The following is a 57671-nucleotide window of genomic DNA, read 5'->3' as shown; positions in this document are numbered from 1 at the left end:
CTCACGTCGGCGAAAAACGCTCTAGGCTCAGGCCTCCTTGATTGATCCAGAATATGACGGAAGCGGCCAGTGCGATGGCGGACATGAAGGCGTGAGCGCATCGGTCGTAGCGGGTATGGATGCGTCGCCAGTCCTTGAGGCGGCCGAACATGTTCTCGATCCTGTGGCGACGGTGGTAGAGAGCGGCATCGTGCGGGATCGGCACCTTGCGACCCTTGCGTGACGGGATGCAGGCAGCGGTTCCACGGGCGGCAAGCGCCTGGCGAAACCAGTCGGCGTCGTAGCCGCGATCGGCGAGCAGCACCGGAGCGGGTGGCATCGCCTCGAACATGAGGGCAGCGCCCTTGTAGTCGCTCATTTGCCCTTGGGTGAGTACCATGACGCGTGGGCGTCCCCGATCGTCGCAGACGGCATGCAGCTTGGAGTTCAGGCCGCCTCTGGACTACTCGATCCGCCAAGTACAATAGTAATTGACTTCATATTTGAAACGGGTGAGGGGGTAGGAGATGGGTTTGCAATAGGCGTGCTAGGGTCAGGACCTATTAAATCGCTTGCGTGAGCGGTGGCGAGTTGATTCATTGGTGGTGGAGGAGCCGCTGATGAGTGACCTGTTCTGGCTGACGGACGAGCAGATGCAGCGGATCGAGCCGTACTTTCCGCTGTCGCATGGCGTGCCGCGCGTGGATGACCGGCGGATCGTCAGCGGCATCATCTTTGTAATCCGCAACGGTCTGCGCTGGCGGGATGCACCAGCGGCTTACGGTCCGCCCAAGACGATCTACAACCGGTTCATCCGTTGGAGCCGAATGGGCGTGTTCAACCGGATCTTTGCCGGACTGGCAGCCGAGGGCGGACCACCGGATCAGCTGATGATCGATGCCACGCATCTGAAAGCGCACCGGACGGCAGCCAGCCTGCTCAAAAAGGGGCTCTTCCCCGATGTATCGGCCGCACCAGAGGCGGCCTGAACTCCAAGCTGCACGCCGTCTGCGACGATCGGGGACGCCCGCGCGTCATGCTACTCACTGAAGGGCAGATGAGCGACTATAAGGGAGCGGCCCTCATGTTCGAGGCGATGCCGCCTGCTCCGGTGCTGCTCGCCGATCGCGGCTACGACGCCGACTGGTTCCGCCAAGCGCTTGCTGCGCGTGGCACCAGCGCGTGCATCCCGTCACGCAAAGGCCGCAAGGTCCCGATCCCGCATGATGCTGCCCTCTACCGCCGTCGTCACAGGATCGAGAACATGTTCGGTCGCCTCAAGGACTGGCGACGCATCCATACCCGCTACGACCGATGCGCTCACGCCTTCATGTCGGCCATCGCACTCGCCGCTTCCGTCATCTTCTGGATCAATCAATGAGTCCTGAGCCTAGTCGATGACGGTGTTGGAATAGGAAAAGGCTGAGATATCACATCGCTCTCGTCAGCCCCTCCACAGCCCCCAAGCCAAAAAGTGCTGCCGAGCGTGAGTAAACCACCTGTTGTGGCACAGCGACTGATCCTCATATAATATTATCTCTTCTTGATTTAAAAGTTATCTGTTACACAGTATTATTGTTAATAAATTTTTTATGACTTGTATTGCTCAGGCGAACAGCGTCTTGGCGAACTCCCGCACCGCCGGACCGATGTCCTCGCGGGCAACGCCCAGCGCCAGGTTCGCGGTCAGCCAGCCGGCCTTGTCGCCGCAGTCGTAACGCTGACCATCGAAGGTGAATCCGTGGAAGGGCTGCTTGCCGATCAGCTTGGCCATCGCGTCGGTCAGCTGAATCTCGCCGCCTGCGCCCGGCTCCTGCGCGTCGAGGATGTCCATCACATCGGGCTGGAGGATATAGCGGCCCGGGATCATCAGGTTCGACGGCGCCTTGCCCTTGGGCTTTTCGACCAGCGCGGTGACCTCGGTCAGGCGGCCGTCCTGCTTGCCGGGCGAGATGATGCCGTATTTGTCGGTTTCGCTGTCGGGCACTTCCAGCGCGCCGATGACGTTGCCGCCGACCTGGTCATAGGCCTCGACCATCTGCTTCATGAAGCCGCCGACCATCAGTTCGTCGGGCAGCAGCACCGCGAACGGCTCGTCGCCGACGATCTCGCGCGCGCACCACACCGCATGACCCAGGCCCAGCGGCTCCTGCTGGCGGACATAGACCGGGCTGCCCGGCTTCTGGCGGATGCCGTCGAGTACCGCGAGGCTCTTGCCCCGCGCCTTCATCGTGGCTTCCAGCTCGTAGGAGATGTCGAAATGGTCCTCGAGCGCGCCCTTGCCGCGCCCGGTGACGAAGATGATCTGCTCGATGCCGGCTTCGAGTGCCTCCTCGACCGCGTACTGGATCAGCGGCTTGTCGACGACGGTCAGCATTTCCTTCGGCATCGCCTTGGTCGCCGGCAGGAATCGCGTCCCCAGACCCGCCACCGGAAACACGGCCTTGCGCACTTTCTTGATCGTCATGAAACCTCCTGTGTGTCGAAGGCACTATCCGACGAGCTTGAACCTAACAACGTTAGCCTGTCTCAAAAGGCACAGTCTCATCCCCCCACCGGGCTTTCCCCATATTTGCGCAGCACATCGTCAAACGCCTCTGCCATTAGCGCCTGAAGGCTTCGCCCCTGCCGTCGTGCCATCATATGCATTGCTAAAGACATTTCGGGCGTGAAGAAGCCAGCGATCTGTTTGCGGCCCTCTCGACTAGCAGGACGACTGGCTCTTCCATCATCGCTATTAGTAACGGGAGTTTGATGGGCTTGCGCCGCGACTGGCGCGGTACGATTGCGCAGATTGGCGAAGCTGGGTTTGCGGCTCATGCAGGGACCTTCTTAAAACGAGGGACAGGCAGGTCTAGTTGTCGACATGTCCACTTGTAGAGTTCACGAATTTCTTCGGCCGCCTTGCCCGCCGGTTCGGTTTCCATGACGGTGCGCCCCTCCGCCGAGGCGTGGCGGTACGCGGCCCGGTCGGGGATCAGGACGGGGCATGGCGGGGTGCCATAGCTTTTGACTAGTTCGCCCGCCTCGGCATAGACTCGCGGCGCGTTGGGGTTGCCGGCGGTGAACACGACGAAGGCGGGTTTGCGCAGCAGCTGGACCAGTTTGGCGGTCGTCTGGATCGCCGAGAGGTCGAAGGCGCTCGGCCGGCAGGGGATCAGCACCAGGTCGGCCGCCTCGACTGCGGCGCGGGCGGCGCTGTCAGCGTGTGGGGGCGTGTCGATGACGATAAGCTTGGCCCCCTGCCCCTTAGCCTGCTCGACCTTAGCGGCGAGACGCGGGGGTGGGCTGTCGATGACTTCGGGCGGCGCGTCGTGGCGCCAGGACGCCCATTGGCTGGCGGTCGCTTGGGGATCGGTGTCGATGATGAGCGAAACCTGGCCGGCTTCCTGTCCTGCCGCGGCAAGATGGATGGCCAGGGTCGTTTTTCCCGCACCGCCCTTTTGGCTGATGATCGCGATTGTCGGCATGTCATATGGACTACATGTCGACAGGCCGACGTGTCGAGAAGGAAACGACACATGATGGCCGGATCAGGCTTATTTCGACTCTCCTCCTCCACATCACCAAACAGGCCGAAGGACAGGCTGACGGATCCGCTTGCTCCTTCTAGGGAGCATGGCGTCGGCGAAGCCGGCGCTTCCTGTCATTTCCCCCGGTTATATCGTTTGTGGCGGGCGTTTCACGTGGCCTCAGGGGCGTTAGGGGACGTCTCACCCGACAAGGGTGAGGCCTTACTCTCCCTTTCAAATAAACTGGGAAGGGGTTCAGGATCAGCATGAGACTCTCGCACAGGCGTCTGTCGATCAATGGCAATGCCCAGCCGGGCCAGTACGCGGCCTAGCGCTCCTCCCACGGTGAACTGCGCCAGTTCGCGACAGGTCAGTTGCGCCTTGAGCCGTTCCTGCTCCCCGGCCTGCTCGGCCACATGCTGAAGGACATCGTCGGGAACCGGGGCGGGGCGGAGCCAGCGGGGCAGCAGCGATAACAACCGCTTGGGCACGACCGGGCGATAGGCGTTGGAGGTTTGTTCCCAGCGGGGCCCCGGCCCCTCGCCCTCCACCCGCCGGAACCGGCGCTGGCGGACGAGGAAGCCGGCTTCCTCCAGGATCTGGAGCGCGCGCGCGACGGTGGCACGGCCGAGCGCGGTCGCGGCCGCCAGTCGGTCATAGCTGGGATAGACACGCCCCGCATTGAGCCGGGCGAGCGTGCACAGCTCCTCATAGACCCGCACCGCGCCGGCCGTCAGGCTGGCCAGCGCCTGTTCGGGGCCAGTCAGCACCCTGCGCTGCCCCCGCGCCTCGCGCTTGATCCGCCGACCGGCATCCAGCGCGGTGCGGGCCATGCGGATCAGCCGGTCGCACTCGCCCTTGGCCGGCGTGGCGAAGAACATGTCCTCGAACGTCCCCGCCTCGATGCTGTCACGGCGGACGCGGGCACCGGTGCGATGACCCATGCGCACAGATGTCCCCGATCGCGTGGCCGCGGCCTGTGCGAGCGCGCGCGTCGTCGCTTCACCAAAGGTGAACGCCGTCATCTTCCTTCCCCTTATTTCCGGGGCCGGACCAAAAAAAGGACGAGAAAGGGCGTGGCGCGAAGCGCGCATCCTTGAACCGCAGGGGCGACAGGCGTATTAGGAGGGGGTGTGTGATGCCCCGGATCGACGTTTGGCGACGTCGCTCCTGTAATACCTGGGATGCCCGGCCTTCGTGCCGGGCTTTCCTTTATGTGGTCACGACCGCTCCCATATGCTGCCTTCACAGGTCTCGACCCGCGATATGGGTTAACCTTGCAGTAAATCTCCAACAAAGTAAGCCGTGACGATTCGTGCTTTCGAGTATGAATTCAAAAAAACAGCGCCCGAATTACAAAATTCGGGCGCGTTATTCGTGCTATCGGATAGGAATTTGACGAAGCATTCGTGCTTTCGAGTATGAATTCACCCCAAAAATTCGTGCTATCAAGTATGAATTGGATCGCGCTCCGCGAATCACGCCTCGATAGGCGCCGATGTGATTCGCGGCGCCTCCGAAACCTCATCCGCCAGCGCGGGCGGACGCGCGGTCACGATCACCCGGGCGGAGGGCGCGCGTCGCCCCCGCCCCCTGCCCTCAGCCGGCTCCTCGGGCTCGGCATCCTCGATGACTTCGACCTGGTAATCGGGAATGGCGTCGGCCTGCGCGATCGCCTTCATCGCGGCGCGAAAATTGGCGAGCGGGTTCTGATAGCCGATCTGGAGCCGGAAGGTCGCCAGGTCGATCTCCAACCGCCCCTCCTCGGCGGTCGCGCGCGCGACCTCGTAGATGCGCCGTTCGACCGGGCCGAGCTGGAAATAGGCGGCCGCATAGGCCAGCACCTGCCGATCGCGCAGAATGGCGCGGTGGAGCCAGTCGCACAGCCGCACCTTGACCGCCTTCAGCCGCCGTTCGCCGGTGCGCGTCTTGGAATAATGCAGCCGCGCCTCAGACAGCCAGGAGAAGAAGCCCTCCTCGCCCTCGCCGCCCGCCTCGATATTGGTCTTTATCTGCGTGCCCTGCAGCCGCTCCAGCGCCTCGGACAGCCGCTGATAGGAGCGCGCCGAATGGTTGGAGCTCGTCACCGAGAACAGGTCGTGCGCGGTGAAGATGAAGTCCTGCCCCACCTCCTCGCCGCGCTCGATCTTTCCCGCCATCAGGCTGGCGATGTAGAGGACGATCTCCTTGTCATAGATGGTCGCCACCCCCCGCGCCGAGGGGCGGACCTCGATCGAGACATTGGCGTGATGATAGGTCAGCGGCTTCATCCACGCGGTCTTGCTGAGCGCGAAGAAGGGAAAGGCCATCAGCGAGCGCTCGCCCCGGATCTCGCTGGTCAGCGGACTGTCGAGGTGGAACAGGTCGCCCTGTGGGCGGGCCGGCGATCGGGGGGGACTGGCGTCCTTTTTGCGCGCGGGGGTGGGCGTACGGGTCATGTTGGATTTCATACTCGAAAGCACGAACTTTGGGGAGGGCCAGCGCCCTGCCCCTTGGGGAAACCACCTCGCGGACGATTGAATTCGTGCTTTCGAGTATGAATTGGGCCGGGCGCGCGGTGCTTCTATCGACGGGGTCGCCGGGCGCCATCCGGCTGCGACCAGCGGAAGGAAAGGCCCGGTAGAGCGAGGCTTCAGTCCTGCCGGACGCTCAGGCCAGGCCCCCTGCCCCGCAAGAGCCGCAGGACCAGGACACCCAGCCAGAACCACAAGGCCGGCAGCAAGGGAAGGATGGCCCCCAGCGCCAGCGCGATGAACAGCGCCGGCAAGCCATGAACCGTCTGGCCGTTATGATAGACCGTGCCGCCGCCCATCATGCCGATCAGCCCGAATAGCAGGCAGATTGGAAAGACCAGCGCAAGGTGCGCAAGATAGGCGAAGCGCAGCACCGATCCGGCCGCCAGTCGGTTCGCCGTGATATTCTCCATGCCCCACCCCTTTCTGACGACATGTCGACAATCCGACATGTCAGATGATCACCCGCTCTACCTCGTCCAGCGTCACCGTATCCGAGCGCCGGTCATAGAGCTGGGTTGTGCGGGTGGAGGCATGGTTGGCCATCGCGGCCGCGCGCTCGAGGGTGCCGCCATTCTTCAGATAGGCGGTGATCCCCGTCGCACGGAAACAATGGTTGTTGATCGCGGTGCCGATCCCGGCCGCCAGCGCGCGCCGGCGGACCATCTGATAGGCATTGGCTTGGGGCAGCGGGGTCTGGGACAGCCGGCCGGTGCCGCGCGCGATGGTACGGAACAGATAGCCCTTGCGATCCTCAGCCAGCCCGCAGCCGTCGATATAGGCATGGAGATATTCGTCGAGATTGTGGTGGCACGGCATCTCATGCCGCTTGCCACCCTTTTCGTGCAGCCGCACCCAAAGGCGGCGGTTCTGGACGAACACATCCTCGACCCGGCACGCCAGCGCCGCCCCGACCCGCGCGAAGCTGTAGACCATCAACCCGATCAATGCGCGATCACGAAGGCCTATACATGTCGACACGTCGATACTGTCGAGCAGTTCGCGCGCCTCGATGGGATCGAGCACCGGCGTCTTGCCACGCCGAACGCTATAGGCCGGCCCGCGTACGGAGATCGCCGGATTGGTCGGCACGACATGACAGCGCACCAGCCAGTCGAACAGATGCCGTATCCCCGCCAGTCGCTGCTTGACCGTCGGCACCGACAGTTCGCGGCCCAGTTCCTCGATCCAGGCCGCGACATGGATCGGTTCGATCTGGGGGAGGGCGACGACACCGCGCTCGGCGCACCAGGCGAGGAAGTCGGACACGCCACGCGCATAGGAGCGCCGGGTATGGGCATTGCGGATGGTGGCGACGAAAAATTCGAGGAAATGCTTCTGCGCCCGCTCATCCGCCGCAGCAACGATCGCGGGCAATTGCAGCGTGGGCGAGGGGAGGGGGGACAGCCGGGCCATGGGACGACACCGATGCTAGCAGCCCCATAACCCTCTCACAAGTCTACGTGTCCCCGTGTCGACAATCATACATGTCGGATAAGCATCCATAGCGCCATGCCGATCATCATCAGATTTTCGGTCAGCGATAGGAAGCCCAACGGCACGTTGCTCGATCCGCCGACACAGGCGCATTTCAGCTCGCGCCGGTCGATATAGACCGCCTTGACGACCGACACCGCGCCGATGCCACCGATGACCAGCGCGATCGGCACCGAGGCCCAGACCGCCACGCCGGCGAGCATCAGGACACCGGCCAACCCTTCGGCAAAGGGATAGACATAGGAATAGGGGACCCAACGCTTGGCGAGCAGGTCGTAATTCAGGAACATGGTCGCAAAGCTCTCGACATTCTGGAGCTTCAGCAGCGCCAGCACCGCCATGCTGAACGCGACGAACCATTCGACAGCACGGAGGGTCAGGGGCGTCGCATAGACCGCCTGCGACGCGGCCAGCGCCATCAGCGCGGTCATGGCGAACAGCGCCGCGACCGGGCGATAGGTCGTGGCCTTGGGGTCGGCGACGCGCTTGCCGAAGAAGCGACACAGATCGTCATAGCCACCCACCCGCTCGCCCCCGATAAAGACCTGCGGCGTGGTCTTCACGCCATGCTCGGCCTTGAAGGCGTCGGTTTCCTCGCGGGTCCGCAAGGCATGATCCTCGATCCGATAGCCTTGGCGCCGGAGCAGGTCCCTGGCCTTCAGGCCATAGGGACAGACATGCGTGTCCATCACCATGCGGTACAGGGTTGCTGTCCTGGGGGCGGCGCTGGCCATCGTTCTTCTCCGATCAGGGTGCGCATCCCATATGGCATCCGTACCATAGTACGGAGTCAATGGTAAGGCGTCTTGCCAACTTCATCATCGCCGACGATCCCGCATGTGAACGCGTCGACATGTCTACTTTACATTCCGAGCGGACTGATACCCACCTTTAGAGCAAGATTGGGACAGCTAGGCGGGCAAATATCTGCGTTTCTGTTGCGCCCGCGAACCGAGCGTCGCATGACGTTTTCAACATCGAAATTGATCGCCTATTTTGCACATGGCGCGACAACACAAGGAAGTCTCCATGAACATTTCGATCGTGCCGGTAATTCTGTCCGGCGGGTCCGGTACGCGTTTATGGCCAATGTCCCGGCCGGAAATGCCCAAGCAGTTGCTAGCGCTGACATCGGACGAGACGATGCTGCAATTGACCGCCCAGCGGACCAACACCAACGGTTTTGCAGCCCCGATTGTCGTGGCGGGACAACGCCATGCCGATCTGGTCGAAAGCCAGCTGACCCAAGCAAGCACCCCGCCCCAGGCGCTGATCCTGGAACCGGTTGCCCGCAACACTGCACCCGCCATCGCGCTGGCGGCTCTTGTCGCCCAGCCCGAGGATGTGCTGCTGGTCATGCCATCAGATCACGTCATCGAAGATCTCGATGCATTCCACAGCGCCATTCGAGCAGCGCTGCCCATGGTATCCCAAGGCTGGCTCGCCACCTTCGGCATTTCGGCGGACACGCCCGAGACAGGCTATGGCTGGATCCAGGTCGGTCGCGAGATCGCCAGAGGTGTGCATCAGGTTGCCCGCTTCGTCGAAAAGCCTCAGCTGGAACGGGCGGAAGCCATGCTCGCGCGGGGCGACTACGCCTGGAACGGCGGTATCTTCCTGTTCCGTGCCGACCGTTATCTGGAAGAGCTTGGTCGGCATGCGCCGGAGATGCTCGCCGCAGCCAAAGATGCGGTCCGTACAGCCAAGCACGACGGCAAACGCATCTGCCCCGATGAGGCCGCCTTTGCCGCATGCCCGTCAGACTCGATCGACTATGCCGTGATGGAACGTGCCGACCGTGTTGCGGTAGTCCCTGTCGCCATGGGCTGGAACGATGTCGGCAGCTGGGATGCCCTGCACGCCATCAGTGAGCTGGACGGCTTCGGCAATGCCCATCGCGGCGAGGTGCTGGCCATCGATACCACGAACTGCCTGATCCGCACTGACGGCGTACGTGTTGCGGCGGTCGGCGTACAGGACCTGATCGTGGTAGCAAGCGGCGAAGACATCCTGATCCTGCCACGTGGACATAGCCAGGACGTCAAGAAGCTGATTGAGGCCATGAAGCGCTAAATCACGGGGCCGGTGATCCGGCCCCTTATCTGGCCGCGCTTGGCGTCCAGCGATAACAGGCTGACAAACTCTCTAGCATTTATCCGCACAAGGTCATTGGCAGGTTGGAGTGGCATCATGCCCGACTGGACGATCGCGGGGCTGGCGCGTGAGGGCGGGGTAGGGGTGGAGACGATCCGCTATTATCAGCGGCGCGGCCTGCTCGCTACGCCCGAGCGTCCGCAGGGGCCGGGCAGGGCGGGCCGCATCCGGCGTTATGGCGAGGAGGATGCACGGCGGCTTCGCTTCATTCGCTCGGCGCAGCAGGCGGGCTTCACACTGGCGCAGATCGGCGCGTTGCTGGCGCTGGATGCGACCGACGACCGGGCGCGGGTGCGCGATCTGGCGCGGGAGAGGATTGCGGCGCTGGATGTGCAGATCGCGGGGTTGCAAAAGGCGCGGTCCGCGCTCGACCATCTGGCGCGCGAATGCGGAAACGGGGCGGCAGGACCATGCCCGATCCTGCTGTCTTTCGAACATGAGGCGGAGACCTGCCCGGGGCCGCTTTCCCGATGATCCTAAAGAAGGAATTACTACTGATCGACATGTAGACAGTTCGACATGCTGATTATCTGATACGATTGTACGCGTTATCTGGTAGGGCATGACGAAACAAAGAGACGATGACGGGACACTTTTCTCGGCACAGCCCCTCGTTACGTTTCCGACCCACGCGCTTGCCATGGCTCCGTCTGGTCACACCATAGTTGCTCTTCCCGCAGGAGCCCGCCAAAACGGATCGCCTATCAGGGGCCGATGGCTTCGTGCCCCGCTCCGCAACGATGATGGACGATCCTTGACCACCAAAATCTATCTGTCCGCCGACCGCCTGCTGGAGGATTCCTTCCGCCTGGCCAATCTGGTCTTCGACTCCGGCTTTCGCCCGACCCATATCGTCGGCATCTGGCGCGGCGGTGCGCCGGTCGGCATCGCGGTTCAGGAACTGCTCGAATATCGCGGTATCCAGAGCGACCATATCGCCATCCGTACCGCCTCCTATACGGGCATCGACCAGCAGGAGCCGCAGGTCCGCATCTATGGCCTGGGCCATCTCGTGGACGTCCTCAACCCCGAGGATCGCCTGCTCCTGATCGACGATGTCTTCGATTCCGGGCGGTCGATCCGCGCCCTCCTGAAGGAACTGAAACAGCGGTGCCGGAACAACCTGCCGGACGCGGTGAAGGTCGCGACCGTCTATTACAAGCCGTCGCGCAACGTGACCGATCTCAAGCCCGACTTTTTCGTCCACGAGACGAATGACTGGCTCATCTTCCCACATGAGATCAATGGCCTGACCGAGGATGAAATCCGGACGCACAAACATGGCGCCGACATCATCCTGCGCTGACCATCGGAGCACGGCCCGGGGATTGAAATAGAGGTTCAATCCGCCGGTATGGACGGAGGCGTGTAGCGAACATTGGGACGCGCCTCACTCCCTGCCTGCTATCGTCAAGACGGGAGCCATCCCCGGTTGTCGCCTCACCCACCTGAAGACATGTCGATATGTTTTCATTCTGACAGGTCGGACTGTTGGCTCCTGCACGGCACCGAGGGAACCAACCCCTATCCCCGCCGCTATGCCGAGCATGGCCAATGACAATGACAAGCCGACCCACCGCGCCGTGCCCAGTGGACGCTTCGCCCGCGCCGGCGCGTTCGGCCGGCTCGCGGGTGGGGTCGCCGGCGGCATGTTGGCCGAGGGCGCGCGGCGTCTGGCGCAAGGCGAGCGACCGAGACTGGGCGATCTGGTCCTGACCCCCGGCAATGCCGCGCGCGTCGCCGACCGGCTGTCGCATCTGCGCGGTGCGGCGATGAAGCTGGGGCAGATGATCTCGATGGATGCGGGCGACCTGTTGCCGCCCGAACTCCAGACCATCCTCGCACGGCTCCGTGATCAGGCCTACCGGATGCCGCCCGCGCAGCTCGACAAGGTGCTGCGCGCCGAATGGGGCGCCGACTGGCGTCGCCGCTTCCGCCATTTCGAGGCCGCGCCGATGGCGGCCGCCTCGATCGGGCAGGTCCACCGCGCGACCCTGCCCGACGGCCGGGTGCTCGCGATCAAGGTCCAATATCCCGGCGTGCGCGACAGCATCGGCTCGGACGTCGACAATGTCGCGACGTTGCTGCGCGTGTCCAACCTGATCCCGCCCGCGATCGACCTCAAGCCGCTGCTGGCGGAAGCCAAGACCCAGCTCGCCGAGGAAGCCGATTATATCCGCGAGGCGGACCGGATGCACCGCTTTGCCGAGCGGCTGGCGGACGATCCGCGCTATGTCGTGCCCAAGCCGGAGATGTCGCTGACCACGCCGCTGGTGCTGGCGATGGACTATATCCCCGGCCAGCCGATCGAGACGCTGTCCGAGGCCGATCAGGCGAGCTGCGACGGCGCGATGACCGCGCTGATCGATCTAGTCCTGCACGAACTGTTTGATTTCGGCATGATGCAGACCGATCCCAATTTCGCCAATTACCGCTGGCAACCCGAAACCCAGCGCCTCGTCCTGCTCGATTTCGGTGCCGCGCGCGACGTGCCGCCCGAAACCGTCGCCTCCTATCGCCGGCTGATCGAGGCGGGGCTGGCGCATGACCGCGACCGCATCCGCGAGATCGCGGTGGAGACGGGTTTTCTGGGTGAGGCGGCGGTCGCCGCGCACCGCCCGGCGGTCGACCGGATCATCGCCGCCATCGACGATACGATGGCGCGGCCGGGTCCCTTCGACTTCGGCGACCGCGCCTTCGTGCCGGTGGTACGCGAAGAGACGCGTCCGATGATCGCCGACCGCGATACCTGGCATGTCCCGCATGTCGAAACGCTGTTCGTCCAGCGCAAGATCAGCGGCAGCGCGCTGCTATGTGCGCGATTGAAGGCGCGGGTCGATGTGCGCGGGCTGGCGGCCCATGCGATCGGCGCGGACATACCCTCCATTTAGGCGTTCTCCGTCACCGGCGTCTCATTTGTGAGACGATGATGTGTCCAAGATGGGCAGATGGAACCCCTTGATCTAAATTGGCTTCGTCGGGGCGATGGGGTTGTGCCCAACCACGTCCTCTTCGTTCCGCGCCATTCCTCGATCAAAGTTTCTTATCGTGATGCTGCGCTTCCCCAAGGTGTCGCTGGCGCTTCCATTCGTGCGGACGCGCAGCTGGCGGACGGTCTTCGTCCTGTTTCGGGTCGTGACCCTGCAGGATGATCATCGCCGTCATGTCCTGCTCTGCCAATCGGTCCGGCGCCGTTATTCGGTGACGCACCGGAAATGGCTCTGGGCCAGTGTCCCGTGATCGTCGGCCCCCATCCCATGGCCGGCATGACGCCCCCGTCGACCGACCGCGCGACACTGGACCGGACGGCCCGCGAGCTGTGCCGCGATTTCGCCATTGCCCAAAGCGGGCAGGGGTCCTGGGGTGCCTGGTCACGTTTGCAGGACCTGCACGCCGGCGATCCCGCCTTCGTTCTGCGGGGGGGCAAAGGCGGCCCTATCCTGGATACCCAGCGCTGGGACATTAGCGGGGGCGAGGCATGCTGGCCGACCACCCAGATCCTCAGCCTGTCGCTGCCCTGGTGGCGCCGGCTGGCCGAGCGTCCCGCGCAGCGTTGCCTGATCCCGCTGACCGCCGCCTGTGTCGCGCTGTCGCCCTCCGGCGTGCGGAGCGGGCGGGCGGCGTGGTTCACGCTGGCGGACAGTCCTTTGTTTACCGTGGCGGGACTTTGGCGCGATCATGGCGGTGCGCGCTGTTTCGCGATGCTGGGCTGCGTGAGCGGCCATGCACCTTGGTCCAGCCTGCCGATGATCATCGCCACCGAAGACCGCACGCGCTGGCTGGACGGCGATTGGGACGACATATCGGCTTTGCAGGCCGCCTGGTCCCCAGAACGAATCCGCATCGGGCTTTCGGATGCGCCGTCCGCGCCCTATGACAGGATCGACCCGATCGGCGCCTGGCAACAGGATCGCGCCATGGGGGCACGCTGACAACAGGACGGAACCGGATTTGACCCGATCGGCGCTACGCAAAGGCTATGGCGTCGCGCTGCTGATGGCGCTGGTCCATATGCTGGCGGTGGGCGACCGTTTCCTGCTGTCGATCCTGATCGAGCCGATCAAGACCGCGCTGCATCTGGGTGACGGTGCGATCGGCTTTGTCCAGGGGCCGGCCTTCGCACTGGTCAACGGACTGGCGGTGATCCCGATGATCATGGCCGCACGGCGCTGGCCGCTCGCCCGACTGCTCGCGCTGGCGCTGCTGGGGTCGAGCCTGGCGACGCTGGCCTGCGGATGGGCGGGGTCGGTCGAGGCGTTGATTGCCGCACGGATGCTGATGGGCCTAGCGCAGGCGGCGATCGGACCGGCTGCGATCGGCCTGATCGTCCTGACCATGATCCCGGCGCATCGCGGGCGGGGCATCGCCTTCTTCACCGCCGGTGCCTCGCTGGGGCGGGGGGTGGCGATGATCGGGGGCGGGGGGCTGCTCGCGCTGTTCGCGGCGCTGGCCCCGCAGACCGGGATCGCCCCTTGGCGGCTGGTGCTGATCGTCGCGGGCTTGCTGGCGCTGCCCTTCAGCCTGACTTTGTATCTCTGGCGGGAACCGGTCCGCCATGCCCGCCCCGCGACCGCCCGGATGGGTTCGGCGCTGCGAGGAATGATCGCCGATCGGGCCGCGCTCGCCCCGCATATCCTGGCCGCCCTGTGCGGCGTCCTCGCGCTGCAATCGCTGACCAGCTGGTCGGCCAGCCTGTTGATCCGCCAGCATGGGCTGACGCCGCCCCAGGCCGGCCTGCAGGTGGGGCTGGCGATCATGCTGGCCGGGATGGCGGGGCACGGGCTGGGTGGATGGTTGTCCGACCGGCTGGGGCAGGGGGCGCGCGTCGCGCCGGGGTTGATGCTGCTGGGGCTTGGCCTGTGCGGCTTCACGCTCTGGCCGCTGACGCACAGCCTCTCGACCGCAATGGCGCTGGCCGCGCTGACGCTCGCGGTCGTCGGCCTGTCGATGGCGCTGGCCAATGCCATGATCGGGCTTCAGGCGCGGACCGACGCCGGTTTGCGGGTCGAGGCGACGGCGATCTTCCTGACGATCGTCACGCTGCTGGGCACCGCGCTCGGCCCCTGGGCGGTCGGGCTGGCCAGCCAGGCGCTGGCTGGGCTGGCCGATGCGGTCGGCATGGTATTGGGGGCGACCTGTGTGCTGGGCTGCGCGGCCGCAGGGATTGCGGTCCGCCGGGCGCGTTAGTCGAGTTCGCGCATCCAGCCGTTCCAGCGTCGCGTCCCCGTCTCGACCGTATCGGCCTGCGTCTGGCGCATGGTCCGGCGATAGCTGTCGGGATCGACCCCGCGATCGGCGCGGAAGGCGCGGGTCAGCGCCCCGGCATCGCCCAGCCCGTAACGGCGCGCCAGCTCGGCCAGCGGGACCATATCCTCGCCCTCCAGCGCGCGGCGCACCGCATCCACCCGGCGTCGGCGGACATGCTGCGCGATTCCGCCATTGCGCTGATAAAGGCGATAGAGCGTCGCGCGCGACACGCCGACCCGCTCGGCGATGACCGCACCGGTCAGGTTGGGATTATCGATCTCGCGCTCGATCAACTGCTCGACCGCCTCGCGCCGCAGATGATCCTGCCGCCGGGCCTCCACCGCCACGTCGCGCGGCCCCCCCAGAGCCGTGGGGAGGAGCTCGATCAGTGCGCGGGCAAAGGCCCCGTCATGCCGGTCGTCGAGCGTCGGCGCATGCCGGACCAAAGATTGCAGGAAATCGCTCAGCATCCCCGTATCGGGTGCCCGCACGACCAGCCCGTGCAGCGCGCCCAGGCTGCCCAGCGCGGCATGGATCATGTCGCGTGCGATGCTGACGGTGATGATGTGTAAGCCGTGCGCCTCAGTCCGGTGGCCGCGCCGCGTGTCGAGAAAGACGATGTCCCCCGACCCCGCCTGCGTGAAACCGCTGCGCGCATGGCCGATCAGTGTGCCCGCCAGCACATGGTGGAGCACGATATGGTCGAACCCATCGGCCTGCACCCGCTCCTCCCGGGCATGCGCCATGCCCGACAAATGCCGGTCGAACAGCAGCATATGGCGAAACCGCCAGCCGGTAACGCGCGCATGGAACGGCCCGTCCAGCCGCTCGACATCGGCACCCTGCGCGTAAAGCTGGCGATAGCGGGCGAAGCCAGTCTCCGCATCCATGCCCTCGCTGGAAAAAGCGATGGTTTCCTTCACCTTGTCGCGCCCGCTCCTGTTGCCGTTCCCTCTACCGGGGGACGGGGCAGACTAGGGGCTTTCGTACACTGTGTCGCCTTTGAAGCGCAGGCGGAAAACGAGCATATCAGAGGCAAGGAATTTGCACATGCTCGCCGCGTTTCTGGACGATATCCGCGACCACGACATGATCGCTCCGCTTCGCATGGCCGAGCGACTGCGCCTCCCGCTGACCCGGCTGGCCAAGCTGGCACAGATCAACCGCAACACCATGGCGGCCAAGCCGGGTAGCCCGGCGGTCCAGGCGCGCCTCGGCGAGATCGCACAGATCATCATGCGCGCGGCCGAGCTGTCGGGGGACGAGGGTCGTGCGATCATCTGGTTCCGGCACCAGCCGCTGCCCGGCTTCGGCAAGACGCCCGTGCAGCTCGTCGAGGAAGGCCATGCCGCGCTGGTCCTGCGCGACCTCGATCGCATGGCCGAAGGGGTGTATTCCTGACCACTGTTGTAGAGAAGCTCTCTACAACAATGCGCGATCGCATCCCGGATCGACACCGGCTTAGCCTTTTGCCATGACCTATCCCATCCGCCCCCTTCGCTGCCCACTCTGGCGAATGCTGACCATCCGCTATCAGCGCGAACCCTTTTCGGGGGAGGGGGCACGACTCCATTGGGGGGCACTGGAACCCGCCGAGTGTAGCGGCGCTGGATCTGGGCACCGACCACGCGACCGCGATCGCCGAATTCTATCAGGGCCTCGCCAGACCCGGCTCACTGGCCCCCTAGAGCGGTTTCCGCCCCTTCTGAATCGTTGAGGATTCACACGGGCGCGGTTTTCTGATTCAGGCTCCGGGCCGGGTCAGGAGGCCGGCAGGGATGCCGCGAGTGCTGTCACAGGATCTTCGGGAGCGGGTAGTCGCCGCGATTGATGGCGGGATGTCATGCCGTGCTGCGGCAGCACGGTTCGGTGTCAGCGCGGCAAGTGCGAGCCGCTGGCGGCAGTTGGTCGTTCAGCACGGCACGCCGGCAGCCAAGCCGCAGGGCGGCGACCGTCGTGCGGCCAGGATCGACGCACATGCAGCCTTCATTCTCGCCGCGATCGAGGCCAAGGACGACGTCACGCTGGTGGAGTTGCAGGCGTTGCTCGCCGAGCGCGGCACGCCTGTCGGGATCGGGACGCTGTGGCGGCTCTTCGACCGGCATCGCATCACGCGCAAAAAAAGATGGCGCATGCCACCGAGCAGGACCGCCCCGACGTCCTGAAGCGCCGGGAAGAGTGGTTCGATGGCCAGCTCGACCTCGATCCCGAACGCCTGGTCTTCATCGACGAGACCTGGGCGTCCACCAACATGGCGCGTCACCACGGTCGCTGCCGGCGCGGCGAGCGGCTGCGCTCGGGCGTGCCCCACGGACACTGGAAGACCATGACCCTCGTCGCCGGCCTGCGCCGCACCGGCATGGTCGCGCCGATGGTGCTCGACGGCCCGATCAACCGCGATACGTTCGTCGCCTATGTCCGCCAGGTGCTGGTGCCCGAGCTCTCGCCCGGCGACATCGTCATCATGGACAACCTGTCGAGCCATAAGGCGGCTGCCGCGCGCGACGCCATCGAAGCGGCTGGCGCCACGCTGCTCTTCCTTCCGCCCTACAGCCCCGACTTCAACCCGATCGAGCAGGCGTTCTCCAAGCTCAAGGCGCACCTGCGTAAAGCCGCCGAGCGCACCATCCACGGCCTCTGGGATGCCATCGGCCGCATCCTCGACCTGTACCACCACAGGAGTGCGCCAACTACTTCGCCAACGCCGGATACAATGCAGACTGATCGAAAAACGCTCTAACGCCTGACGCCACGGCGATCGCCGATCTGACCGACGGTCGGGGTGGGGCCTGTGACGACAATGTTGTCCAAACCATCCCCGCCTCATGGAAAAGTATCGCCGAAGTAGAAGGCGGTCAACCAACAAGCTGGGCACTGTCCACCAAGCTGATTGCGGATTGCTCTCAAGATAATATGGTTCCGTCTGCACAAAATCCGGACGGCACGGCTCTGGTTATTTGCCATTGGCGGCGTATGAGCATGGTAGGCGAGGTAGCGCAGCTTGAATTGCTTGATTCATACGGTTGTCTTCTCCTGCACCGTCGATATACACCTCTCAATCCCCCTCCATCTGCGCCACCATTAAATCATTCTGCACGCTTACATAACCGGGCGCTTCCATCACCCGTGTCTTAACTACGCCCTGTCGACAATAATACATCGTTAACGCGGGAATCTCTCTTCGAGGGCATACTACAGAAAATTGTCTTTATTTGGCCATGTAGCAAAGGCGCGATTTTGACGTGGACATGACATCGCCTTCATCCTAGGAAATGTTGGTCAATTGGGGGTTCCAGACATGATGAAGGCAATGCCGCGCGTTCGGCAGGTAAAGGTGCGCGCTCTGGAAACGAGCGCAATTCTGCTCGCGGTGATGGTGGCCGGCCCGGCCTTCGCCCAATGCACCCCCGATCCGACGCAGAGCAATGCGACCACCACCTGTACCGGCACCGACAGCAATGGCCTGAAGGTCACGACCTCGGGCACGACGGTCAACGTGGCGGCGGGTGCGGTCGTATCGAACAGCGGCGCACCGGCGATCGCGATCGAGATCCCCGTCACCAATTCCAGCTATGCTTATTCGACGCTGACCATCGGCGGAAAGGTCGATGGCGGCACCCAGGCGGGTGTCCAGCTGACCCGCCAATCGTCCAACAACAATTATTCCTCTGCTCAGCTGACCATGACGGTCGCGGCGGGCGGCAGCGTCAGCGGCGCGAACGGCGTCGTCATCGGCCAGACCGGCACCGGCTATGGCCAGGCGACCGCGACGATCGATAATAGCGGCACGATCAGTGGGACCGGCACCGGCGCCAACGGCTATGCATTGCTGTCGACCAATTCGTCTTATGCCGGGTTCCAGTCGATCACCAACCGTGCGGGCGGCACGATCGGCGCGATCAGCGGGCCAGTTGGCACGCTGACCAATGCGGGCACCATCAATGGCGGCAGCCGCAGCGCGATCGATGCGGGCACGCCCTATAGCTCGGCCGTCTATGGCAATGACTGGACCAACACCGCCACGATCAGCAACAACGGAACCGCTGCGACGCTGGCCAATTATCGCGGATCGACGCTGACCAACAGCGGTACGATCAGCAATGCCGGGACCGGCGCGGTTATCGTCGCCGCCTCGAGCAACAGCCTGTCGCTGATCAATCAGGCTGGTGGCCGGATCGCCACCGCCGGCGCAACCGCCATCCAGAGCGACAGCGGCATCAGCCTGGTCAATAGCGGCATCATCGTCGGAGATATCGCGTCGACCGCAGGCCAGTTCAGCTATCACAGCAGCAGCATCGACAACGCGGCCGGGACGATCACCGGCAATGTCCGCCTCGGCGCGGGCAACGATACGCTGCTCGTCGGTTATGCGAACGGCGCGATCCGCACCGGGATCAGCGGCACGATCGACGGCGGGGCGGGCACCGACACGCTGCGCGTCCGCTTCACCAGCGACGCCACCCTGTCCTCAGGCCTGGCATTGCCGACCAATTTTGAACAGCTGGCCCTGGCCCCCGATGCCAAAATGACCACGACGCTGGCGCGCGGCTTTACGGTCACAGGCCCCATGCGCGTCGGGGGCAGCGGCACGGTCGTCAACAACACCGCGCTGAGCGGCACCGGCACCGTGCTGGCCGACGAATATACCTCGTCCGGCTCGCCCAGCTTCACCAATGCGGGGAGCATCACCGGCACGGGCACGCAGAGCGGCGTCTATGCCGTCTCGCTGAGCTCCGTGAACCGTTTCGAGAATAGCGGCACCGTCACTGCCAGTCAGAACGGCGTCTCGTTCAGCACGCAAGGGGCGTTCGTCAATTCGGGCACGATCACCGCGACCGGGACCGCAGTTTCGCTGTTCGGGCCGAACTTCACCAATTCGGGCACGATCCGCTCGACCGGCGGGATCGGCGCGATCCTGTCGGGTTCATCGGGGTCGACCTGGACCAATAGCGGTCGGATCGAGGGCGCGAGCGCAGGCCTCCAGCTGTCGAGCAGCCTGACCAACAGCGGCACGATTACCGCAACCGGCACCGGCGTGTTCATCGATTATTATGGCTCGCTCACCAACGCGGCAGGCGGCGTCATCACCGGGGGTACGCGCGGTATCGCGCCAAACGGCAATTTCAGTGTGTTCAACGCGCGCATCGCCAATGCGGGCACGATCAACGGCGACGTGAGCTTCGGCTCGTCCTCGTCGAGCAGCTATTACGGTAACAACAACGCCTATTACGCGCTGGCGGGCGGCGTCCTGAACGGCAACCTGACGCTGACCAGTGGCGATCTGCTGATCGCTGAGGCGACAGGCACTACCGGCAACCGATTCGCCGGCATTACCGGTACGGTGTCGGGTACCAATGCGGGCCTGCGCCTGCGCGTGCGTACCGACACCACCGCGACGCTGCCGACCGCAGCCATGTTCACCACTGTCGGTTACGAACTGTTCGACAAGGCGGCGCTGACGCTGACCGGCGCGGCTTCGACCCGGCCGCTCTATCTGTCGGGGCAGGGGACGGTCGACCTGACCGCCGACATCGCCAGCACCGCCGGTTCGGTTATCCAGCTGACCACCCGCAGCGTTGCGCCGGGCGAAACCTATGCCGCCAACGCGCTGACCGTCACCAGCCGCGGCGCGCTGTCGCTCGCGGTGTCGAGCACCGATGTCTACAGCGCCTATGCCGTCTCGCTGGGCAGCGACGACAGCTTCACCAATGCGGGCACGATCAGCGTCGCCGACACGCGATCGAACAATTACTACACGCTCGCCGCGATCTCGGGCGGCAAGACCGTGGTCAATGATGGCACGATCACGCTGAACGGCGCGACCGGTATCCAATCCGCCCGGGCCGTCACCAACACCGGCCGCATCGTCCAGGCGGCGGGCGGGCGGGCCGCAACCGGGATCTCGGGCTTCACCTCGCTGGTGAACAGCGGGACGATCGAGGTCGCGGGCAACGCCATCGTCATGGATTATTCGAGCGGCACGATCGACAATAGCGGCCGCATCGCCAGCACCGGCGGCATCGCGATCAGCCAGAATTACAGCTATGGCACAGTGATCCGCAATCTAACCGGGGGTACGATCGCGGGTGCGACCGGGCAGAACGCCATCCGGCTCGGCGGGGGGCAACTCAGCAATGCGGGCACGATCACCGGCGACGTCGACTTGGGCTATGCCAGCTTTGGCGGTCGCTCCTACAACAGCGCCATCTATACCAATAGTGGCGGCACGCTGACCGGCAACCTGCGCTTCGGCGACGGCAGCGACGTGTTCGTCGAGATGGACGGCCAGACCGGCGTGACCGGCACGATCGACGGGGGCGCCGGCACCGACACCTATCGCCGCGCCTTCACCAAGTCGGGCACCGCGACGCTGGGCAGCCTGACCGCCGTCAATTTCGAACGCGAGGATGTCCAGGCGATCGGCGCCGACACCGTCGTGACCATCGGCGCGAGCACCGCGCTGACCTCGCTCGGCGTGCTGGGCGACGGCCAGGTGGTCAACACCGCCAATGTCGATGGCGACCTAACCATCGGCAACAGCTATTATTACTATCCGCAGCCGCAACAGGCGACCGTGCTTGCCGCGCTGACCAACCAGGCGATCGTCAAGGGCAGCGTCTCGGGCCAGGTTTCGAGCTTCACCAACAGCGGCACGATCGGTGACGCCGCTTCGAAGCGGACAGCGGTGTCGCTCTACGGCACCGGTGCGACGACCTTCACCAACTCGGGTACGATCCTGAACGACAGCAGCTATTCCAGCGTCAACCTGTCGGTCAATGCGGGGACGATCACTGCCACCAATAGCGGCACGGTCGCTCAGGGGCTGAGCGCCTTTGCCGGGAATTACAACTCTTATGGCATCACCACCCCGGATGCCCCACAGCCGCTGAAGGTCTCGCTGACCAACACCGGCACCATCGCCACCACCTCCGACCGGCGATCGGGCGTCCAGCTGACGATCAACGACGAGCGGGGCGTGGGCGGGTCGATCCAGTTCGACAATAGCGGCACGGTCACGCAGGGCGTCAACGCCTATGCCAGCAACTATACCTATTACGACACGACGCTGCCCGAGACGGCCCAGGGGATGGGCATCGCCGTCACCAATAGTGGGTCGATCAACGCGAGCGGGTACGGGCAAGCCGCCGCCCTGCTGACGATCAACGATTCCCGCGACATGGCCGGGTCCATCACGCTGACCAACAGCGGTACGATCGAGGCCAGCGGTGTTTCCGGTGACGGCGTCAGCGCCAATTTCGTCGGCAACCCCGCCAGCACCACCGTTCAGAGCTTCGCGATCACCAACAGCGGCACGATCCGCGCCAATGCCGGCGGCCGGACGATCGTCGATCCTTATGCCGGTGCAAGCGTGCCGCTGGACCGCGACGCGCCCACCACCATCATCGCCACCGGTGTGTCGCTCTATGGCAAGGCTACCGCCGCAGCGACGGTCGTCAACAGCGTGACCGGCGTGATCGAGGCGACCGGCACCAAGTCGGTCGCGGTTCTGGCCGATGGCGTGGCGCTCGACCTGACCAATGCCGGCACGATCCGGGGCGGGGCGGGGACGACGCTGGCGTCGAACGACACCCTAGCGCGCCAGAACGGCACCACTATCGCGGGTGCGATCCAGACGATCGGATCGGCCAGCAACCACATCGTCAACACTGGAACCATCATCGGTTCGATCTCACTCGGCGCTGGCAATGACCGAATCGAGAATTACGGCCAGATCCAAGGCAATGTCTTCCTCGGCGCCGGCGACGACACCTTCCTCCACCGTGCCAACGCCACGCTGACCGGCACGGTCGATGGCGGCACGGGCACTGACAGCCTGATCGTCGATGCGACCGGGGGCGGCACGGTCAATGGTGACCAGTTCGTCAATTTCGAACGCTTCAATCAGGTCGGGCAGGGCAATGTCACCTATGCCGGTGCCTTCCGTTTCGACACGATCGGGGTCGCAGGCGGATCGGTGACGGTCGCGGCGGGCCAGACGCTTGCCAGCACCGGCGCCACCACCATCACCGGCACCGACGCGACCGAGACGGTGACCAATAACGGCACCATCGCCGGCGCGGTCGCGCTGGGCGGCGGTAACGACCGCTTCGTCAATGCCGGGCTGGTCCAGGGCACGGTGTCCTTGGGCGATGGCGATGACAGCTTCGTCGAGATGGCCGGCTCGCGCGTCGCAGGCGGCGTCGATGGCGGTGCGGGGACCAACCTCTATACCGCGCTGCTCAGCGGTGATCGCACCGGTCTGGGCCAGCGCAGCAACTTCCAGCAGCTGGCGGTGACCGGTTCGGGCGCGCTGTCGCTGACGCTCGACCAGAGCTTCGACACGGTGGCCCTCACGGGCACCGGGCTGAACGTGGCGCTGGCGGGCAACCGTATCGGTGCGGTCACCGGATCGGACGCGGCCGAGCAGCTGCGCGTCGATGGTGACATCGCCAGCGTCGCGATGGGCGCAGGCAACGACCTGCTGGCGCTGGGCACGACCAATGCGGCGGGCCGCTATGACGGGGGCACGGGCACCGATACGCTCGCCTTCACCGCCAATGCGCCGGTGGTACTGAGCGGGCTGGCGACGGGCTTCGAGAATGTGTCGTTGACCGGCAAGGCGTTGACCGTCACCGGCGTCCTCGGCTCGAACGGCGCATCGCTGGGCTTTGGTGACGGCGACACGTCGCTGATCATCGCCAAGGGCGCGACGCTGGCCGGGGTCATCGATCTGGGTGCAGGCAACGATGCGCTGCGCCTGTCGGCGGGCTCGATCCTGCAGGGCACGGTTGCCGGCGGTGCGGGCAATGACAGCGCCACGCTGGAGCTGGCGGGCAACCAGACGCTGGCGGCCGGCACGCTGACCGGCTTCGAGACGCTGGCAAGCGAGGGCACCGGCACGCTGACGCTGGCCGGCATCCAGGCCTATAACCAGGTCAATGCCGGCACCGACCTGACCATCGCGGCGGGCAGCAGCCTGGCGGCGGGTCAGGTCGCCTTCACCAGCGGCAATCAGCGCTTCACCATCGCCGGCACCTTCGCAGGGTCGGTCGATGGCGGGGCCGGCACCGACACGATCGCACTGTCGGGCGGGACGGCCGCTGCACCGGTCGCCTTCACCAACGTCACCAATGTCGAGGCGCTGGCGATGACCGGCGGCTATGCCACCGTGTCGGGCAATGCCGCTTTCGGCTCTGTCGACATGTCGAACGGTCGACTGGTCGGCCTGGCCGGCTCGGCGATGAGCGCGACGCAGTTCCTGGTCCGCCAGGGTGCGACCTTCGGTTCGGCGGGCACGGTCAACGGCAATGTGACGGTCGCAGGCATCCTCAGCCCCGGCGCATCGCCGGGCACGATGACGGTCAACGGCAACATCACGCTGAACAGCGGTTCGCTGTCCTACTTCGAGCTGACCCCGACCGTCTCGGATAAGCTGATCGTCAACGGCGCGATGACGATCAACAGCGGCTCGACGCTGCAGATCGTGTCGAGCGGCGCGATCCGCCCCGGCACCTCCTATGACCTGATCGTCGCCAGCGGCGGGATCAGCGGCAGCTATACGACCGTCCAGAAGCCCAGCGACCTGTTCGGCTTCATCGTCCAGCGTGCCGACCGCATCCAGCTGCTCGGCCAGTTCCTGGGCGATGCGCGGTTCAGCCCGCAGGTCGCGCGCAGCATCGACTATGCCAATGCCACGCTTGCCAAGCAGCCCGCGACCAGCACGCTGTTCGCCGCGCTGCCGTCGCTGCTGACCGCCTCGGGTGCATCCAACGCACAGGGCTTCGCGCAGGTGACGCCCGAAGCCTATGCCTCGGCCACGCAGATCGGCGTCGACAATGCGCTGGGCCTGACCCAGGCGGCACGCGGCCCCGCCTTCGCCACCAACCGCAGCGAGGCCGGTTCGTTCACCTTCGCCCAGACGCTGGGCCAGTGGCACACGCTGGGCGCCGACCGGGCGCAGGGGACCAGCACGGCGCAGACGCGCGGCTATGGCTTCCTGGGCGGCGTCGGTTACGGCGACCAGCAATGGATGATCGGCGCGTTCGGGGGCTGGCTCGACACCCGCCAGTCGATCGCCCCGCTCGCCGCCTCGACTAAGGCGGACGGCGTGGTGGCGGGCGTCCATGGCCGCTATACGATGCCGAACGGCTTCGGCTTCGGTGCCTCGGTCATCTATGACGGTGCGCAGGCCCGGACCACGCGGGCGCTGCCGGGCACGGCCTCGGGCTTCGGTCGCTACGACCTGCACAGCTGGACCAGTGATCTGTCGATCCACTACACCGCCGAGATGGCGGACGGCTGGGCGCTGACCCCGCGTGCAGGCCTGACCTATCTGCGCACCACCCGCGCGGGCGTGGGCGAGACGGGGGGCAGCCCCTTCGCGCTCAGCGTCGCCAAGGACCGGCATGTCGCGGGCTTCGCAGATGGCGGGCTGACCCTGGGTCGCAGCGACACGTCGGACGCGCCGTTCCGCCCGTTCGTGACGCTGGGCGCCCGCTACCAGATCGAGGGCAACCGCGCCCTGGCGCTGGGTGGCTATGCCGGGGGCGGGCTGGGCCTGGTCGCACTGGGTGCGCAGCGCGCGCCGCTGGTCGGAACCGCGACTGCCGGCGTCGCCTATCGCTTTGCGAACGGCGTCGACCTGTACGCGACCGGCAGCGCCCAGACCGGCCGCGACGACCATCAGGAAACGATCGCGGCAGGCTTGCGCCTGCGCTTCTGAGGCATACGATCCAAATAAGGGCCGTGGGGGCCGGGGCGGATATCCGCCCCGGCCCCTTTTCTTTGCCGGCGGTGATCATGATATCGCGACGTTCGGTTCTGGCGGTCGCTCTGCACCTTTACGATCGCTAAAAATGAGGGCTGATCTAACTCAGGATAAATCTGCGCCAATTTTACAGGTCGCATTCGCGGCAGACATCTCGAACGAAGCAAGCACCGATCTCTAGGACACAAGCCCGTATACTGTGCTGGAGTTTGAAGAGGGTAGGCGTGGCCCGTTCAAGACGCTACTAATACGCGCGACGATCGACGGCGGGAGAAACGACGCGTGGCGTATCGGATTGATGAAGGATCGCTGGCCACGCCGACGGTGTGGCAGGATCAGAGCATCAATGTGCTGATGCCCAAGGACGCGCGGGTGCAGGGCACGAGCCTAGTCATCGCGCGTGATCGGCTGGCATTGGGGCTGACCTTTCAGGATTATGTCATCCAGCAGCGACAGAGCTTCGCGGCCCAGCTTGCCGGGTTCGAGTTGATCGCCGACACCGGCGGGCAGATCGACGGTCATGAGGCGCATTTCCTGGAAATGACCTGGCGCAGCGACGGCAAGCCGATCCATCAGGTGGTGGCGATGGTGCTTCACCGCGACAATGCCATCCTGAATTTCACCGGATCGATCCCAGGCGGGCCCGAGCCGGAAAGCCGCAACGCGCTGGTCGCGGCGATCACCTCCTTTACCTTCGCCACCGCGTAACGGACGCGAGCCGGTGACGGGCAGCGCGACCTCCACCCGGGAACCGACGGCCGACGACAAGCTGCGCGCGCTGCGGGAGGAGACGGCCGCGTCGAGCAATGCGGGCACCGTGTCGACGATCGCGACGACGGGGCATGTCGCATCGGCGGGGATCTTCGCGGCGGGGGCCTATTCCGCCGGTGCCTCGGGCGGGGTGACCGCGCTGAAATGCTTCGCCGGGCGCATCGCCGCGCCGATCGCGGGGGCGATGGCGGGCGCGTGGCTGGCCGAACAGGTCCATGCGGACGAGGGCGCCTTCTGGGTCGCGCAGCAGTTCGGCGCGCAGCGTATCGCCCCGGCGGGACGGCAGGCCGCGCATATCGAGCACCAGATCGCGCACAGCAACACCTTCAACGGCCTGCTCGCTGGCATCGCGGCCGGGATCGTGGTGGGCGCGGTGGTGGCGGTCAGCGCGGCCGCGATCATCGGTACGGCGGGCATGGCGGCCCCGCTGGTCGGCGCGGCGGTCGCCTTCGGCGCAGGCGCGGCAGGCGGCTTCGTCACCACCGCGATCGCCGGCGCTGGGTCCAAGACCGCCACCCTGTCCGGCCCGATCACCTCGGGTTCGCCCACGGTCTTCTTCGAGGGCAAGAACGCCGCGCGCGTCACCGACACCGCCGCCTGCACCAAGCATCCCGGCACCCCGCCCTCCAAAATCATCGAGGGCAGCCAGACCATCTTCATCAACGGCCTGCCCATGGCGCGGATCGGCCACAAGCTGTCCTGCGACGCCGTGATACAGCAGGGGTGCGAGACGATCTTCGGTGACACCAGCACCGGCAGCTATGGCACGCCCGACGCCGAATTGTCGGTCGCCGAGCAGCTGCTGCTGTCGGTGGCCGAAGTGGCGGGGATGCGCTCCGCCGTTCGCCAGGGCGGTCTGCTCGACGGACCGCTGCGCCGACTGTTCGGCGAGCCGGTCGACGTCGTCACCGGCGATTATGCCGATGCGCGGGTCGATTTCGAATATCCCGGGCTGCTGCCGCTCCGGTTGGAACGTACCTATCCGGGCAAAATGCGGGTTGAGGGGCTGCTCGGCCCGCGCTGGATCTGCAACTGGTCGCAGCGGCTGCTACTCGATGCCGAGGCGGGCACCGCGCTGTTAGAGGATGCCGGCGGCCAGAGGCTGCTTTTCGCGATCGGTGACGGCGCAAATGTCGAGGCGCGCCACCTGAAAGCGCCCTATTACCGGCTGACCGGCCCGCGCGAGGCGCTGCGCCTCTATGACAGCCGCAGCCAGCAATTCCTGATCTTCGCACCGACCCGAAATCCCGCGCTGATGCTGATGGCGGGGATCGAGGACCGCAACGGCAACCGCATCGTCTTCGACCGGGATGCCGAGGGGCGGCTGCGCGGGGTGTGCGCTCCCGATGGCACGCGCTTCCGCGTCGACACCACGCCGCAGGGCTGGTTGAGCGCGCTGTGGATGGAGAGCGAGCGCGAGCCGCTGGTCCGCTATCATTATGACGCGGACGGGCATCTGCTCGATGTACTGGGCACCTTCACCGGCGAGTTCCATTACCGCTATTCGCCCGAAGGCTGGCTGAACGGGTGGCAGGATAGCGGCCCGACCCGGGTCGAGATCGCCTATGATGCGGCCGGGCGGGTGACGGCGACGCGCACCGGCGACGGCATGTTCAACGATCGTTTCCTCTATTTTCCCGAGGAACGGCTGTCGCGCTATGTCGATGCGACCGGCGCGGTCACCAGCTTTCGCTATGACACGAACAACCTCGTCATCGAGGAGATCGACCCGCTCGGCGCGCGCACGGTCAGCGAGTGGGATGCGCTGGAGCGGCTGCAACGACGCATCGACCCCGCCGGGCGCGAGACGCGCTTCGCCTATGATGGCGACGGCCGCCTGATCGCGCAGACCGACTGGAGCGGGCGCAGCGTGACCTGGGCCTATGATCGCTGGGGCGCGCTGGCCGCCTTCACGGCGCCGGACGGCGCGGTCCGCTGGACCCGCGATACGGCGGGCAACATCATCAACTGGGTGGGTGCCGACGGGGTCAAGGTGACCGCGCGCTATGACGAACGCGGCGCGCTGATCGAGGAGCAGGTCGCCGGTGGTGGCGTCATCCGGTACAAGAATGACGCGGCCGGGCGTCCGGTCGCCCGCCACGATCCGCCCACCGCCTCGGCGAGCGAGCGCGTCACCCGCTATCGCTGGGACCGGTTCGGACGGTTGCTGGAATTGACCGATCCCGTCGGGCGCACCAGCGCCTGGGCCTATGAGCGATCGGCCGACAATCCGCGCGGCGCGGTCAGCCGGGCGCGCACCCCCGATGGCGGCGAAACCCGCTTCGCCTATGACGGCGAGGGGCTGCTCGCCGCACGCATCCGGGGCGACGGGCAGGCGACCCGCTTCGTCCACGGCGCCTTCGACACGCTGCGCCAGACGATCGATCCGTTGGGGGCCATGACCGGCTTTACCTATGACGGCGCGGGGCGGCTGGCGACGATCACCAATGCAGCCGGGCAGGCATGGCATTTCCGCTATGACGCGGCGGGACGCCTGGCGGCGCAGGCAGATTGGGCCGGGCGCGAGACGCTTTATCGGCGCGACGCGCTGGGCCGCGTTCTGGCCAAGCGGATGCCCGACGCAGCCGAGCAGCATTTCGAATGGGACGACCGCGATCGCATCACCCGGGTGATCGCGGGCGCGGACGCGATCTCCTACCGCTATGACGAGGTGGATCGGCTGGTCGGCGCGACGACCTGGAACCTGGTCGATGGCGTGCCGCAGGTGATCGCCGATGTCGGCTTGCGCTATGACGACAAAGGCCGGTTGGTCGCCGAAGAGCAGAACGGCATCGCCGTCACCTATCGCTATGACGAAGCGGGGCGCTGTGTCGGGCGCACCAGCCCCAGCGGCGAGACCGCGCTCAGCTTTGACGAGGCTGGGCTGCTGCGGCGCTATGAGAGCAATGGCCATGCGCTGCGCTTCGCCCATGACTCCAGCGGGCTGGAGACGCTGCGCGAGGCGGCCGCGATCGGGGTGCGCACCGCCTTTCAGCTGACCCAGGCCTATGACCCCGCCGGGCGGCTGGCGGAACAGCGGGCGGGCGGCGTCGCGGTCTTCTCGAGCACACCGCCCGGCCTCGGCGAGTTGGTGCGCCACTATGACTGGGACCGTGCCGGGCGACTGGCGGGGATCAGGGACGCAGGGGCGAGCGGCGTCCGGGGCGAGACGCGCTTCCATCACGACCTGCGCGACCAGACGGTCGCCGTCGAGCGGCCCGGTGCGCGTGAGGCCTATCGCTACGACGCGCTGATGAATTTGGCCGAAGGGCTGGCGGGCGAGCACCGCTATTGGCGCGACTGCGTGGTGGAGGCGGGGCCCAACCGCTTCCGCTACGATGCGCGCGGTCGGATGGTCGAGCGTGTCCTGTCCGAGCAGGGCTTTCGCCCGCGTCGCTGGCGCTATCGCTGGGACGGATTCGACCGGCTGGTCGAGCTGGAGACGCCCGACGGTGTGCGCTGGCGCTACAGCTATGACGCCTTCGGTCGGCGCGTGGGCAAGACGCTGCTGGGCGGTGCCGCCACACGGCGGGTCGATTATGTCTGGCAGGGCATTTCGCTGGCCGAAGCATGGTATCGCTCCGGGCATCGCACGGGCGACGGTGAGGGTGACGAGAGCCTCTCCATCGAGCGCTGGCATTTCGAACCCGACGGCCTGCGCCCGCTGGCCAAGGAACTGGTGCCGGCCGGATCGGATGCCGAACCGGTGCTGGCGGAGGCGCAATGGCTGCCGATCGTCGCCGACCAACTCGGCGCGCCGCACGCGCTGTTCGGCGAGAACGGCCAATGCCACTGGCGCGCCGAGCCGGAGCTATGGGGCCGCACCCGCACCGCCCGCGCGCTGCTGCGCGAACGCGGGGGCAGCGATGCCGGCGGGGAAGGCGACACCGTCCCCTGCGCGCTACGCTTTCCCGGGCAATGGGAGGATTCGGAAAGCGGGCTACACTATAACCTCAACCGCTATTACGACCCCGGAACCGGCCAATACCTGTCCCCCGACCCGATCGGCGTGGACGGGGGCCTGCGCACCCACGCCTATGTTCATGATCCAATCCGTTGGGGTGATCCTCTCGGATTAGCAGCTTGCACACGCTTTCAATATAATCAGGTCCATAATCCCGGCCCCCTCGCACAACTTCGCGGCAATCCGGCCAGTAACTTTGCGGGAGGCCGCTACAATGCAACAACACTTACCGATGACCTTGTATTGTACCGCGGAGGTGAGGCTGGAAAGCCTCTTGGACAATGGTTTACTCGAGAGCCGCCAAAATCGGTAGCACAAGTTCGAATCGATTCTGCAGTGAAACCGCAGTGGATTGATCCAAAGACTGGTGTCTATACAGGATCATCCCCAATAGACAATGTATATACTGTGATAATTCCAAAGGGTACAACGATATATGAAGGACCCGTTGGTTATCAAGGAGGCATATATTTGGGAGGACCAGGAACAAACCAAGTTTTCGTTCCTGAACCTTGGAAGATTCCAGGTGTTCAAGTTACAGGCACATCACCTATACGGTGACCTGCACGGTGAATTATGATTGATTTAAATTCAAAGGCTCGCGCCCTCTTCCAAGAAGCGCATGATATTTTACAATCTCAAGGAGATAAAAACTGGATAATAGGCATAGAAAATGCGCTGAAAGAGTTAGATGCTGGCAATACAGACGGAGCTGGCTCTATATATCGCTCGATGGTTGCCGGCGGGCGCGGGTTTTCCGAATATAATATATGGATAGATGAATACCAAAATAGGCTGGAAGTAAATGAAAGGCTTGACCAAATAAAAGACGAATTATGGCGCATATTCAAGTAAATGATATTATTTCTATAAATTTGATTGTAGCAAGATTATTATAAATATATAAATTATCAATTTTCAGCATATGGCTTGCACATATGAAGCATTGGAAAAATTGAACATTTGGCCCGTGCCACAAAACAACACACCTCTTGAAGGCCATCGCCCAAAATCGATTGTGACACCACCGTCACCCAATCGTCATCCTGATAACATCGCTCCGTAACAAAGCGCCGCCACGGGGGCGGGAACGACCGGCGCCGGGGGGTGTCGGCACGACCAGCACCCAGGGGGAGCATCATGCACGCCATCCGTTCCGGCATCCGCGGTCTCGCGGGGGCCTCTCTCATCGCTTTGGGCTTTGCCGCGAGCCCTGCGCTCGCCATGGCCAGCGACGCGGCCACGCCGGCGGGCGTGCCGGCATCGGGGCCGATCCTATCGGGGCGGATCTATGACGCGACCGGTGTAGCGCTGCCGGGCGCGCGGGTCGTGGTCGAGGGGACGGGGGCGCAGGCCACCACCAATCTCCAGGGCGAGTTCAGCATCGTCACGCCCGAAGAGGCCGGCGACATCACGCTGCTGGTCGATTATCTCGGCCGCCCGCCCGTCACCCGCATCGTGCCGGCGGCCGAGCGGGGTCGCCCGGTCTCGCTGACGCTGCCCGCCGCCAGCGGCGAGGATGGCGACATCGTCGTCACCGGCGCCTCGCTGCTCGACAATACCGCGCGCGCGCTCAACCAGCAGCGGACGGCGGACAACACCGTCACCATCATCTCGTCGGATGCGATCGGCCGCTTCCCCGATCCCAACATCGCCGAGGCGCTCCAGCGCGCGCCCGGCGTCGGCATCGAGCGCGACCAGGGCGAGGGCCGCTACATCAACGTGCGCGGCGCGCCCAGCGAGTGGTCCGCCATCTCGGTCAACGGCATCCAGATCCCCTCGGTCGACCCGACGACGCGCGCGGTCGACCTCGACACGCTGCCCTCCGACATCGTCGCCAATCTGGAGGTGACCAAGTCGCTGCTGCCGTACCAGGATGCGGACTCGATCGCGGGCGCGGTCAACATCACCACCCGCTCGCCCTTCGACCGCAAGGGCTTCGCGCTGACCGGCATGGCGGGCGCCAGCTACAACCAGTACGGCAAGGGCAGCGACTATCGCGGATCGGCCGCGGTCAGCGATACCTTCGGCTCCGACCGCCAGTTCGGCCTGCTCTTCTCGGGCAGCTATTCGCGCACCCATCGCCGCCCCGACAATGTCGAGAATGCCTGGAGCCAGACGCCCGCAGGCTTGCGCGTCACCGAGACGCTGTTCAAGGATTACGACACCAAGCGCCAGCGTATCGCGGGCACCGGCACGTTCGAGTGGCGGCCGTCGGACCAGACCCATGCCTGGGTGCGCGGCACCTATGCCCGGTTCGAGGATGACGAGTACCGCGACCGCATCGGCATCCTGTGGAGCGAGGGCACGCTCCAGGCCGGATCGACCGACCGCGCCGCGACCTGGCGCAACACCCGCATCGAAAAGCAGGTCCGCCACCGCAAACAGGTGAACGAGATCTGGTCGGCGACGGCGGGCATCGAGCAGCGGCTGGGTGAGGGCACGATCCGCGCTGATATCGCCTATAGCGAGAGTTCGCAGACATATCCGCGCCGTGACGAGCTGCTGTTCCGCTCCACGCTGCGCCCGACCTTGTCCTATGATTTCGCCGATGTCGATCTGCCCAGCTATTCGCTCTTCACAACCAAGGAGCATCTCCAGCTCGGCACCTACGGTTTCCGCGAAAACGCCTATCGGTCGAACACGACCAAGAATGACGAGCTGACGCTGGCGGTTCGCTCGGACGTGCCGCTGGGCGATTTCATCACCCTGTCGAGCGGCGGCAAATATCGCGAGCGGCACATCAACGCCGATGAAGAGCGCTTCCGCGACCGTCGCGCCTCGGCCGCGCCGACGCAGAGTCTGGCGGGGCTCTTGTCGGACGAGGACTCGCGCAACTTCGGCTATGAGCTGGGCAAGCGCTTCGACACCGGGTTGGCCGATGCCTATTTCGACGCGACCAAGGCCGCCTCGGAGCGTCGCCTGCCTCAGTCGCTGACCGCCGATTATGTCGCGGAGGAGAAGATCCTCGGCCTGTTCGGCATGGCCAAATATGTGAAGGACGGCACGACCCTGATCGCGGGGCTGCGTGTCGAGACCACCGATTTCGAGAGCAGCGCGCCCAGCGTCTCGCGCACCGGCGTCGTGACGACAGCGCGGGGGACAAATGGCTATGCCGATTTCTTCCCCAACCTGACGCTGCGTCAGGCCTTCACGCCAAACCTGATCCTGCGCGGCGCGCTGAGCCGTGCGATCAACCGCCCCAATTTCCCGCAGATCGCCCCGCGCGTGCTGGAGACGAGCGAGGGCAACACCGTGCGCGTCGAGTTCGGCAACCCGGACCTGAAGCCGACCTTGTCGAACAATGTCGATGCGGGCTTGGAATATTACATCCGGCCGCTGGGCGTGATCTCGGTCAACGGCTTCTACAAGGACCTGACCGACTATCGCTACACGCTGACCAGCACGGGCGTGTATAACGGCGTGGGCGGCGCGATCCTCAGCCGTCCGATCAATGCGCGCAAGGGCGAGCTCTACGGCGTCGAGCTGAACTGGCAGCAGCAGTTGAGCTTCCTGCCGGGCGTGCTGGGCGGCCTGGGCGTCTTCGCCAACTATACATATACCAAGGGCAACGCGACCTTCGACGCCGCCTATGGTGGGCGCAGCCGCTTCGCGCTGCCGGGCCAGTCGACGCATATGTGGAACGCCAGCGTCTTCTACGAACGCGGGCCGGTGAACCTGCGCGTCGCCTATACCAAGCGCTCGGACTATCTGGACGAGATCAACGCCGACAATCCCGCGCTCGACCTGTACTGGGAGGGTCGCGGCCAGCTCGATGTGACGGGCAGCGTGCAGCTCGCCAAGGGCATCAACCTGTTCGCCGAGGGCAAGAACCTGACCAACACGCCGGGCGTGCGCTATTTCGGCGAGCGCTTCCGCACCTATGAATATGAGAAATTCGGCTACACGCTGTTCGGCGGCCTGCGGGTGAAGCTGTGAGGGCCGCGCTCCCCGCGCTGCTGCTCGCCGGGTGCGCCAGCGTGCCGGCCGCGACACCGGTCACGGCACCGATCGTCGCCGCCAGCGCCGAGACCGATCCGGTCGACAGCACATCGGACGCAGCGGACGATCCCGCCATCTGGCGCAACCGGGCCGATCCCGCCGCCAGCCTGGTCATCGGCACCGACAAGCAGGTCGGCATCCATGTCTATGACCTGAAGGGCAAGCGCCTGTCCTTCACGCCGGCCGCGCGGCTCAACAATGTCGATCTGCGCGAGGTGGCGGGGGGCCGCGTGATCGTCGCGGCCAGCGACCGCGCCGACACGGCGAACGCGCATGTCGCGCTGTTCACCCTCGACACCGTGGCGCGCCGGCTGGTGCCGATGGGCCGCTATCCGGTGGGGGCGGGGGAGGCCTATGGCATGTGCCTGTGGACCCGCGCCAAGGACAAGGCGCTGTTCGGCTTCGTCGTCCTAAAGGACGGGCGGATCGACCAGGTGCGCATTCACGTCTCCGGAGCCACCCCGCGCGTCGAGACGGTGCGCAGCATGAAGCTGGGTACCCAGGCCGAGGGCTGCGTGGTCGATGACCGTACGGGCACGCTCTACGTCGCCGAGGAGGATGTCGGGCTGTGGCGCTTTGCCGCCGATCCCGCCGCACCGACCACCGCCACCCCGATCGCCAGGGTCGATGGCCGCACGCTGGTGGCCGATGCCGAAGGGCTGGCGCTGGCGCCCAAGGGGAAGACCGGTGGCTATCTGGTCGTCTCCAGCCAGGGCGACAATGCCTATACGCTCTACCGCTTGGCCGACATGACCTATGCCGGGCGCTTCCGCATCGGCGGAGGGGCGATCGACGGGACCAGCGAGACCGACGGGATCGAGCTGGCGCTGGGCGATTTCGGCCCCGATTACCCCAAGGGCCTGTTCGTCGCGCAGGACGGCGACAATGCGCCGGACACCCAGAATTTCAAATATGTCAGCTGGGCCAGGATCGTGAAGGCACTGGGCCTGTAGGATTGTCGACAGGTCGACAATGTGACGAAACGGGACAGGGAAGAGGTTCGCCGACCCCCTGTCCCCGTGCAGCCGCAATTGCCCTGCGCCCCCCATTGAGGCATGCGGACGGCACAAGGCCGACACGCCTGACTGGTGGGATGTGACGAATGAAGATCGCTGTTTTTGGCTTGGGCTATGTCGGCCTGTCGAACGCCGTCTTGCTGGCGCAGCATAACGAGGTCGTCGCGGTCGACATCTCGGCCGATCGGGTGGCGATGGTCAATGCCCGCACCTCGCCGATCATCGATGCCGAGCTGCAGGATTTCCTGACCGGCCGCACGCTGAACCTGTCCGCCACGACCGACGCGGCTGCGGCACTGGCCGGTGCCGATTACGTCATCGTCGCGACGCCGACCAATTACGACATCGACACCAACAGCTTCAACACCGCCTCGGTCGAGGCGGTCATCACCCTTGCCAAGACCCATGCACCGGACGCCACCGTGGTCGTCAAATCGACCATCCCGGTCGGCTTTATCGACGATGTCCGGGCGCGGCTGAGCACGCAACAGGTCGTCTTCAGCCCCGAATTCCTGCGCGAGGGCCGCGCGCTGCACGACAATCTCCACCCCTCGCGGATCATCGTCGGCGAACAGTCGGAGCGCGCGCGCATCTTCGCCGACCTGCTCGCCCAGGGTGCCGAAAAGGCCGACATCCCGGTCCTGTTCACCGGCAGCCGCGAGGCCGAGGCGATCAAGCTGTTCGCCAACACCTATCTCGCGATGCGCGTCGCCTTCTTCAACGAACTCGACAGCTATGCCATCGCCGGCGACATGGACACGCGCCAGATCATCGAGGGCGTCGGCCTCGATCCGCGTATCGGCAGCCATTATAACAATCCGAGCTTCGGCTATGGCGGCTATTGCCTGCCCAAGGACACCAAGCAGCTGCTCGCCAACTACACCAACGTCCCCCAGAACCTGATCCGCGCGATCGTCGACGCCAACCGCACCCGCAAGGATTTCCTGGCCGACCAGATCATCGCCAAGCGACCCCAAAAGGTCGGCATCTTCCGCCTGACGATGAAGGCGGGATCGGACAATTTCCGCCAGTCCTCGATCCAGGGCATCATGAAGCGGATCAAGGCCAAGGGGATCGAGGTCGTCGTCTTCGAGCCCAGCCTGGGCGAAGACAGCTTCTTCGGCTCGAAGGTCTATCGCGACATCGCTGCCTTCAAGCAGGAAAGCGACGTCATCATCGCCAACCGCAACGACCCCGAACTTGCCGATGTCGCGGACAAGCTGTTCACGCGAGACATTTTCGGCTCGGATTGACCGCCTTCTGCTCCCCGTAGGGGCAGCGACCGTCCGCCTCGCAGAGCCAAGATACCGTCGAGCCGGAGGCAAGTAAGGACCGTGTTGTACCGGAACGCGCTGACGCGTGTACCGGTACAACACCTAACTTGCCTGCTCCAGAGCCGCAACGTCGCGCCGCCATAGTGAAGGCGTTTGTTGGTTTACCAAACGATGGCGGGATATGTTCAAGCCGCCCGCACATCGCATCGACAAGCGGCCTACACAGAGATCACGACCGGCTTTCGGAGAGAAGCTCGCCGAGCAATGCCACCGGATCAACCCCGATCGCCAAGGAAACTGCGACATAATCGTCGACGCTCAACTGACGCTCGCCGGTCTCGTAGCGCGATACATAAGCCTGCTTCCATCCGAGCCGTTTCGCGAGGTCGACCTGACGAAGCCCGGCGTCCCGCCGCGCCACGGTCAGCGCAGCAACGATGCGGGCGTGCAGGTCAGATGGGGCATGGGAGATGGGCACCCCGAAGTGTCTAGACCGGCTTGAGCGATATACGAAAAACGTATATCGTGTGAACAGCCGATCGGGAGTGCTGACATGAGACTGTTCGAGCGCATTGCCATCTGGTTCGAAGACAGGACAATGCCGGATAACCCGGGGATCGGCAGCGACGGCATGGACATCAATCCGGCGACCGGATTGCCGACGATCGCCGGGGCGGAGACACCCGACGTCGCCGGCAATCCCTATGGCTCCACCCGGCCGAATGATTGCCAGTGTGACTGGCAGCACGACGATCGCCGGGACAGCGGGGCCCATAACCATTTTCAGCATAACGATAGCTGGTCAGCGAGCAGCCATGGTCCCTGCGTGGCTAAGCATATCCCTGTGGCTGACCGATTGGTCGCACGATGGGAAGTGAGCCAACTAAGCATCATCCCCTACGGGATCAGCCTCATGGCCGTTCTACCGATGCTGATAGCGACGATCGGTATCGCCAAGGTGATCGGGACCAGGCCGCTCGTGCTCGGGCAAGGCATGGTCATCCTCTGGATTATGCTGCTCGGCACTGAGATAGGGCGGATACTCTGGACGCTAAAGCACCGTTACGCCTCGCCCCGCTGGCTACGCGCGGTTCATGCCGTGGTCGGTGACGACCTCGCCGTCCGCGCGCTCGCTGAGCTGATGCGCCAGCATCGGTACGAGCCCAATTACGTCCTTGTGAGGTCCGACATGACCATTGCGGTCCAGCAGGAGCGTGCCAGACGCAAGGAGGCGGCACTACGTGCCGAAGGGGTCCAGGTGATGGAGAAACCCGAACCTGCCTTGGGTTCAGAGCCCGGAGACGGAGATTCTCGGATCGGCGAAGAGCAGCGCGCCTGGGCGCGGCAGCGTCGTGCCGCCGAGAGGATACTGGTTGCAGCAGAACCGGTAACGGGCAGTATCTACAGCAGCTCGCATTGAACCTGCTGTCCTGCGCCATGGATGGCGCAATCCAAGTAGAATGACCACGAGTCCACTATCCGGCTGACAAGCCGGTCTGGGTGCCCCGCCGGAAGCCGGAATGAATGCCGGAGCATCACGGTATTGATACGGCAAGCGTCCGGATCGTGCAGGGAGGGGGCACACACCACGCTATGGATAGCGGTCGCGCACGGATCGAAAAACCACGATTTATCATGACTGTAGCAGAATATCGATCGTGCTACAGCTTTCACGAAAGCTGCCTTCTGACGTGCTACAAGGCTGCTACAGCGCTACGGAGACTATGCTTCATCGGGCTGTACGGCGCCTGAGGGTCGCAGGCATGCGGCCCGTGCACCGCCCCTTGGAGGCACGGCCCATCTCTCGGCAAGCGTCATGGATAAGACCGGGGCGCCAGCACCGGCTGGTATCGAACCCTGCTGTATGCTTGCGCCAGCGCGATCAGAACGTGCCGGGCGGCCGTTGTTTGAAGCGGCGGGGATCGAAGAACCAGACGAGCATGGCCATGCCGGCGATGGCCGCCGCCACCCAGCAAGCGGCTGTCAGGACAGGGGGGTAATCCAGCAGACTGACGCCCAGGCCTGCCAGCAACAGTGCGACGGTCAGCCCCGCCAATCGGCGCACGACGGGCCAGTTGCGCCGCGCGAACCCGACGCGTTTGGTATCGGCCGTCCAAGCCGCTAGCTGCTCCTTCGAAGGTCCGCTCATCTTCAGTCCCCCAGCGACAAGGCGAGCAACGTGCCGCGCAGCTGCTTGCGATTGGCGGCGCCCGCGTCCGCCCCCCCGTCGTATAGTACGCGTGCGAGCGCCTGACTGCGTTCGTCAGGCAGCTTTAGCCCTACATCCCTGCAAACGGCGTCCACGTCGCTGCGCAGGCGATCGAGCCGGTCCCAGTCGACAGGGCCATAGTAGCTCCGAGGCACAGTGTCCTCGCCCAAGATCACCCATTCGGGATCGACGTCATAATCGCGGCGGAGCTTCCCCATCAGGGCAACTGGTGGCTCGGCCCCGCCCAGTTCCCAGCTGACCAGCGCGCGCTTGGAATAGCCCAGCGCCTTGGCGAACGCCTCCTGTCCTAATCCGGTTCTCAGCCGTACCGCCCTGATCCGCTCGCCGATGGTAGATGGATCGCTCACGTCGTCATCAACTTGCTTAATCCTACATGCTATGGCTCTATCATACCAATATGTTATCATGACACGATAGTGGTGCCAGCGACCAGCATTTCGCCGGAATTTTGCCGAACAGAGGGACAAAGATTTCATGGGCGGTCAGGTCAATGTGCGGCTCGGTGACGAGGACGATGCAGCCCTTACCCGTTGTGCGGCCGAGCGCGGAGTCGAGCGCGCGACCCTGGCCAAATCGTTCGTTCGGGAATGTCTCGATTCGTGGCGGGATGGGCGCGCGTTATTCGACCGGCCCGAGCAACTGGGGCCCGGTGATGTCGTCGCCTTCGGAGCCAGGCTGGACAAGGCGGTCATGGAGATCGACCGCATCGCCCAAAGCTGGGCAGCCCATGAGAGCGACATGCACAAGCTCGAGCGTGAGGATCAGCTGGCGCTGACGCGGGTCCGAGCCGAATTCATCAAGGGCATGCCGGAACGTATCACCGCAAGCTTGAATCCGATCAGGGCGGAGATGCTACTGCTTGCCGAGCGGATCGACAGGCAGCCCCGTCTGGACGCCATCGACGAGCGGCAGCGCGACCATAGCGAGCTATTACGAGAGAATACCGCCGCCATCAGAAGCCTCGAGCGACAGCCCCGGACAAACGTCAGCTACATCATCTGGGACAGGGAATTGTCAGGCCGCAAGGTATGTGCGGCGCTGGCAGTCATCTGCATGCTCTCCGTCTCCAGCTACTTCTTCGCAGCGATGGCGCTGCCGCCATCGTGGCTTGCCGTTCGCTCGGCCAATTATCTGCTAGGCGGCGGAGACCAGGCGGTCTGCGCGCTGGTGAACTACCGGCTGGCGACCGACAGCTGCCGGACGCAGTTCGAAGGGAAGGCAAGCAAGGTCACTGTCCGGGCGACACCCGGTACGCCACAGGGCAAACAGTGATCTCGGTTGCGGCGGTCGGTTCGGCCTCCGACGCAGCTACCTATTACGCTCGCGACAATTATTATACCGCCGATCAAACAGAAGGGGTCAGTGCCTGGGCAGGCGAGGGTGCCGCAGAGCTGGGTCTGTCCGGGCCGGTCGATGCCGAGCGGTTCGAACAGGTGCTGGCCGGCGAACTCCCCAACGGCGTCGTGTTGAACGCCAAACGAGGTGAACACCGGGCAGGTTGGGACATCACCATGTCCGTGCCCAAGTCGGTGTCGATCCTGGCGCTCGTGGGCGGGGACGCACGGCTGGTGGCCGCGGTGCGCGAGGCAGCAGCCGCGACCCTCACCTGGACGGAGCGCAACATTGCCGAAGGGCGGGTCTGGAATGGCAAGGGACAGGGGCCCGAAGTGACCGGCCGGTTCGTCGCCGCCACCTTTCTTCACGACGTGAACCGCAGCGGCGAGCCGCAGCTGCACGTCCATAACGTCATCGCCAACGCGACCCGCACTGCGGACGGCCAGTGGCGGGCGCTGCACGCGGACCAGCTGTACGAACGCCAGCATGTCATGGATGCGGTGTTTCTGTCTGCACTCCGCAGCCGGGTTGAGACGCTCGGCTTTGCCACTATTCCTCGGCACGACGGCCGCAACGGCGCCTTCGAGATTGCCAGCGTGTCCCGCGCGGTGGTGGAAGCATTTTCCGGCCGATCGGCCGAGATCGATGCATACATCAAGGAACGCGGACTGGAGAACACAGCCCAGACGCGCGAATATGCGGCGCTGGCGACGCGCGCGCCCAAATCGTCAGATATTGCCGCGGAGCAGCGCGCGGAAGGATGGCGGAAGCTGGCTGCTGAGAAGGGGCTGAATCCGACAGCGCTGGTGAAGGATGCACTGGCGGAGGCGCGGCGGGGGTATGATGTGTGGACGCGCACGGTGCGGGGCGTGCGCGGAATAGGCGAGCGTGGGGTGGCCATCGCCGGCCGTATGGGGCTGACCCCGCGCGACGGCGACCCGCTGGTGCCCGAACGGCTGGGACGGCTGGAGCCGCGAGCTTATGCCGTAGCGCACGCGGTCGCATCGGCGGTGCGCGACCTGGGCGAACGGGAGGCAGCGTTCGACCGGCTGGAACTCATCCGCGAAAGCCTGTCGCGTGGCGGGCCGGTGACGGTCGGCGATGTCGAGGCCCGGCTGGCGCTGCTGCAGGAGAAAGGCCTGCTGCTCAACGACGACGATCGCATGGTGACGACGCAGGGCGCGGTGCGGTTGGAGCAGGCGTATCTTGCCACGGTCGAGGCGGGGAAGGGGCAGTCCGCCCCGATCGTTCCGCTGGTCGACGCCGCGATCCGGGTGCAGGAGGTAGCACGCGAGCTGGGGCTGCGCCGGCTCAATCCAGGCCAGGAAGCCGCAGCCGTGTTGATGCTGTCCTCGTCCGATCGGGTGGTGAACGTGCAGGGCGGGTCGGGACGCGGCAAGTCCACCGCGATGGCGCCGGTGACGGCGGTAGCGAAGGCGGAGGGGCGGACGGTGATCGGGCTCGCCATCGCCAGCGTGAAGGCGAGCGAGTTCGGACGCGATACCAAAGCGAATGTGAGCACCGTCGCCCGTTTTCTGACGCGTCATGCCCGCGTGATCGACGGCACCGCCCGACCGGAACAGGTCACCCGCGTGAAAGCGGAGCTGGCGGGTTCGATCATCATGGTCGAGGAGGCCGGGCAGCTCGGTACGCGCGACATGGAACGGATCGTGCGGCTTGCCAATATCACGGGCGTCGCGCGCGTCGTGCAGACCGGCGATACTCGCCAGCTGACCGCGATCGCAGCCGGCAAGCCGTTCGAAGCGAGCCAGCTAGCCGGTGTCGTCACAGCCCATATCACCAAGAATTTGCGTTCCAGATCCGATCAGATGAAGGCGGTCACTGCCGCACTCGACCGCGGCGACATGTCGGGCACGTTCGAGTTGCTCAGGCCTGCCACGACCGAAGTGCCGGGCAGCGAGGTGGCGACCACGGCTGCGGCGCAGTGGGCAACGCTGCCGCGTGCCGAGCGTGACGCCACCCTCCTCCTGACCGCCGGCCGCACCATGCGGAGCGAGGCCAACCAGGCCGTGCAGGCCGAACTGAAGGCGCGTGGCGAGATCGCCGCTACCGGCACATCGTTCACCGTACTCGACCGGGTCAACGCCACCAGGGAAGGCGCGCGGCTGATGCGCGCCTACCGGCCCGGCCATGTGGTGGAGGTGCGCACCAATCTGCCGAGCCAGGGCCTCGTCCGGGGCGATCGTGGTGTCGTGACCGGCGTCGACGAGGATCGAGTGCGGCTCGGCATGGCAGACGGAACCGAAAAGCTGTTTCGTCCCGGTCGGCTAGCCAAGAACCTCGACCGCGATGCCGTGTCGATTTTCGCATTGAAGCAAGTCGAGTTGCACGTTGGCGACCGTATCCGTTGGAGCGACAACGACCGGACCCGCAAGCTCGATAACGGTGCGATGGCGCGGGTGGAGGAGGTGGGCAGGGGCAGGCTGGTCGTATCCTCACTCGTCGACGGCGCCGTGCATGAGATCGCGTCCGGCGATCGTATGGCCGAGCGGCTGGACCTTGCCTATGCGATCAACGTCCATGTCGCGCAGGGAGTCACGACCGACCACGGCATCGTGGCAATGCGGTCGTCGGAGCGCAAGTTGCTGACTGAGCGCTCTTTTCTGGTCGCGCTGACCCGCGTGGCAGACAAGGTGGCGCTGGTGGTCGACGACGGGCGGAAGGTCGAAAGGCATGTCACCCGCAGTACCGGCGACAAGACCTCAGCGCTCGACGTGGTCAAACAGGTGCCGGAAAAACATCTGTCGCTTGGTGGACCATCAGGGGGCGGGGGACGGTCGCGGGACTTCGGTCTGGAAATGTAGGTGTGATAGGATAGCAGTCATTGGGACGTCCGATTTTGACCATCCTCTCACCACCCCCCTTGTCGCGCGCGTCTGAACCGTTGCGATCGGCAGGAACCGGTGTCCTACCACCCCAATTCAGAACAGCTTGCGCACCCCGATCCGGATCGATCGGCCCACGGGGTCGATCAGCGCCGGCTGAAAGCGGTTCGGCGTCTGGCCGTTGCGATCGGTGACCTTGATCCGGTCGTTGAGCAGGTTCTCGATCGTGAAGTGGATCATCAGGCCCTTGGTCCAAGGCTTGTTCACGATCTTGTGCGTGTCGAGAAAGCTGTAGAGGACCAGCCAGGTCCGCCCCGAAAATTGCAGGTCGGAGGCGGCGATGTCGCTGCGGATGCGGGTCCGCCCCTGGACACGGCCGTACATCCCCAGATTGGCGATCCCGTAATTGACCGAGCCGTTCAGTTCGACATCCCAGCGCGGTCGCCCGCCGGTACCGCTGAGCGTCGCGCCATCGAGCAGGTCGAGGACCGCCCCGTCGTCGCGCAGGGTCAGCCGGTCCTCCAGCCGGTAATTGGTCGTCGCCGACATCCGCATCTGCAATCGCGGCTTGGGCGGGCGGGGTGGGGGCGCGGTCTTGGCCGCATCGGGGGCGAGGGGCGCGGCCGGGGGTGGGGGGGCCTTGCCCAGGGTCGCCTGCAGATCGACCGTCATGCGCAGCTTGCGCTCACGCTCGAACGCCAGGTTCACCGGGCGCAGATCGACGCTGATCAACTGGCCAAGCGCGTCGCGGCGGAACAGGTCGGGAAAGACGCGTTGAAACGCCGGCGTGGCCCCGCCCAAGGAGGCCGCCTGGTTGTCGATCCGCGTGTCGAGATAATCGACGCTCAGCCGGATATCCTTGTCCCGGATCGGCTGGAGCGCGATGCCGAGCGTGGTAATCCGACGCCGTTCGGGCGCCAGTTCGGGATTGCCGCCCATGATGGTGGTGACCAGTGTGCTGCGCCCGGTCACATAGTCGAAAAAGGGCGTGTTGGGCGTGGTCAGCACCGGCGCGACCAGCTGGGTGACGGCAGGTGCGGTCTGCGCGACATTGACCGAGGCGTTGAGCTGGACCGGGCGGACGGGCGACCAGGTCAGCCCGAGATTGGAGGTGCTGAGCCGGCCGAAGTCGGACACCTGCGACACCCCCGCCATGCCGCTGAGCTGCATCTCGCCCAGAAAGGACAGCGAACCTTCGCGCGCCGAGGCGATCGGCACCGTCGCATTGACGCTGGCCCCGCGTATGGTGCGTCCGACGCCGGGGTCCGCGAGCGCGAGGTTGGAGCGTGCTTGGCTGTCGATGCGGCTGTAATCGGTGGTGACGGTCAGTTGCGCCTCGCCGGCGGGCAGGCGGACGACGGGGCCGTTGGCGGTCGCCTTGACCCCCAGCGTGTCCGACACCGCACGGCTGCGGTTGACAAGCCGCTGCACCGCGATCGCCGGATCGATCGGCGCCATGGGATCGCCGCCCGCATCGATCGCCGCCTGAAGCGCCCCCAACGGCACGCCCGTCTCCGAACTGTTCCGCGAAACCAGCCGGTCGTAATTGCCCGTCACCGCCCAGCTCCAGCGGCGGACATCACCCAGAAGCGTGCCGCCCGCATGCAGCGCCATGCTGGTCGTCCGCTGGTGCAGCACGCTTGCGGGCAGATAGCGATAGAGCAGCGCATCATTGGCGAAAGGCAGCGCCCCCGCCCCGCCGGGCACCCCCAGCACGGTCGGTGCTAGCCCGTTCAGCCCGCGATTCTGGCTCGCCTCCATCGACAGGGTCAGCGATCCCGACAGGGACTTGCCGAGCGGGCTGCCGATGCCGGTTTCGGCATGGATGGTGTCGGTGCGAGGGATCAGGGTGCGATAGGGCCCCAGATCGGTGACCGCGACCGGGGTCGTCACATAAGCCGCCAGCGACGCCCGCGCGGCCGGATCGACCGGCACCCCCGACAGGGTCACCGCCCGCCCCGCCAGCCGGTCGAGCGCAGGGTCCAGGCCGGCACCGTTCACACCCGTCACATTGCCCGTCGTCGCGAACAGCGTCTCGGGATCGGGCACGACAGCGCGCTCGCTCTGGAGGACGGGGTTCTGCCGGAAGTGCGACAGGTTGAAGGTCAGGCGGCGGGGGCCGTCGATCCGGGCCGAGGTCAGCTCGGCATAATTGGTCTCACCGCCTCCGTCCGTCGTGATACCGGGCAGCAGTTGGGCGGTGACCGCGCGGAATTTTTTCTTGGTGATGAAATTCATCACCCGCACCGTCGGCGGATAGCCGAAGCGCGCCGCCTCCTGCTCGGGCAGCACCTCGATCCGCTCCATCGCCTCATAGGGCAGGTTCTGGAACTCGGCGAAGCCCGATATGCGCCGCCCGTTGAGCAGCATCACCGGCTCGCCCCCGCTCGCCGAACTGGTCAGCGACTTCACCCGCTTGAGCAACTCGGCCAGGCTGGGCGCGCCCAGCGCCGCAATCGCCTCGGCATCGAGCACCGCCACCGGCTCGACCGCCCCGATGACGGAGCCGGGAATGCGCTTGCCGGTGACGGTGACTTCCGAAGGGGGTGCCTGTTCGCCAGGGTTAGCCTGCGCCATCGCCCCTGTCGGTATCGCCAATCCCAGGACGACCGCCGACCATCCCACGCCGCCCCTCGGCCGCGCGCGCTCCCTGTACCGCATCGTCCAGCCACTCCCATCGCCGACGTGATGGCGATGTTTAGTGTGGCAATCATGTCACAATTAAGGCTCATGCTTCGCCATATCGACGGAATATCACGGTGGCCGCCTGCCGTGGTTTTCACAACTGACGTGAAGATATGGCTTGTTTACCCGTCCGACGATTGTCGAATAAGGTCAAACGATCGCGACGACATGCAGGGAGAAGCGCCCGCGATGAGCATGAATGCCGCCGCCAGAGTGGGCGATCCGATCGGCCATAGCTTTAGCCAGGGCCTGTTCGGCGAGGCACTGGACGGTTTGTTCTTTGCCCGTCGCAGCGAGGTGGACATGCGCGCCGGCAATCTCGGCCGGCTGATCGCACGCGGACTGAGCGGCGGACGCTGGACGCCGGCCGATGGCCAGCTGACGCTCGGCTCGCGCGACGTCTTCATCAACGGCCGCCCCGCCACCATGACGATCCGATCGACCGGCCAGTGCCGCCAGCATAGCGGTCTGCGCACCGTCGTGAGCGGGTCCCGGACCGTCTCCATCAACCAGCGCGAGGCGGCGCGAGTCTCCGACACGCTCGATTGCGGTGCTTTCATCCTGGAGGGATCGCCCGATGTCCGGATCGGTCAGGGACCACCGCCCTCGACCTGCGATCTGCTGCGCGCGGACGCCGCGAAAATCGCGCAATTCCTCGTCGAGGCGCAGGCCGCGCAGGCGGTCTATGATCCCCCCGGCGAACGCACCCCGCCGCCCGGCTATCGCAACGCCACGCCCAAGGATCTGCGCCGGTTGAACCTGACGGAAGCGATGCTGGAGCATCCCATCGATCCCACGACGGGCGAACCCACCGAGTTTCGGGCCGGCGTGTTCGTCAACAATGCCACGGGCGCGCCGCTGGTGGCTTTCAAGGGGACGACCATGACCAGTGCTTCGGATTGGGGGCAGAATTTTGCCCAAGGCCTGGGGATGGATGCGTTCTATTATACCCATGCACAGAATATCGGCGATACGGTCGCCAATGCACCAGGCGGCATGGGGCGAAACGCGCGTTTCACTGGGCATTCATTAGGTGGTGGCATGGCCTCAGCAGCAGCGCGCTCGTCTGGCCTGCCAGCAACGACGTTCAACGCGGCAGGTTTGCGCAGCGACACCGTACCTAACGCGCTACCATCCGAAATAGACGGCGTTTATCTCAAGGGCGAAATATTGCGTTCCAGTCAGGCAATCCCGGTAATGCCGCGGACAGCTGAAACCCGCGCCTGGCCGTTGCCCCCAGACGAACCCGACATAAAAGATGGAATGCGTCAGGCTTATGAAAGCGACGGTATCGTAGCCGCCGGTAAATATGCCGCGATGCGCTCGGTCAATTTGCACTTGATGGACGAGGTTATCCCAGCGCTCCATATGAAACAGCGTTCAATTGCACTCGATCTAGTCATCAACGGATGCGGTTAGGACAGCTTATGCGACGTTACGTAATGATGATGGCTGGCAGCTTGCTGGCAGCAGGATGCTCGGGAGAAGACACGGTGACGAACAAGCAGGCGATCCAGCCGATGTTAGGTGCCGTCATGCATGCCAAGACCGATGAGGTGCGTCGCCTGGCGGATCAGGGCGTCGGCCTGAACGAACGCTATTACACCAACAATGACACGCCGATGATCTTTGCCGCGGGCTCAAACCAATGGACCGTGGTCGAAATTCTCATTGATCACGGGGCCGACATCTGGGCCTATAATCAATTCGGAATAACCGCAGCTCAGCGTACCGAAACGAGCCGCGTCATTCCCGGATCAGACGAGGACCAAGCACGACTGCGCGTGATCGCCAAGCTGAAGGCGCGTGGCTATCCCTTTCCGCCACCGAAGAGCGACGAGGTGCTGAAGCTGGTCGAGGAACGACGCTGGCCACCGACGGGAGCGCAGTCATAGGTGAGCGAAGGGTATGAAAATCATTTGGCAGGTCTATGCCGTGACGATCGGCTGCCTATTCGCGGTTGGGTGCTCGGGGGAGAGCACGGTGACGAACAATACGGTAATACAGCCGATGTTGGGGGCTGTAATGCATTCCCGGCCTGAAAGGGTTCGCCAGCTAGCGGAACAGGGCGTCGGCCTGAACGAACGCGATCCGGCCAATCAAAGCACGCCGATGATTGCGGCGGCCGAGACGATGCAATGGGGCATGGTCGAAACCTTGATCGATCATGGTGCCGATATCTGGGCGCATGACCAGTTCGGCATCACCGCCGCCCAGCGCACCCAGACCAGCCGCGTCATTCCCGGATCGGAAGAGGATCAGGCCCGGTTGCGCGTGATCGCCAAGCTGAAGGCGCGCGGCTATCCCTTTCCGCCGCCCAAGAGCGACGAGGTGCTGGAAATGGTCAAGGAAGGGCGCTGGCCACCGGCGGGGGCGCAGTCGTGAGCCGGGTGCAGGGCATGGAAATCGCTTGTCCCGAGGGGTGGGCCGACCGATCGATGCTGGTGCTGACGGCCCCTCCCGGCGCATCGGGGATCGCAGCCAATCTGGTGGTGACGCGTGACGTGCTGGCGGGCGGCGGACAGGCCCCTGCCGACATCGCCCGGCGGATCGAGGCGCATGTCGAGGGTGAGATTAAACGCTGGAAGGGCAAGCCGGGCTATGCGGAACTGATGCGCCGCCACGCCACGCCCGACCTGCCGACTGCCGAGATGCGGCTCGTCTGGACCGATGGCGCCGAGCCGCTGGCGCAGTGGCTGTCCTTCCTGCCGGCGGACCCCGATACGGTCGTAATGGCGGCGGCCACCGCACCGCGCGGCGACATGGCCGCGCTTGAACCCCAGTTCCATGCCATGCTGGAAACGCTGCGGCTGACATAGGGCGACAGGCCCTGTGCGCCAGGCTCAGAGCTGCGGCGCGACCGGGACCTCGATATGCGGTGCGGGCGCCGGCACGGTTTGGCGGTGCAGGACGGTGCGCATCACGCGGACATAATGGTCCGCGCCATGTTCGATGGTGAAGCGGCGCGCCTGGTGCAGCGTGCGCTGGGCGTTCTGGGCCTGGGGGCGGGCGGCGCGGATGGCGGCTGCAAAGCCCGCTTCGTCGCCGACGGGCACCAGCGTGCCCAGAGTGCCCTGTTGCAGGAGCGCGGCCATCGACCGGCTGCAATCGGTGGAGATGATGCCGATATTGGCGGCCAGCGCCTCCAGGATCACCGCCGGCACCCCCTCATAATGCGAGGACAGGAGCAGCGTGTTGTAGCCCGACAGGAGGCTGGCCGGATTGGCGACATAACCCCGGAACGCGATCCGGTCGGCCACGCCCAGCTCCACCGCCAATGCCTCCAGCATCGCGCGTTCAGGGCCCTCGCCAAAGATGGTGAGCGTATCGGCGGGCGCGGCACCGCGCGCGAAACCGCGCAGCATCAGCGCCAGGTTCTTCTGCGGCGCCAGCCGCGCGACGGTGACGAAGCGGTGGCCGGTGCCGTCGCGCGGCTGTGCGACCGGCGCAGCCTGGCGCAGGGCCGCGATCTGCGCCTCGGACAAGGCGGGATCGGGGATGATCGCAACGCGGGCGGGCGAGACGCCGACGCATTGCACGATCTCGGCACGCATCGGCTTTTCCATGCCGACGAAATGATCGATCGCCAGCCCCTGGATACGCAGCCAGAGGCGATAGAAGACACGGTAGAGCCAGGACGCGTCGGTGCGGTCGAGATTGTTGCTGATCTTGGCGATGATCGGCGGGCAATCGCGCCCCAGGATCAGCTTCAGCATCACCGCGACAAAGGCATAGGTATTGCCCGCGCAGAACAGCACGTCCGGCCGGATCGTCCGCACCGCGCGCGGCAGCGTGGCGACCATCCACAGCGTTTCCCAATGCGCGATGCCCGGCCAGCGACGCCGCGGCGTCACGAAGTCGAGGTCGGCACCGACATCCCGTGCCATCGCGCCATCGGTTCGCCCCAGGAACAGCGGCGCATCCACGCCGGTCGCACGCCAGCGATGGACGAGGCGCAGCGCGATCCGCTCCACCCCACCGGGCTCGAAACTGTGCAGGAAGGTCAGGACGCGCACGTCATCCGCCCGCCCCGATCCTCATCGATATGCCCCATGATCCCGCTCATAGGCGGCCCGGATAGCATGACCGCCCCATCCATAGACAGCCCCCATGACATAGGCGTCATGGGGGTCCATCATCGTGGCCCCGACGCATTGCCGCTTGCCTTCGCAGGCAAAGCGACCCACCCGCTGGTCGCATGAACGACGGGCAGGGTCAGCGGAGATGGACGATGCGGCGCGGCCGGAACGGGCAGATGTGGCGCGGGCAGGGGACCGTCCTGCTGCTCCTGACGCTGGTCGCGCTGGTCGCCCGTGCGCGGACCTTCGGCAATCCGGTGATCGGGTTCGACGAGCAGTTCTATCTGCTGGTCGGCGACCGGATGCTGCATGGCGCGCTGCCCTATGTCGACATATTCGATCGCAAGCCGATCGGGCTGTTCCTGCTCTATGCCGGCGCGCGTGCGCTCGGGGGCGACGGGTTCCTGGCCTATAAGCTGGTCGCGACCGGCTTCGTCATCGCTACCGCTTACGGCGTGCACCGGGTGGCCCGGCGGTTCGCCAGCCCCATCGGCGCGGTCGTGGCGGCGATCCTCTATATCCTCTGGCTGAACCTGATGGAGGGGGAAGGGGGTCAGTCCCCCGTCTTCTACAATGTGCTGATGCTGGTGGCGGCGGGCGCGGTACTGCGCGCGGTCCAGGAGCGGGGGGGGCTATGCGTTCAGGGCGCGGTCGCGATGGCGGCGATCGGGATCGCGCTCCAGATCAAATATTCGGTGCTGCCCGAAGGGGTGGCCTTTGGCTGTATCCTGCTTTGGCACGGGTGGCGCACGCGGGTGCCGATGGCGCGACTGGCGGGCGTGGCGCTGGGGTGGATCGCGCTGGCGCTGCTGCCGACGCTGGTCGCTTACGGCGTCTATGCCGCGATGGGGCATGGATCCGCCTGGCTCTTCGGCAATTTCCTGTCCGTCGGCGGACAGGCGGCACGGCCACTGGCCGATGAGCTGGAAGGGCTGGCGGCGTGCATCGGCATCCTGTCGCCGCTGGCGCTGGTGATCGCGCTCGGCCGGCCCTGGCGACGGGTGCCTGGCGAGGCGCGGGGCGGCTTCGACGTGCTCCTGATCTGGCTGGCGGTGACGGTCGCCGCAGTGCTGCTCTATGGCCGGTTCGGCAGCCCGCATTATGCCATGCCCATCGTCCTGCCCGCCGTGATCGTCGCGGCGCCCGTGTTCGACCGCTGGCGGCGGACATGGATCATCGCCTTCGTCCTCGCGATCGCATTGGCCGGGCAGATCGTGCTTTTCTTGAGCGAACGCACTAAGGGCGGCGCGGCCGAGGCGATGGCGGTCGCGCGCGCGGCGACACCGGCCAGCGGCTGCCTCTATGTCTATGACGGCTATCCGGCGCTCTATATGCTGACCCATAGCTGCCTGCCATCGCGCTGGATATTTCCCGGCCATCTCAACACCCGTGACGAGGCGAGCGTGGCCGCGATCGGCACCGATCCCGTCGTCGAGATTCGCCGCATCCTGGCCCAGCGGCCGGGTGCGATCGTCGACGATTATCCGCGCTTCGCCTTTGGCAATGCCGCCACCCGCGCGGTGCTACGCGGCGTATTGGCGCGCGACTATCACCTCGCGGCCTGCGTGCCGACGGGACCGAACCGGATGCGGCTGGTCTATCGTCCTGAGCCGGGCACGACGCCAGCCCACTGCCCGTCGCGCGCCGATCTGGATAGGCCAACTTAACCCAAGCGAAGCGGCTACCCTCTTGTCGACCCAGGATATTGCGTCCTAGGGTCCCTCCCACGTTCGCACTGAGCAACACTCGACCACCGTTCCCGATGGTTCGCCATCCCCCGGATGACCGATGGAGGGCACAATGCCGGATCGACTACAAAGCTATCGCAACCAGGTGAGCGATGCGGTGGATGCGTGGCAGGCCAATGTCTGCAACCCCTATATCATCGCCTATAACCTGGCCTATAAAAGCTATACCGACACCTTCAAGAAGCAGAGCGAGAGCGACAAGGCGCGCGCCGAGCTGTTCGTGACCGCTGCGGCGATCCTGCCCGGATCGATCCTGATGGCGACCGCCGCCACCTCCTCGCTGCGGGTGCTCGCTAATCGCGGCGCGCTGCGCCTGCTGGCGGGGCGCAGCACGACCCGCGCGCTCGGCGTCTATAATGCGGTGGCCGCCAATGCGACCGCGACCTTTGCGATCGGCAAGGCGCTCGACATCGTCAAGGACGAGACGGGCAAGGTCATCAAGGACTCGATCGTCAAGGCGATGAGCAACAGCCGCGACCTGCTGGCGACCGACCCGCTGAACCGCGACAAGCAGCTCAACTCCTGGCTGATCAACCACAAGCTGCTGGCGTTCGAGGCAGCCGACGCGATCGAACGCAGCGGCTCGCTGAGCGAGCGCGACAAGGCGCGCGCCTATGACTCCTTGCGCGCCGCGCCGATCGCCAACAAGCCGAATGGCAAGATCGAACCGTCGCGGCTGGCGCCCAAGATCGAGCTCGGCTTCTACATGGTCTGGGTGCTCGATTCCGATGAGCTGGTGACCCAGACCATTCCGGGCAACATGCATAGCCTGACCAGCAAGCCGATCGATGCGCTGCCCAGTTCGCGCGACTATCCGCGCGGCAATACCGATCCGTCGCGCGGTCCCGTGCAATGGGTCGGCGTCACCCGCCCGGGCGGCGATGTCGAGGATCAGATCGACAAGGTGCACAAGCATGTGCGCGGCAGCGCCTTTTACGCCCCCGGCGGCTGGTTCGGCAAAAGCGATGCCGGCCAGGCCCGGCTGAAGGAGGTCGCCGCGGCCGAGCGGACCCTGACCTGGCTGTCCGATATGACGCAACCGCTGGCGCCGCTGGGGTTGCGGACGTGACCCGTGCGCTGGTCGCCGGGCTGGCGCTGCTCGCCGCGTGCAGCGAAGGAGCGAGCCAGCCCCAGCCCAGCGGCGAGGCGCTCGCTCAAATCCGCGCGCAGGTGGAGGGGCAGCGGCAATGCGCACCGCTGTTGTCGGGCACATGGCCGATCGAATTCAGCGCCGATGCGCTGAGCGGTGCCAAGGTCGACGCGTTGGTCGCGGCCGGGCTGGTCCGCCGCGTGACCTTGCCCGACACCGGCGATCGTCCGCGCATCCGGATCGAGCCCACCGAAGCAGGCAAGCGCGACCTGTGGCTGCGTCGCCTCGATCCCGCGAGCCCGGCCGAGCCTTTGCTCTGCTATGGCCGCAAACAGGTGGTCGCGGTCCGTCCCGAGGCACGCGATGTCGGCGCCGCGACCGGCCCGGCGGTCAAGGGCGAGGTGCTGCGCTATGACTATCGCATCGTCCAGCCGCCCGCCTGGACCCAGCGCACCGACATCCGTGCCGCCTTCCCCTTCCTCACCCGTCAATTGGATGAGGTACATAGCGCCGAGCAGGCCGCCACGCGCGAGGGTGATCGCTGGGTGCTGAACGGGGATACCGGGAAGGACGCCAGCACCGAACTCCCTGCCGATCAAGGCTTTTTTCCGTAGACCTGTCGACATATCGACATGCCTACAAAGCTTTAGAATTGTATACTATTGTCTTTCATAGCGGTGTGATTGCGATATCATGCCGCCATGACGATTCCTGATGGCGCTCCACTCCGCTCGCTGACCCATCGCGGCAGGAGGGGGCGTCAAGCGATCCTGCCTTTGCTGACCCTGCTCGCCGGTGCCGCGACGCCATCGCCCGAGATGATCCACAGCCGTGGCAATCCAATCCTCAGCGATGGTCGCACCTATTCGACCGACCCCGCGCCGCTGGTCGATGGCGATATGCTCTGGATCCTGGCGGGACGCGACGAAGCCCCGGACGGCGTCAACGACTTCATCATGAACGAGTGGCAGTTGCTGTCGACCACCGACCCCGCCAGCGGGCGATGGCAAAATCATCCCGCCATCGCCCGGCCTGAGACTGTCTTCGCCTGGGCCGAGCCGGGCCGTGCCTATGCCGGGCAGATAGTGAAGGGACGCGACGGCCGCTTCTATCTCTATGCACCGGTCCTGCAGCGCGAGAGCCTGAGCCAAACCAAGGACCGCTTCGCGATCGGTGTCGCGGTCGCCGATCGGCCGACCGGCCCCTGGCGCGATGCGCATCCCGCCGGCCCGATCATCTCGCAGGAGACGCCGGTCGCCAACGACATCCAGAATATCGATCCCACCGTCCTGATCGACGATGACGGCCGCATCTATATCTATTGGGGCACCTTCGGCCGACTGCGCGCGATGGAGCTGGCAGCGGACATGGCCACCCCCAAGGGGCCCGAGCATATCGTCACCGGCGCGACCGGTTTCTTCGAAGCGCCCTGGCTGATGAAACGGCGCGGCACCTATTATCTGCTCTACGCCGCCAACAATGCCGGCCCCGACAGCCCCTGCACCCCGACCCTCTACCATGCGTGCCAGGCCTATGCCTCGGCCCCATCACCCATGGGTCCCTGGACCTATCGCGGCGTGATCCTGCACCCCGTCTCCTCCACCACCTCCCATGCCGGCGCGGTCGAATTCAGGGGGCGCTGGTACCTCGCCTACCATACGGCGGACGCGAAAGGCGGCGGCCATTTCAGTCGCTCGGTCGCGCTCGATCCGATGAGATGGGACGACAGCACCTCCCCCGCCGCCATCCGCCCGGTGCAGCCGACCAAGGCCCCCGGCCCGCCGCCACGCCCCACCCGCAATATCGCCCCGAGCGCCTCGGCCACCGCCTCCAACGCACCGGTACCGGTGCAATATTGGCTCGCCGCGTTGAACGACGGCGTGGTGCGCGCGAACCCGCTACCGCCCGACATGTGGAGCAACTGGACGGAACAGAACCCCGCCATCGGTTGGATCGAATATCGCTGGTCCCACCCCGTCAGCCTGAACGCCAGCCGTATCCGCTTCTTCGCCGACCACCCCGCCGGCTCGGACGAAGGCATCGCCCCACCGGCGGCTTGGCATCTGGAATATTGGGATCGAGGGTGGCGGCGAATTGCGGGCACCTACTACACTGGTGTGGATGGGTTCCAAGAGATCCGCTTCCGCCCCGTCACCACCCGCCATCTGCGCGCCGTGCTCGATGCGGCAGGCACGAAGGACCGTCATGCCGGTCTGGCCATTGAGGAATGGGAGGCTCTGACGCCGAGTGGGAAAATTTCGCCTTAAAAAATCTGGCCCGGATCGGGACGCTGCTGCTCGGGCTGAGTGACATTCGGCGCATTCGACGACTTGTCGATCACCCCAACGGGCACGATCAAATGTGATGCTCGGCTTAATAGACTATTATTCGGGCACCTCGGCTTCGTCGGTCAAAAAACGACTGCCAACTGCCCCAATCCGGCCCTCGTTACATGCAGGCATATACACCTTATATTTAATATGATAAAAGACATTATCAGATAGTCGCAGCGAAAAGGGGTTGCTTGTACATAACCAAATGAAAAAGTGTCTTTTGTACCATTGGCGCCGCGACAAATGCACGTAGATCGATCAGGCAAGGCCTCTTGCCCGTGCCTATTTTAACAATAGCGTGCTTTTAAGTAAAAACTTATGCGATGAGGGAGTAACCGTGGCCGCCCTTTATCCTACGCCCTATTTTATTCTTACGTTATACGTAGTCAATGCCGATGTCTGCAGGTCTACCGCTTAGAATTAACGTATCTGCGTCAGACTAGACGTACAGCGTATTATAAAATAACTTTTATCCCAGTAACAGCGCCATTTATGTTAAATTGCAACTTAGATTTTGCAAATACTCTACCTTGGAATTTTACCTGCGACAATGCGCGCCTGGTTTGCCGCTGTATTGAAAGCCGATGTGGAGGTTTCTTGAGGATCATATATCCGATCAATTCGTGTCCTCAATCGCGACTGAACCCTGTTACGAATACGACTATCAATACGTGCCAAAGGTTGGGATTGCAAAAAGCTATCTTCGCGGTTTACGCGATGACCGACTTCCCCAACAGTGGATCTCGCAACATGTCCGGCAGACGCTGGCCTAGTAGGCAGGGCAATTTGCGAGTTTGATTGTGAAAACGATCCTGAGGCTTCGCTCCCCTCGCTCGCTCCTCTTTCAGAATGAGATCGTATCGATGTGCCCTGTTGCGCTACAGAGGTATTTGCCCAGCCTACGCCAGTGAATAGAGCCACGACCCATATTACTGCCAAAGATAATGGCCGTATCATCGAATTGGCTCTACTTTAAGATAATCAATTTGTCCGTTCGACCCAGCAGCGTTGTCGGACGGACGAACGACTAATTCCAGGATCTGCAACGGGCATCCGGCAGGCACCTTGAATATCACTTTTTGATGACTACCAGCATCGCCATCGACATTTGCAAGCGATACTCGTGCTATCTCTAGATTATTTTGGCACCGGATTGTCCAATAGGGTTGAGCATCTTGTGCCTGCGCTGGTCCTGTGCTGTGTCCCGTCAAACGATAGGTACCCGCCGGTAGCAACTGGATCTGCCGGGCAACAGGACCGGAGGCGCTGGATGAAGCCACAAAATCTAAAATTCCGCCGCGCTGCCCCGCCTGGATCGATGCAGTTAGCCCGTCACCGTCTATAGGAATCCAGTCTAGGACTGATAGAGCCTGGCGACTACCTGTAAAGCGAGGATCACGAGAATAACGGCGATCCGCCTTCGGATGCCACATCTGATACACAGCCCACGCGTCATCGCCATGTCCAATGGCTAACAAAGCATTGACCGCATTAGCTATGGCCTCGGCCGGTACAGGCAATTTAGCTTGCGCCATTCCCTGTAGGAAGCGCGCACTAGCTTCTGGGTCAGGCCCTTTACCCGACATGTATATAAGGAAGCCGTCTCCCCATGGAGGCCTGGCAATAAGCGTGCGGATCAGGGCCGAACGGATCGCAGGGTCGGCACTCGCCGATGCCAGTACCGGATACAAAATGTCTGCCAAATTCGGAGAGGTACGTAATGCGACGTCGTAATGACGCAGCACGTCAGGTATGTCATTGCGAGCGACCGCATCTTCGATCGCCCATAATTGTGTCGAGTTGTCGCGACGTGATAGGCGTTGGCCATAGGCGAACAAACGCCGTGCAGCACCGACATCACCATGTAACTGAGCATTTATGCCTAAAGTAACGATCGCGCCGATTGCTGTCGGATCATGCATTAGAGCACGCCGGGCTAGTGCGTTAGCAAGTGAGGGATTTTCACGCATTAACCCCGCAGCATAATCACCCGCGATGGCTCCGCTATTAGGAACCATCCTATATGCCGATGCCGGGTTACCGCGAACAGTAACTTGAGCAACGGAAAAGATCACGCAATAATAGCCAAGTCCGGCAATCACCGCAGCAGCCAGCCCCCGTACAACCCATTCTTGGGGCGATCGCCATACTCGCTGGGAGCGCCGGACCTTAGCCGATAGGGCAGATTGACTATTCGCCATTATCACAACTCAAGTTTCTTGGCGTCCATAGCCATAGCCATAGTCATAGCCATAGCGCGACTTTTTCTCTTCGAACTTAGTCAAGACGCTGCCGAAGATCCGAGCATTAGCGCTATCTAGACGACGCAGTGCAGTCTTCACCAAACCCGAGCTGATACCATGCGACTCTACAGCGTAAATGACACCTTCCACGCGTGACGCAATCAGCGGCGCATCAGCCAACCCCATGACCGGGGGAGAATCGATAACAACGTGATCATAGCGATCGAGTAAACCTTCGATCAGTATCGCAAGCCGGTTGCCTGTCAAAAGTTCGGCAGCATTGGGTGGAATTGGTCCAGCCGTCATTGCGTCGAAGCCAAGGGTTTCAACTGGGAAGATCAACGATGGCAGATTGTCCTCGCCTGCCAGAAAATTACTAAGACTG

General features: G+C 64.6%; 43 protein-coding genes and 2 pseudogenes. 28 read left to right on the top strand and 17 right to left on the bottom strand.

Annotation, left to right across the window (positions count from 1 at the left end; all coding sequences use genetic code 11):
* Position 1 precedes the first annotated feature (1 nt).
* Positions 2–442: pseudogene (locus tag SP6_RS18685) on the bottom strand (IS5 family transposase); the annotation flags it as partial.
* 157 nt (positions 443–599) lie between these two features.
* Here SP6_RS18685 and SP6_RS20585 point away from each other — a divergent pair.
* Positions 600–1360, top strand: a protein-coding gene (locus SP6_RS20585; RefSeq protein WP_128130792.1) for an IS5 family transposase whose coding sequence is annotated in 2 segments (ribosomal slippage) — positions 600–933 and positions 933–1360 — 762 coding nt in all. Because the reading frame shifts where the segments join, the coding sequence is not laid out codon by codon here.
* Positions 1361–1585: 225 nt separating this feature from the next.
* Here SP6_RS20585 and galU read toward each other — a convergent pair.
* The 8 genes from galU to SP6_RS18640 form a co-directional block, all read right to left on the bottom strand.
* Positions 1586–2446, bottom strand: a complete 861-nt coding sequence (gene galU / locus SP6_RS18670; RefSeq protein ID WP_042469476.1) for a UTP--glucose-1-phosphate uridylyltransferase GalU — start codon at positions 2444–2446, stop codon at positions 1586–1588.
* A 77-nt stretch (positions 2447–2523) separates the two neighbouring features.
* The gene (locus SP6_RS20580; protein ID WP_082052576.1) at positions 2524–2799 is read right to left on the bottom strand and encodes a ribbon-helix-helix domain-containing protein; all 276 of its coding nucleotides are present in this window, start codon (positions 2797–2799) and stop codon (positions 2524–2526) included.
* Positions 2796–3449 carry a ParA family partition ATPase gene (gene parA / locus SP6_RS18665; protein ID WP_042469475.1) on the bottom strand — a complete coding sequence of 218 codons (654 nt, stop codon included), beginning with the start codon at positions 3447–3449 and terminating at the stop codon, positions 2796–2798. The genes SP6_RS20580 and parA overlap by 4 nt, the downstream gene beginning before the upstream one ends.
* Positions 3450–3661: 212 nt before the next feature.
* Complete coding sequence (locus SP6_RS18660) at positions 3662–4516, bottom strand: helix-turn-helix domain-containing protein (RefSeq protein WP_045078464.1); 855 nt, start codon at positions 4514–4516, stop codon at positions 3662–3664.
* Between the two features lie 453 nt (positions 4517–4969).
* The gene (locus SP6_RS18655; protein WP_042469498.1) at positions 4970–5929 is read right to left on the bottom strand and encodes a replication initiator protein A; all 960 of its coding nucleotides are present in this window, start codon (positions 5927–5929) and stop codon (positions 4970–4972) included.
* Between the two features lie 194 nt (positions 5930–6123).
* On the bottom strand, positions 6124–6417 hold the full coding sequence (locus tag SP6_RS18650; protein ID WP_042469474.1) for a hypothetical protein: 294 nt from the start codon (positions 6415–6417) through the stop codon (positions 6124–6126).
* Positions 6418–6457: 40 nt separating this feature from the next.
* On the bottom strand, positions 6458–7420 hold the full coding sequence (locus tag SP6_RS18645) for a tyrosine-type recombinase/integrase (protein WP_042469473.1): 963 nt from the start codon (positions 7418–7420) through the stop codon (positions 6458–6460).
* A 65-nt stretch (positions 7421–7485) separates the two neighbouring features.
* Entirely contained in the window at positions 7486–8235 is a 750-nt protein-coding gene (locus SP6_RS18640) for a MauE/DoxX family redox-associated membrane protein (protein WP_042469472.1), read from the bottom strand.
* 295 nt (positions 8236–8530) lie between these two features.
* On the opposite strand from SP6_RS18640, the gene SP6_RS18635 reads away from it, so the two are divergent.
* The 7 genes from SP6_RS18635 to SP6_RS18605 all read left to right on the top strand — a co-directional run bounded on the left by SP6_RS18635 (position 8531) and on the right by SP6_RS18605 (position 14842).
* Positions 8531–9574, top strand: a complete 1044-nt coding sequence (locus SP6_RS18635) for a mannose-1-phosphate guanylyltransferase/mannose-6-phosphate isomerase (protein WP_082052575.1) — start codon at positions 8531–8533, stop codon at positions 9572–9574.
* A 117-nt stretch (positions 9575–9691) separates the two neighbouring features.
* Complete coding sequence (locus SP6_RS18630; RefSeq protein WP_042469469.1) at positions 9692–10129, top strand: MerR family transcriptional regulator; 438 nt, start codon at positions 9692–9694, stop codon at positions 10127–10129.
* 280 nt (positions 10130–10409) lie between these two features.
* Positions 10410–10961, top strand: coding sequence for a phosphoribosyltransferase (locus SP6_RS18625; protein WP_042469468.1), 552 nt, complete (start codon positions 10410–10412; stop codon positions 10959–10961).
* 241 nt (positions 10962–11202) lie between these two features.
* Entirely contained in the window at positions 11203–12546 is a 1344-nt protein-coding gene (locus SP6_RS18620; RefSeq protein ID WP_042469467.1) for an ABC1 kinase family protein, read from the top strand.
* Positions 12547–12703: 157 nt separating this feature from the next.
* Positions 12704–12895 (top strand): hypothetical protein, encoded by a 192-nt coding sequence (locus SP6_RS18615; protein ID WP_128130782.1) that lies wholly within the window; start codon positions 12704–12706, stop codon positions 12893–12895.
* Positions 12892–13587 (top strand): hypothetical protein, encoded by a 696-nt coding sequence (locus SP6_RS18610; RefSeq protein ID WP_128130781.1) that lies wholly within the window; start codon positions 12892–12894, stop codon positions 13585–13587. Before SP6_RS18615 ends, SP6_RS18610 begins: the two co-directional genes overlap by 4 nt.
* Positions 13588–13606: 19 nt before the next feature.
* Positions 13607–14842 (top strand): MFS transporter, encoded by a 1236-nt coding sequence (locus SP6_RS18605; RefSeq protein WP_042469462.1) that lies wholly within the window; start codon positions 13607–13609, stop codon positions 14840–14842.
* On the opposite strand, the gene SP6_RS18600 is transcribed toward SP6_RS18605, so the two are convergent.
* Positions 14839–15825, bottom strand: coding sequence for a helix-turn-helix domain-containing protein (locus SP6_RS18600; RefSeq protein WP_128130780.1), 987 nt, complete (start codon positions 15823–15825; stop codon positions 14839–14841). The two genes, SP6_RS18605 and SP6_RS18600, sit on opposite strands and share 4 nt — an antisense overlap.
* Positions 15826–15952: 127 nt before the next feature.
* Between SP6_RS18600 and SP6_RS18595 the strand changes: the two genes are divergently transcribed.
* From SP6_RS18595 to SP6_RS18555, 9 genes and pseudogenes are all read left to right on the top strand, one after another.
* A complete protein-coding gene (locus tag SP6_RS18595; protein ID WP_042469460.1) occupies positions 15953–16303 on the top strand; it encodes an antitoxin Xre/MbcA/ParS toxin-binding domain-containing protein in 351 nt (116 codons plus the stop codon).
* 377 nt (positions 16304–16680) lie between these two features.
* Positions 16681–17626 (top strand): annotated as a pseudogene (locus SP6_RS20575) (IS630 family transposase).
* 574 nt (positions 17627–18200) lie between these two features.
* A complete protein-coding gene (locus tag SP6_RS18580; protein ID WP_217996035.1) occupies positions 18201–25625 on the top strand; it encodes an autotransporter outer membrane beta-barrel domain-containing protein in 7425 nt (2474 codons plus the stop codon).
* Positions 25626–25952: 327 nt separating this feature from the next.
* Complete coding sequence (locus SP6_RS18575) at positions 25953–26378, top strand: DcrB-related protein (protein ID WP_053003314.1); 426 nt, start codon at positions 25953–25955, stop codon at positions 26376–26378.
* 13 nt (positions 26379–26391) lie between these two features.
* Complete coding sequence (locus tag SP6_RS18570; protein WP_053003313.1) at positions 26392–30966, top strand: RHS repeat-associated core domain-containing protein; 4575 nt, start codon at positions 26392–26394, stop codon at positions 30964–30966.
* 15 nt (positions 30967–30981) lie between these two features.
* Complete coding sequence (locus tag SP6_RS21100) at positions 30982–31260, top strand: hypothetical protein (protein ID WP_128130772.1); 279 nt, start codon at positions 30982–30984, stop codon at positions 31258–31260.
* A gap of 285 nt (positions 31261–31545) precedes the next feature.
* On the top strand, positions 31546–34344 hold the full coding sequence (locus SP6_RS18565; RefSeq protein ID WP_217996034.1) for a TonB-dependent receptor: 2799 nt from the start codon (positions 31546–31548) through the stop codon (positions 34342–34344).
* Positions 34341–35360 carry a phytase gene (locus SP6_RS18560; protein WP_217996033.1) on the top strand — a complete coding sequence of 340 codons (1020 nt, stop codon included), beginning with the start codon at positions 34341–34343 and terminating at the stop codon, positions 35358–35360. Before SP6_RS18565 ends, SP6_RS18560 begins: the two co-directional genes overlap by 4 nt.
* A gap of 149 nt (positions 35361–35509) precedes the next feature.
* The gene (locus SP6_RS18555; RefSeq protein WP_042469457.1) at positions 35510–36676 is read left to right on the top strand and encodes a nucleotide sugar dehydrogenase; all 1167 of its coding nucleotides are present in this window, start codon (positions 35510–35512) and stop codon (positions 36674–36676) included.
* 250 nt (positions 36677–36926) lie between these two features.
* Here the strand turns inward: SP6_RS18555 and SP6_RS21305 are convergent, their stop codons facing one another.
* Positions 36927–37175 carry a helix-turn-helix domain-containing protein gene (locus tag SP6_RS21305; protein ID WP_164541302.1) on the bottom strand — a complete coding sequence of 83 codons (249 nt, stop codon included), beginning with the start codon at positions 37173–37175 and terminating at the stop codon, positions 36927–36929.
* 75 nt (positions 37176–37250) lie between these two features.
* Between SP6_RS21305 and SP6_RS20565 the strand changes: the two genes are divergently transcribed.
* Positions 37251–38117: a hypothetical protein gene (locus SP6_RS20565; protein ID WP_042469456.1), complete on the top strand. Its 867-nt coding sequence runs from the start codon at positions 37251–37253 to the stop codon at positions 38115–38117.
* Between the two features lie 462 nt (positions 38118–38579).
* On the opposite strand, the gene SP6_RS18540 is transcribed toward SP6_RS20565, so the two are convergent.
* Together SP6_RS18540 and SP6_RS18535 are read right to left on the bottom strand one after the other, a co-directional pair.
* The gene (locus SP6_RS18540) at positions 38580–38846 is read right to left on the bottom strand and encodes a hypothetical protein (RefSeq protein WP_042469454.1); all 267 of its coding nucleotides are present in this window, start codon (positions 38844–38846) and stop codon (positions 38580–38582) included.
* A gap of 2 nt (positions 38847–38848) precedes the next feature.
* Positions 38849–39274: a helix-turn-helix domain-containing protein gene (locus SP6_RS18535; protein ID WP_167541265.1), complete on the bottom strand. Its 426-nt coding sequence runs from the start codon at positions 39272–39274 to the stop codon at positions 38849–38851.
* A 127-nt stretch (positions 39275–39401) separates the two neighbouring features.
* On the opposite strand from SP6_RS18535, the gene SP6_RS21300 reads away from it, so the two are divergent.
* Both SP6_RS21300 and mobF read left to right on the top strand, forming a co-directional pair.
* Positions 39402–40199 (top strand): hypothetical protein, encoded by a 798-nt coding sequence (locus SP6_RS21300; RefSeq protein WP_042469452.1) that lies wholly within the window; start codon positions 39402–39404, stop codon positions 40197–40199.
* Positions 40196–43087 (top strand): MobF family relaxase, encoded by a 2892-nt coding sequence (gene mobF / locus SP6_RS18525; RefSeq protein WP_042469451.1) that lies wholly within the window; start codon positions 40196–40198, stop codon positions 43085–43087. Before SP6_RS21300 ends, mobF begins: the two co-directional genes overlap by 4 nt.
* Before the next feature lie 117 nt (positions 43088–43204).
* Here the strand turns inward: mobF and SP6_RS18520 are convergent, their stop codons facing one another.
* The gene (locus SP6_RS18520) at positions 43205–45685 is read right to left on the bottom strand and encodes a TonB-dependent receptor domain-containing protein (RefSeq protein ID WP_042469450.1); all 2481 of its coding nucleotides are present in this window, start codon (positions 45683–45685) and stop codon (positions 43205–43207) included.
* 111 nt (positions 45686–45796) lie between these two features.
* On the opposite strand from SP6_RS18520, the gene SP6_RS20175 reads away from it, so the two are divergent.
* The 4 genes from SP6_RS20175 to SP6_RS18500 all read left to right on the top strand — a co-directional run bounded on the left by SP6_RS20175 (position 45797) and on the right by SP6_RS18500 (position 48612).
* On the top strand, positions 45797–47212 hold the full coding sequence (locus tag SP6_RS20175) for a PAAR domain-containing protein (RefSeq protein WP_082052569.1): 1416 nt from the start codon (positions 45797–45799) through the stop codon (positions 47210–47212).
* Positions 47213–47220: 8 nt separating this feature from the next.
* Positions 47221–47688 (top strand): ankyrin repeat domain-containing protein, encoded by a 468-nt coding sequence (locus SP6_RS18510; RefSeq protein WP_156146131.1) that lies wholly within the window; start codon positions 47221–47223, stop codon positions 47686–47688.
* 130 nt (positions 47689–47818) lie between these two features.
* Positions 47819–48178 carry an ankyrin repeat domain-containing protein gene (locus tag SP6_RS18505; protein ID WP_042469447.1) on the top strand — a complete coding sequence of 120 codons (360 nt, stop codon included), beginning with the start codon at positions 47819–47821 and terminating at the stop codon, positions 48176–48178.
* Entirely contained in the window at positions 48175–48612 is a 438-nt protein-coding gene (locus SP6_RS18500; protein WP_156146130.1) for a DcrB-related protein, read from the top strand. Before SP6_RS18505 ends, SP6_RS18500 begins: the two co-directional genes overlap by 4 nt.
* Positions 48613–48636: 24 nt before the next feature.
* On the opposite strand, the gene SP6_RS18495 is transcribed toward SP6_RS18500, so the two are convergent.
* Complete coding sequence (locus SP6_RS18495; protein WP_042469445.1) at positions 48637–49809, bottom strand: glycosyltransferase; 1173 nt, start codon at positions 49807–49809, stop codon at positions 48637–48639.
* Positions 49810–50024: 215 nt separating this feature from the next.
* Here SP6_RS18495 and SP6_RS18490 point away from each other — a divergent pair, with 215 nt between their 5' ends.
* The 4 genes from SP6_RS18490 to SP6_RS18475 all read left to right on the top strand — a co-directional run bounded on the left by SP6_RS18490 (position 50025) and on the right by SP6_RS18475 (position 54977).
* Positions 50025–51539 (top strand): ArnT family glycosyltransferase, encoded by a 1515-nt coding sequence (locus SP6_RS18490; protein ID WP_053003310.1) that lies wholly within the window; start codon positions 50025–50027, stop codon positions 51537–51539.
* A 133-nt stretch (positions 51540–51672) separates the two neighbouring features.
* On the top strand, positions 51673–52689 hold the full coding sequence (locus SP6_RS18485) for a hypothetical protein (RefSeq protein WP_042469443.1): 1017 nt from the start codon (positions 51673–51675) through the stop codon (positions 52687–52689).
* Positions 52686–53324, top strand: coding sequence for an SEN1982 family lipoprotein (locus tag SP6_RS18480; protein ID WP_042469442.1), 639 nt, complete (start codon positions 52686–52688; stop codon positions 53322–53324). Before SP6_RS18485 ends, SP6_RS18480 begins: the two co-directional genes overlap by 4 nt.
* A gap of 87 nt (positions 53325–53411) precedes the next feature.
* On the top strand, positions 53412–54977 hold the full coding sequence (locus tag SP6_RS18475; protein ID WP_053003318.1) for a family 43 glycosylhydrolase: 1566 nt from the start codon (positions 53412–53414) through the stop codon (positions 54975–54977).
* A 1019-nt stretch (positions 54978–55996) separates the two neighbouring features.
* Here the strand turns inward: SP6_RS18475 and SP6_RS21095 are convergent.
* Together SP6_RS21095 and SP6_RS21295 are read right to left on the bottom strand one after the other, a co-directional pair.
* Positions 55997–57145: a tetratricopeptide repeat protein gene (locus SP6_RS21095; protein ID WP_156146128.1), complete on the bottom strand. Its 1149-nt coding sequence runs from the start codon at positions 57143–57145 to the stop codon at positions 55997–55999.
* Positions 57146–57253: 108 nt separating this feature from the next.
* A partial coding sequence (locus SP6_RS21295) for a tyrosine-protein kinase family protein (protein ID WP_167541264.1) occupies positions 57254–57671 on the bottom strand: 418 nt, incomplete at its 5' end.

It is taken from the genome of Sphingomonas paucimobilis NBRC 13935, assembly GCF_000739895.2.
Lineage (GTDB): Bacteria > Pseudomonadota > Alphaproteobacteria > Sphingomonadales > Sphingomonadaceae > Sphingomonas > Sphingomonas paucimobilis.
Note: the sequence above shows the minus strand (reverse complement) of the source record. Positions and strands in the feature narration are given on the sequence as shown.

What these genes read in the sequence shown, in the direction of transcription:
- SP6_RS18580 (WP_217996035.1), top strand. Translation starts at nt 18,201, where the DNA reads ATGATGAAGGCAATGCCGCGCGTTCGGCAGGTAAAGGTGCGCGCTCTG.
- SP6_RS18640 (WP_042469472.1), bottom strand. Translation starts at nt 8,235, where the DNA reads ATGGCCAGCGCCGCCCCCAGGACAGCAACCCTGTACCGCATGGTGATG.
- SP6_RS20175 (WP_082052569.1), top strand. Translation starts at nt 45,797, where the DNA reads ATGGCGATGTTTAGTGTGGCAATCATGTCACAATTAAGGCTCATGCTT.
- SP6_RS20580 (WP_082052576.1), bottom strand. Translation starts at nt 2,799, where the DNA reads ATGAGCCGCAAACCCAGCTTCGCCAATCTGCGCAATCGTACCGCGCCA.
- SP6_RS18595 (WP_042469460.1), top strand. Translation starts at nt 15,953, where the DNA reads ATGCTCGCCGCGTTTCTGGACGATATCCGCGACCACGACATGATCGCT.
- SP6_RS20565 (WP_042469456.1), top strand. Translation starts at nt 37,251, where the DNA reads ATGAGACTGTTCGAGCGCATTGCCATCTGGTTCGAAGACAGGACAATG.
- SP6_RS18655 (WP_042469498.1), bottom strand. Translation starts at nt 5,929, where the DNA reads ATGACCCGTACGCCCACCCCCGCGCGCAAAAAGGACGCCAGTCCCCCC.
- SP6_RS18490 (WP_053003310.1), top strand. Translation starts at nt 50,025, where the DNA reads ATGCGGCGCGGCCGGAACGGGCAGATGTGGCGCGGGCAGGGGACCGTC.
- SP6_RS18510 (WP_156146131.1), top strand. Translation starts at nt 47,221, where the DNA reads ATGCGACGTTACGTAATGATGATGGCTGGCAGCTTGCTGGCAGCAGGA.
- galU (WP_042469476.1), bottom strand. Translation starts at nt 2,446, where the DNA reads ATGACGATCAAGAAAGTGCGCAAGGCCGTGTTTCCGGTGGCGGGTCTG.
- SP6_RS18565 (WP_217996034.1), top strand. Translation starts at nt 31,546, where the DNA reads ATGCACGCCATCCGTTCCGGCATCCGCGGTCTCGCGGGGGCCTCTCTC.
- SP6_RS18660 (WP_045078464.1), bottom strand. Translation starts at nt 4,516, where the DNA reads ATGACGGCGTTCACCTTTGGTGAAGCGACGACGCGCGCGCTCGCACAG.
- SP6_RS18650 (WP_042469474.1), bottom strand. Translation starts at nt 6,417, where the DNA reads ATGGAGAATATCACGGCGAACCGACTGGCGGCCGGATCGGTGCTGCGC.
- SP6_RS18540 (WP_042469454.1), bottom strand. Translation starts at nt 38,846, where the DNA reads ATGAGCGGACCTTCGAAGGAGCAGCTAGCGGCTTGGACGGCCGATACC.
- SP6_RS18475 (WP_053003318.1), top strand. Translation starts at nt 53,412, where the DNA reads ATGACGATTCCTGATGGCGCTCCACTCCGCTCGCTGACCCATCGCGGC.
- SP6_RS21100 (WP_128130772.1), top strand. Translation starts at nt 30,982, where the DNA reads ATGATTGATTTAAATTCAAAGGCTCGCGCCCTCTTCCAAGAAGCGCAT.
- SP6_RS21300 (WP_042469452.1), top strand. Translation starts at nt 39,402, where the DNA reads ATGGGCGGTCAGGTCAATGTGCGGCTCGGTGACGAGGACGATGCAGCC.
- SP6_RS18635 (WP_082052575.1), top strand. Translation starts at nt 8,531, where the DNA reads ATGAACATTTCGATCGTGCCGGTAATTCTGTCCGGCGGGTCCGGTACG.
- SP6_RS18485 (WP_042469443.1), top strand. Translation starts at nt 51,673, where the DNA reads ATGCCGGATCGACTACAAAGCTATCGCAACCAGGTGAGCGATGCGGTG.
- SP6_RS18630 (WP_042469469.1), top strand. Translation starts at nt 9,692, where the DNA reads ATGCCCGACTGGACGATCGCGGGGCTGGCGCGTGAGGGCGGGGTAGGG.
- parA (WP_042469475.1), bottom strand. Translation starts at nt 3,449, where the DNA reads ATGCCGACAATCGCGATCATCAGCCAAAAGGGCGGTGCGGGAAAAACG.
- SP6_RS18520 (WP_042469450.1), bottom strand. Translation starts at nt 45,685, where the DNA reads ATGGCGCAGGCTAACCCTGGCGAACAGGCACCCCCTTCGGAAGTCACC.
- SP6_RS18505 (WP_042469447.1), top strand. Translation starts at nt 47,819, where the DNA reads ATGCATTCCCGGCCTGAAAGGGTTCGCCAGCTAGCGGAACAGGGCGTC.
- SP6_RS18645 (WP_042469473.1), bottom strand. Translation starts at nt 7,420, where the DNA reads ATGGCCCGGCTGTCCCCCCTCCCCTCGCCCACGCTGCAATTGCCCGCG.
- SP6_RS18620 (WP_042469467.1), top strand. Translation starts at nt 11,203, where the DNA reads ATGGCCAATGACAATGACAAGCCGACCCACCGCGCCGTGCCCAGTGGA.
- SP6_RS18555 (WP_042469457.1), top strand. Translation starts at nt 35,510, where the DNA reads ATGAAGATCGCTGTTTTTGGCTTGGGCTATGTCGGCCTGTCGAACGCC.